Here is a 57487-nt window from a genome sequence, read left to right on the forward strand (position 1 = left end):
TTGGACGGCAGGTCCCCCAGGATCGGGAAGTCCTCCTTGCCGTCGCCGGCACCGCGCTCGTACTGCATGAAGACCAGGTTCCAGATCTCCACGTAGCGCTCGTCGTTGACGGCCGGGCCGCCCTCGGCACCGAACTCGGGGCCGCGGTCGTAGTTGATCTCGGAACAGGGGCCGCAGGGGCCGGGGACGCCCATGGACCAGAAGTTGTCCTTCTTGCCGAGGCGCTGGATGCGCTCGGAGGGCACACCGATCACGTCCCGCCAGATCGTCTCGGCCTCGTCGTCGTCGAGGTAGACGGTGATCCAGAGCTTCTCCGCCTCCAGGCCGTAGCCGCCGTCCGCCACGGAACTGGTCAGCAGCTCCCAGGCGTGCTTGATGGCGCCTTCCTTGAAGTAGTCGCCGAAGGAGAAGTTGCCGCACATCTGGAAGAACGTGCCGTGGCGGGTGGTCTTGCCGACCTCTTCGATGTCCGGGGTACGGACGCACTTCTGCACGCTGGTGGCACGGGGAGCCGGGGGCTTGGCCTCACCGAGGAAGTACGGCTTGAAGGGCACCATGCCCGCGTTGACCAGCAGCAGAGTCGGGTCGTCCGCGATGAGCGACGCCGAAGGGACGACGGTGTGGCCGCGCTCCTCGAAGTAGCTCAGCCAGCGACGGCGAATTTCGGCCGACTCCATCAGTGGTCCCCATTCCGGTTGTTGGCAAGGGTGTTCGTGGACATGGTCGCGTCGGTCCGCTGGGCACGGAGGGCCCGGAGCAGGTCCGAACGCCCCTCCGCCAGCACCCGGCGGAGGGCCGCCGGCGTGCCGGGCCGGTCGATCCGGGCCTGTGCGGCGGCCACCGTGGCCTCGCCGATCGAAGCCGCCGGAAACGCCTCGCGGGCGAAGCGCAGCGCCCGGCCGCCCGCCAACTCCTCCCACACGCGGCCGACGACCTCGAAGTAGGCCGTGTCGTAGCCGTCGGGCAAGGAGTGGTGACCCGGTTCGCAGAAGCCTTCGAGAGTGCCCCAGAAGGTGCCCCCCGCCAGTTCTCCGCTCAGTATTCGTCGCCATGCTTCCGCCTTCGCACGAACGGTGGGGATCGCCGCCCGGCACGCCGCGGCGTGCCGTTCCCCGGCGGCCGAGGGATCGCGCAGGCATTCCGCGTCGACGGCCGGCCCGTCCCGCTCCCCTAGGGCCACGAGCCGTCGCAGTACCGTCCACCGCAGCTCGGCGTCGTCCAGACGGTCCCCGTCGAGCAACCGGGAGAGCTCCGCCATGTGTTCGGACGAGCGGGCGGCGTGCACGAAGGCGCGGAGGTGGACGAGGCACAGCTCGGATCCCGGTTCCGACCGGCGCACCAGCGCGAGCGACACACCGGCGAGTTCCGCGAGGCCCCTTGCCCGCCAGGAGGGTGCCACGTACTCCCGTACGGCCTTCAGGGCCCGGTCGTGGAGCGCCTGTGCCAGCGTCGGGTCCGTCACGTGGGGGAGTCCGTCGGCCACCAGGGACACGTACTTCCGGGCGGGCAACTCCCCGTCCCTCGTCATGTCCCAGAGGATCGACCACACCAGCGCCGCCGCCAGGGGGTCGCGGACGGCGGCCACCGGCGGACCACCGTCCTGTCCCGAGCCCCCTTCCAGCACGCCGCGGAGCGAATGGGCGTCGAGGCGCACCTTGGCGTACGTCAGGTCGTCGTCGTTGAGCAGCAGGAGCGCCGGGCGTTCCAGGCCCACCAGAGCGGCCACCTCGGTCCGCTCGCCCCTGACGTCCAGTTCCACCCGGTGGTGGCGCACCAGCCCCTCCGGAGAGTGCCCGTACAGACCGACCGCCACCCGGTGCGAGCGCGTCACCGGGTGCGCCGCGGGGGCTTCCTGCAGGACGGCGCAGGAGGTCAGCACCCCCTGGTCGTCGCAGGTGTACTCCAGACGCAAGGTGTTGACGCCCGCGGTCTCCAGCCACTCCTCCGACCAGGCCCCGAGGTCACGGCCGGAGGTCTCCTCCAGAGCCGAGAGGAGGTCCACGAGGCGGGTGTTCCGCCAGGCGTGCCGTCGTACGTAGCGGCGGACCCCCTCGACGAAATTCGCCCGGCCGACATGGGACACCAGCTGTTTGATCGCGGAAGCGCCCTTCAGGTAGGTGATCCCGTCGAAGTTGACCTCGGTGGCCGCCACGTCGGGGATGTCGGCGGCGATGGGGTGCGTGGAAGGGAGCTGGTCCTGCCGGTACGCCTCCGTCTTGCGCAGAGTCGCGAACGTCGTCCACGCACCGGTCCACTCGGTGGTCTCGCTCTGGGCCAGCACCCCTGCCCAGGTCGCGAACGACTCGTTGAGCCACAGATCGTCCCACCAGGCCATGGTGACGAGGTCGCCGAACCACATGTGGGCCATCTCGTGCAGCAGCGTTTCCGCGCGGCGCTCCCTGAGCGGACCGGCCGGGGCCGGCCCGAAGACGTACTTCTCGTTCACGGTGACACACGCGGCGTTCTCCATGGCGCCCAGGTTGAACTCGGGCGCGAAGACCTGGTCGTACTTCTCGAAGGGGTAGGCCGTCGCGAACAGGTCCTGGAAGAAGCGGAAGCCGTTCCGGGTGATACCGAAGAGCGCGTCGTGGTCGAGGTCGCCGGCGAGCGACGCCCGGCACAGAATCCGGAGGGGAATCTCCACACCGTCCGGTCCCCGGTACCGGTCCGTCACGACGTGGTACGGGCCCGCCACGACGGCGAACGCGTACGTCGGCAGCGGCAAGGAGGCGGGAAAGTTCCACGCCGTGGTCCCGGGCACCGCCACCGGGCCGCTCCGTTCAGGGACCGTGGCGGACGCCACCTCCCACTCCTCCGGAACCACGACGGACAGTTCGAAGACGGCCTTCAGATCGGGCTGGTCGAAGCAGGCGAAGACCCGGTGGGCGTCGGCCGTCGCGAACTGGCTGTAGAGGTAGGTCCGCCCGTCCACCGGATCGACGAACCGGTGGAGTCCCTCGCCGCTGCGGGAGTAACGGCAGTCCGCGACCACCCGCACCTCGTTCTCCTCGCGCAGGACCGGCAGCGCGATCCGGCCCCCGTCGGCCCGGGCGTCGAGCGGCTCACCGTTGAGAACGATGTCCAGCACCTCGGCGTCGGCCAGTTCCAGGAACGTGCCGGCGCCCGGGGACCGGCAGCCGAACCGCACGGTCGTGACGGAACGGAAGGTCTCGGCGCCGCCGGTCAGGTCGAGTTCGACCCGGTAGGAGTCCACCCGCAACAGCCCGGCACGGTGCCGTGCTTCCTCCAGGGTCAGGTTGCCCGCCACGGGACGATCAGTCCTCTCCGTAGTGGAAGACGCCGGCCGTCCGGGTGTTCTTGTAGGCCGTCACGCCGATCACCGGGCTTTCGAAGGCCGGAACGGCCCGTGCGTAGGCGCCCGCGTAACCGCGCGGCGTGTAGAACAGCCCCCAGGCCGCCTGCCAGGGCTCCTCGGCCCCGGTCGCCGGGTCGACGACCCGCTCGGAGCGCGGGACGACGCGCCGCTGGACGACACACCCGTCCGCCACGCCGTCCTTCAGGGCCTTCCACCAGGTGTCGTCGTCGACGGACCAGCCGGCGACGACACCGATCCCGCCGTAGTAGCCGTTGGGCTTGAGGATCAGTTCGCTCCGATGGTCCCGCGCGTAGCCGACGAGTTCGTCGTCCAGGTCGGCGGCGCTCCTGAGCGTGCGCGTCCAGGGCAGGACCCGGTCCATCACCTCCAGTTCGTCGGTGGAGAACTTCGAGCGGTGGCGGGAGTCGGACAGCAGGCCGAGCGCTCCCTTGTTCGCGAACAGATTGCTCTCCAGGGGAGTGAAGAGCACCGTGCCGCCTTCGCGGTGGGCCCGGAGCACGGGCTCGACGAGGGCGAAGCCCTGTTCGTCGGCGATGATCTCCTCGACGGTGAAGCAGCGCAGTACGACGTCGATCGCCGTATCGCCCAGGTGCAGTTTGCCGCCGCGCTCCACGACGTCGCCGATCTCCGCCACGTGGAAGTCGAGGCCGAAGCCGCGCATCACGTCCCGGAACGTGTTCCAGTGGCTCGCGTAGTTCGCCAGCCCGCCCGGTCCCTCCAGCAGCGCCACGACCGGTTCCGTCGAAATGGCGGCGCCCGCTTCCCGCAGCGTCTCCGCGACCTCGCGCCCGGTGTGCGTGTAGCCGAGGCCGTGCTCCTGCGCGAAGCCGGCGAAGCCGGCGTGCTCCAGCAGCGCGCGGGGTATCTCGCCGGCGCGGTCCGCTCCGCCGACCTCGCTCGCGATTCCCATTTCCAGGAGCTTGAACGAGGTCCCGTCGTGGTACATGTCGGCCCGCCCGTAGCACGGCGGCTTGACGCCGCCGAGGGACCGGATCAGTCGCGAGCGGCCGGGGTCGATTCCGAGCGCGTCGACGTACGCGTCCAGATCACCGTCGAAGAGCCGCTTCGGAAGTGACGTGATGACCTCGAAGAGGCACTGCACGTCGTCGCTGAAGCGCAGGATCTCCCGGTGGCCGACGAACAGGGGGCGGGCGAGGTAGGAGCCGGTCCAGTTGCGCAGCGACGGGTGCCGGTCGATTTTCCCGGTGAGGTCGCGCAGATCCTCCCGCTGGTTGAACGCGATGGACGGGTCGGGGGTGGACGTGGTGTTCACGCTGTCTCCAGGGTCTTGGTCTCGGCGGGGGTGGCTTGGGCGCGACGCGCGACCGGCCCGGTGAGGCGCAGGGTCGCGAAGGCGGTGAGGATTCCGATCACGGCACAGGCGGTCCACAGCGTCGAGGGACCGACGGTGCTGAAGAGCCAGGTCGCCGTGGCGGGGGCGATGAGCCGTGCGAGCTGCCAGACCCAGGCGAGGGCTCCCTGGTAGCGGCCGCGGGCTTCCTCGGGGGCGAGGTCGGTCACGATCGCACCGGCCACCACGCCGTTGACCACCTCGCCGACCGACCAGACGACGACGGTGAGCATGTACTGCCACGGCCGGTGGGCGAGGCCCGTCATGGCGACGCCCACCCCGATGAGCGCCCAGGACGCGGCCAGCACCTTCATACGGGGCAGATGGGCGAGCCGGCCGTAGATCAGCGGCTGGCACGCGATGACGATCACCGCGTTGGCGACGCCGACGAGGCCGTACACGGCGGGGGAGAGGCCGTCGTCGCGGATCGACATGGGGATGGCGAACTCGGTCATCGTGTAGATCGTGATCCCGAGAGCGCTCAGACCCATGTGGGTGAGCATGAGGCGGTCGCGCAGGACGACGCCGTAACCGGCTCCGCCCTTCTCCTTGACGACCGCCGGGCGGGGCAGGTCCTTCGGGATGCCGCGCACCACGATGACCGCGTAGGCCAGGCAGGTCAGGCCGTCCAGCAGGAACAGGAGCCAGAAGCCCCGGCCCGCCAGGTAGCCGGCGGCGGCGCTCGCCACCGCGGTGCCGATGTTGAAGCCCCAGTGCAGCAGACTGAACGCCTTGCCCCGCTGCTCGGTGTGGACGACATCTCCGACCAACGCCGAGGCGGCGGGCCGGTAGATGCTCGACATCAGTCCCAGCAGTGCCGCCGCGACCGCCAGCGTGGCCGGCCCGGGGGCCGCGTACAGGCAGCCCAGTCCGGCCGGAGTGGCGACCAGACCGATGAGGACGGCCTGACGGCGGCCGATACGGTCCGCCAGCAGCCCGCCGAGTACCGGGCCGAACATGCCCCCGGCGCCGAGGGCCACCACGATGGTGCCGGTCTGCTCCGTGGAGATACCGCGTGAGCCGAGGAAGAACACCAGGAACGGAACGACCATCGTGCCGATCCTGTTGGCGATCATGCCGACGAAGAGGATCCAGAAGGGGCGCGGCAGCCCGCCGAAGTTCTTCTCCATGGCGGTGCGCAGGGAAGCAGAAGTGGACATCGGGAATCCGCCTCCTCTCCGGTCAGGCCGCGACATGGGCGCGGGTCAGGTTGGGCACGAAGTACTGCGCGCTGAGGAACAGGCCCTGTGCTGCGGGTCCGTACAGGGTGAACTGCCGCTTGTAGTAGACCGGGACGACGGGGGCGTGCTCCGTCATGAGCCGCTCGTCGAGGGCGGCATAGCCCTCGGCGGCGGCCTCCCGGTCGGGCATTCTGCTGAGCCTCTCGATCTCCCGGGTCACCTCGGGGTCGTCGAAGTAGGAGAGGTTCATGTTGCCGTTGGGCGTGAGCCGGTCGCCGCGGAAGAGCACGTCGAAGACACCGGAGGCGTCCGGGAAGTCGGGGCCCCACACGCCGTAGATGAGATCGCAGTCGTTGTCCCGGTCGCCCATCAGGCTGTAGAAGGACGCCTTGTCGACGGGTCGCAGCTCGATCGTGAAGCCCGCGCTCTCCAGAGCCCGCCGCACGGCCGGCGCCACCGGAGCGTTCGGTGCCGTGTCAGGGTAGGCGAACACCAGGGGACGCAGTTTCTTGCCGGCCAGCAGTTCCCTGGCCTTGCGCGGATCACCGTGCGCTCCCGCCGGGTGGGCGTCGAAGATCCGGTGGCCGGGTGTCATCGGAGCGAGGATGGTGGTGGCCGCTTCGGCCCCCGCCGCACCGCCCGCCAGTTCGACGCACGTCGCGCGGTCGAAGGCGTGGTTGAGAGCCCGGCGCACCTCGACGTCGGTCACCCGGCGGGTGTTGATGTAGACGTACTGGAGGTAGGCGGAGGGGCCGGCGACGACCCGACCGAGGAGTTCCGGGTCCTCCCGGACCGCCGCGACCCGGTCCTCCGAGACGTCGAAGGTCGCCACCGCGCTGCGGTCGCCGCCGGAGGGCTTCAGCAGCCGCTCGGTCTGCCGGTCGCGGTCCACCCCGAATTCCCAGTAGATCTCGTCCGGGTACTGGTGCCGGATCGGGTCGGTCGCGGCGTCCCAGTGAGGGTTGCGCTCCAGCAGGACGTGGTCCCCGGGGACGCGCTCCCGCACCCGGTACGGACCGGTGGACAGCCAGGTCGTCTCGTAGTCGGCTCCGTCGTCCAGATCCCGCGGCACCGGGGTGGTGGTGGTCGTCGTCACGAGGAAGGGGAAGCGCGGGTCGGGCTCCGGCAGGGTGAAGACCAGCGTGCGGGCGTCCGGCGTGGCCAGACCGGGCGGCGGTTCACCGTGCCCCGGCCCCCGGTAGTGGCGGTCGGGATCGAGCGCCTGTTGGACGAACTGCGGTCCGTACACGCCGTCCGGGCCGAAGGCGCGCGCGATCGCGTGGGCGACGTCGTAGGAGTCGATGGGCGTTCCGTCCTCGAACCTCAGCCCGTCCCGCAGGGTGTACGTCCAGGTCGTGCCGCCGTCGGTCGTGCGACCGGTGTCGGTCGCCAGATCTCCGACGAGCATGCGCGGACTGCCGTCGTGGCTCTCCAGATAGCCGGTCAGCGTGCGGTGGAAGAGCCCGGTGGCCACGCCGAGTGTCGTGCCGATGTACATCTGGGCCGGGTCGGTGTGCTCCGGCGGCGCGTCCGCGAGCAGGGTGAGGCGTCCGCCCCGCCTGGCTCCGGGCACGTGCGGGGCGGGGGCCGGCGCGCGGCCCTCGTGGTCGATGACGAGTTGCTGGGACATGGTTCTCCTGTGGATCGGGGGCGGTGCGCCCGCGGGGGCGCACCGCGTGAAAACGGTCAGAGGGCGGCCGGGGCGACGCGTTCCACCGCGGCTCGCACGTCCGACGGGGCGAGGCCGATACGGGCGAGCACCTCGTGGTGGTCGCCGCCCTCGGCGGGCCAGTGCGCGCCGGCGTTGACTCCGTAGACCTCGTGCCGGGGCAGCAGCAGAGCCAGAGCCTCGGCGACGCCGCCTTCCTGGCGGTGCTCCTCGATGACGAGGAACCTGCGGTACCGGGACCCCAACTCCGCCGCGGATACGGTCAGATGCTCGCGGTCCACATAGGTGAGGTGCCCGTGTGCCAGGTCGGCCCGCGACTCGGCCGCGGCGAGCGCCAGACGCGTTCCCTCCTCGCCCACGGATACGAGGCAGAGGTCGTCGGGCCCGCCGTGTCCGACCCAGTTGACCGGTTCGAGAGCGCCGGCGGGCCCCGGCAGGCTCCGGTACGCGGCGTTCCTGCCCGTCCGGATGTAGTGCGGGCGGCCGGACTCGGCGGCAGCCCGCACCACGGTCCGCATGTCCGCCTCCCCGTGGGGCGCCGCGACAGCCACCCCGGGGATGCTCCGCAGCACGGCCAGGTCCTCCAGGCAATGGTGCGTGGTGCCGAACCAGGCACCGGAGACTCCCGCGTACGGAGCCACCACGGTGACACCGGCCCCCAGATATCCGAGGGCCAGCTTCAGGCTCTCCGCGGCGCGCAGAGCGGCGAACGGGGCGAAGGTGGAGACGAACGGACGCAGACCGGCCGACGCCAGACCCGCGGCCATGTCGATCATCGCGCCTTCGGCGATACCGAGGTTGAAGAAGCGGTCGGGGTGGGCTTCCTTGAAGGGGTGCCCCTTGCCCCCGAGGTCGGCCTCCAGACAGACGATGCGGGGGTCCTCCGCGGCGAGCGCGGTCAACTCCGCCCGGTAGGCGTCACGGCCGGACAGGGTCATCGGATCATTCGCTTCCAGTTGGCGGCGCGCGCGGCGTCGATGGTGACGTAGTGCGAGGCGGCCCGGCCTTCGACGGGGGGCAGACCCTTGCCCTTGACGGTGTTCGCGATCACCGCGAGCGGACGGACCAGACGGGCACGGTCCGCGGCGAAGAGGGCCGCGAGGCCGTCCACGTCGTGGCCGTCCGTCTCGACGACCTCGAAGCCGAAACCGGAAAACCGCTCGGCCAGCCGGTCCATCGGCGAGATGTCGGCGACCATGCCGTCGTTCTGACCGCCGTTGCGGTCCACGACCAGCACGAAGTTGCCGAGGCGCTGGGCCGCGGCGACCTGGCACGTCTCCCAGACCAGCCCTTCCTGGAGTTCGCCGTCACCGGCCACGGCGATTCCCAGCCCGCTCCGCCCGGCCAGCCGCGCCGCCAGCGCCCAGCCCGCCGCGTACGGCACACCGTGGCCGAGACTGCCCGTCGGGAAACGGACGCCGGTCACCTTGGGGCCGGGGTGACCGGTGTACGGTTCGCCGGCGAGGCCGTACAACGGCGCGGGATTCTCCGTCAGCACGCCGCTGACGTGCAGGGCCGCGTAGAGCCCGGCGGCCGCGTGCCCCTTGCTGAGCACGACCTCCGTGCCGTCCCCGCGCGCCGCCCGGTCGAGCGCGGCGACGAGGATGTCGAGGACGGAGAGACTGCCACCGAGGTGACAGCCCCGCGGGCCGGCCGCCATGTCGACCACCAGGCGCCGGGCTTCGAGAGCCCGCCCGGTCAGCTCGGACGGCGGTGCCGCGGCCTCCATGAGGACCGTCATCGCCGACCCCTCTCCACCGGGGCGAACCATCGTCCGACCGCGTCGGCCAGCACGATCCGCGCCGTCCGGTACTCCTGCGCCGTGATGTGCTCCACGTCCGTGTGGTCCAGGGACGCGTCACCTGGGCCGTACGCCACCATGGGGACGTCCTTCCAGGTCGTGGCGAGCGTGTTCATGTCGGACGTGCCCTTCTTGACGACGTGCCGGGGGCGGATGCCCGCCGCGCCGAACGCCCGGGCGAAGACCTTCGCCAGGGCACCGGTGCGCCCGTAGGCCACTCCGGGCGTGGCCCGCAGCACCTCGACCACGACCTCCGGCTCCGAGGAGCGGTCGAGCGCCAGCTTGCGCAGGTGATCAATCTCCACACCGGGCGGTACACGGAAGTTGAGGACTCCGACGGCCTCGTGCCGGTCCCGCGCGGTACGGCACTCGACATCGATGACGGCGCTGAGCGTCTCCGGAGCGGCGCCGAGGACCGCGCCGCGGATCTCCTCCAGCACGCGCCACAGGGCGTCCGGAGCGGAGACCGCGTCCATGCCCGCGGAGTGACCGCTCGGCACGCCGACGGTGACCCGCAGCTTGAACAGGCCGTGGTAGCCGAGGGTCAGGGTGTCCGATCCGCTGGGTTCCCCGATGACCACGGCGTCGGCGGGGTAGTGGTCGCGGACGTGGAAGGCCCCCTTGGAGGAGGAGACCTCCTCCTCGACAGCGCCCACCACGCGCATCTGCCCGTCCTCGGGGACGTCGGCCTCCGCCAGCACTTCGAGGAAGTTCGCGAGGCTGCCCTTGGCGTCCACGCTGCCGCGGCCCCACAGTTCGTCCCCGCGCCATTCGACGGGCCACCCGTGCGGCACCGTGTCCAGATGTCCGAGGAGCATCAGCCGCCGGTGCCCGGTGCCGCGCGTGGCCACCAGGTTGCCGGCCTCGTCGACCGTCGCCTCGATGCCGCGCTCCGCACACCACTGGCGCAGATACTCCGCCAGTTCGTGTTCGTCGCCGGAGACCGACGGGACGCCGACGGCGCGGCCGAGCAACCGCAGGTCGGGCGCGGGCTCCCGGGTTCGCCAGAAGCGTGTCCAGCCGGACGGGTCGGCCATCGTGTGCGGGCCGGTGATGGCGACGTCGCCGACGCCGTCCAGGGCGAGTTCTGCCGCCCTGACCTTCTGCCGCATCCTGCCGCCCGCGTACCGTCCCGCCTCGCCCGGATGGGCGTGCCGGAGGGTCGATGCGGGATCCGCCGGATCGGTGAGCAGGCCGGCCGTACCGGTGACGAGCCGAAGGTGGTCGGCGCCCAGCGCGTTGGCGAGCGCCGCGGCCAGGACGTCGGCGTCGACGTTGAGCGGCGAACCACCCTCCCGGTCGCTCACCGGCGGAGAGAGGCAGACCACGTCGTAGGCGTCGAGCAGGGCGTTGAGCCGTTCCGTGTCGACCGCGTCGGGAACACCGGCACGGTGGTCGCGGACCACGACGGCGCGGCCGAGATCGGTCACCGTCTTCAGCGGCCGGTTGACCCGCCCGGTCACCAGAGCCCCACGGGCGGCGACGGACGTGAAGACACTGATGCCCAGGGCTTCCAGCTTCTCGGCCACCGCCGGAAGCGTCACACGCTCGTAGGCGTCGACCAGGTGGGCCATCTCCGCGGGCGGACAGTAGCGCACCGCGTCGCCGTTCGGCAGACGCAGTTGAGGCACGGGCCGGCCGAGCGAGCGGTAGTACCGTTCGATGCCCACGGCACCACCGGCGACCAGCAGCACCCGGGCGCCCCGTGCCACGAGGGCCGCGAGCTCCTCGTGGATGGCGCCGCGGTCCAGCGTGGCGCTGCCCACCTTGACCACGTAGAGAGGCTTCACGGCGACACCGCCGTTCGCGGCAGGCCCAGGGCCTCGTCGAATCCGCTGAGCAGGTTCATCGCCTGGATGGCCTGACCCGCCGCCCCCTTGATGAGGTTGTCCAGGGCCGCCACGGTGACGCACTCGCCGTCCTTGACCGAGACCGCCACCTCGGCGACGTTCGATCCCACGACGGCCTTGAGCATGGGGAAGTCCTGCGGGGCCTTGGGGGCCGGACGCACGCGCACGAACGGCTTGCCCACGTACGCCTTGGCGTACGCGCGCTTGACGTCCAGCGACTCCACACCCTCGCGGAGCCGGGAGTAGGCCGTCACCAGGATGCCGCGCGGTACGTCGAGGCTGTGGGTGGAGAACTGCAGATCCATCGACGCCCCGGTGAACTCCCCGAGCGCCTGGTGGATCTCCGGGGTGTGCCGGTGTCCGTGCAGCTTGTGGACCCGGAAGTTCCCCGCCCGCTCGGCCGGCGGCTCGCTGCCTCCGCGGCCACCTCCCGTCGAACCCGTCTTGGCGTCCACGATGACCCGGTCGCTCGCCAGATTCCCGGCGAACAGCGGGTACAGCCCGTAGAGCGTGGCGACAGCCATGCACCCGGGCAGGCTGACGAATCTGCCCTCGGGCAGACTGCCGGACAGCTCCGGAACGAAGTAGCTGAACTCCTCGGACGGCGGATGCTGAGCGGTCTTCGGATAGTGGCGCTCCACCTCCTTCGGGTCCCGCAGCCGGAAGTCGCCCGCCAGGTTCAGTACGCGCCCGGCGCGGTCGGCGACGAGCGGGAGCCGCTGCGGCAGTGCGCCCGTCGGCAGGCAACTGAACGCGACGTCCACGTCACGCAGCTCTGCCAGCGGCCGGAACTTCAGCTTCGCGACGGCGGGATGATTGCGCAGCCACGGGTGGACGACTCCCACCGGTACACCGGCGCTGCGTTCGGCGGAGAGGAAGGCCAGTTCGACGCCGGGGTGTTCCAGCAACAGCCGGATCACCTCGCCCCCGGTGTAACCGCTCGCGCCGATCACCGCGACCCTGAGCGTGTGATCAGCCAAGGCGGGCCGCCTTCTCCTGCGGACGGCGGTAGTCGCCCTCCGAGACGAGCTTGCGGATGGCGTCGGGGCGCCGGGCGACCTTGTGGAACGCGTCGGCGTAGCGCAGCGCCCGCTCGTACTCCACCGGCGAGCGCAGCTCGCGGCAGAGCACCAAGGTGCTCTCCAGCATGCCCAGGGTCACCGGGAAGTCCTCGGGACGGTGGTCGCGCACGGCTTCCGGATTGAGCGTGAAGGGGTATCCGTTGCCGAAGCCGGCCCGGTGCCGGAAAGGCAGGTGGCACGGGATCGGAGTGTTCTGCCACTCGCGTGCGGGGACCCCTTCGGCGACGAGCAGTTCGTGCACCGCTTCCTTGACCGCCCAGACGGGGAGATCCTCCAGACCGATCTCCTGCGGACGCAGCGAGACGCGGTACATGTTGTACGCGTGCACGTGCCCGTCGGGGACGTGGGGCGGGGCGAAGAGGCCCGTGCCCTCCAGCGATTCCGCGATGAGCGCCGCGTTGCGGGCGCGCACCTCGTCGTAGTAGGGGAGGCGTTCGAGCTGGCTGCTGCCGAAGGCCGCCGAGACCCAGGACATCCCGTAGTCGATGCCGTGATGCCGCAGGTAGTCGGAGGCGCGTTCGTAGGATTCGGCCTCCTTGAAGAACGCGATGCCCCCTTCGCCGCCGAGTGGGAAGTTCTTGTCGGCCATGAGGCTCTGGCCGGCGGCGTCACCGAACGAGCCGGCGATCCGCCCGTCGACCGAGGCGGAGTGCGCGTGCGAGGCGTCCTCCACGAACGCGATGCCGTGCCTGTCCGCGAGCGCGCGGAGCCGGGGGACGTCGGCCGGCAGTCCGTGGACGTGCACCGGCATGATCGCCCTGGTGCGGGGCGTGATCGCGGCGGCCGCGGCCTGCGGGTCCATGCAGTAGGTGAGGGGGTCGATGTCCACGAACACGGGGATCGCGTGCGCGGCGACGACCGCTTGGGCGGTGGCGATGAAGGTGAAGGCGGGAACGATGACCTCGTCGCCGGGCTCCACCCCGGCGCCGACCAGCGCGAGATGCAGGCTGGAGGTGCCGCTGGCGGTGGGCAGGGCGTACGAGGCTCCGACGTAGCGCCGGTACTCCTCGGCGAAGTCGGCGACCACGCGCCGCGGGTCGGAGCGCTGGGAGAGCATCAGGTTGAAGACGTCCTCCTTGGTGATCACCGGGAAGACGGACCTGCGCAGGTCCTTCGGGATCATCGGCCCGCCGCCGAAGGCGGCGAGTTCGGCGTCGGTCTCCGCGGCATCGGGCAGAGGGAGGGGGCGGGACGGAAAGTCGGTGATCACTGGGCAGCTCCGGTGACGGGGGCGGGCCGGGTCGCCTGGCTGAGGGCCATCCGGACGCATGCGGCGACGAGAGGACTGAGGCGGTAGTTGAACTGGACGCCGGGCACGAGCTCGGTCGCGTCCTCCTGCTGCGTCCACATGGTGCGCAGGTCGTACGCGCCGAAGATCTTCAGCCGTTCGGCACGGGCCCAGATCCGTTCGTCGTCGGTGAGGACGGCCGCGGCGGGGCCGAATCCGAGGCCGGTCAGATCCACGACGAGCGCCGGGGCCGTGGCGGCGCGGGTCAGGTCCCGTATCCGGGAGGCGTTGCCCGGGTCGAGAGCGACGGTCTCATAGGCGGGAGCGCCGCCGGCAGCGGCGTCCGCGACCGTGATGCCCAGATAGCCGAGGAACGACCGGTCCTTGGCGTCGAGGCCGGGCCGGGCGACCTCATCCCCGTGCCCGATTCCCTGCCCCGCCAGGGCGGCGTGCAGGGCGCCACTGCGGCTGTTGACCAGGACCGCATGGGTACGGCCGGACTGCTTGGTCAACAGCCTTTCCAGACCGGGTAGTTCCCGGTCGCTCTTCTCGATGCTCATGACCACGCCGGTGGTCATCACGCGGGCCAGCACGGTGGCCGTGTCGAATGGTTCCATGACTCCTCGTCGGTTGTTGTCCCCGCCGTTCGGGCGGTCAGGAGGTCGGTCGGGCGGCCCGGTGGCGAAGGTCCGCGGCGACGTGTGCGGCGAGCAGTCCGGCGACGTCCACACCGTGCTGCGCGGAGGAGCGGGCGAACTCAGGGTTCGCGTTCACCTCCAGCACGAGCAGCCGGCCGGTCGTCCGGTCCTCCACCAGGTCGATTCCGTAGAAGCCCTCGCCGAGTGCGTCCACCACCTGGGCGCAACGCAGTCGCATCTCGTCGCCGATCTCCACACGCCGAACTGCCGCACCCAGGTGAGTGTTGGTGCGCCAGTCGTCCGAGACGCGCTGGATCGCCACGACCGGAGTGCGGCCGACGACGACGACCCGCAGGTCGTGCCCCGGCTTGTCGATGTACTCCTGGACCAGGACGGGGAAGAGTTTCCCCGCGGCGTCGGCGGACTCGCGTCCGCCGATCCACGCCGCCACCGAACCCTCGTCGCAGAGCCGAGTCACACCGCGCCCCCAGGACCCGCTGACGGGCTTGAGGACGGCGGGGTAACCGAGTTCGGCCACGGCTGCCCGCACCTGCTCGTAGTCGAAGGCGTGCAGCGAGACGGGGTGAGGGACGGAGTGCCTGGCGAAGAGCAGGGCCTGCAGGCCCTTGTCGTTACAGATCTCGATGGTTTCCGCGCTGTTCAGGGTGGGAACGCCCGCGAGCTGGAGCCGTCGGGCCACACCCATGGCCTCCCGGTGGGACAGGTTGCGGATCAGGGCCAGGCCCGGCGGGGCAGTACGCCCCGCCAGCACCTGAGCCATGTCTCCCAGCAAGGCCGTACGCACCGGCACGTCCGCCGCACGCAGCGCCTTCAGCAGCGCCTTCTCGTCGGGCCGCAGCATGGTGACGGACAGCAGGACGCCCGCTTCGGGAGAAGTCACTCGCCCCAGTCCTCCTCGACCTCGGGGGCCAGCTCGACGCGGACCGTGGCGTCCGTCTTCTCGACGAGTTCGTGTTCCTGGCCGCAGGCGCCGCACTCGACGATCTCGCCGCGCTCCCAGTCGGGGTCGATCACGAATTCGGTGTCGCACACCAGGCACTGCGGCGAGGCGATGGCGGTAGTCATGTCTTTTCCTCTCGGTTCCATCGGTTCTTCTTCGTGCCGTCCGGCTTCTGCGGGCGGCTCGTTCGGTGATGCGTACGAGGTCGTCCGGTCAGACCGGGCCGACCTCGAACCCCACCAGCGCGACGGCCCGCTTGGTGACGAGGTCGATGTCCTCGTCCAGGGGCGCGTCGACGATCACGGACGCCGACCGGTGGCCGGAGTCGAGCTGTGGGCCCAGGACGTCGCCGGGGAGCCGGCCGACGAGGACGCCGCGCGCACCCGCCTCGGCATCGGCGGCCACGGGGGAGTGGAAGGGCCAGGCGTCGTCCCTGCTGGGCCAGGAGACGGGAAGGCTCTCGGCGGTCACGTCGTTCAGACGGCCGTGGGGGTGGTCCACGAACTGCTGACGAGCCCTGCGGCGAGGTGCCGGATACGCAGCCGGGAGGCCGAGAGCCAGATCGATCATGACCGTCTCGACGGGTTCCCCGGTGGCCAGTTCCCACAGAAAGGTGATGGCGTCGCCCGGCAGCCGGACGGCGACCTCCATGAGCACGACGTCGCCGTCCGGCGTCAGCCGGTACTCGGCGTGGGTGATCGCGTCCCGCACCCCCACCCTGGCCAGCACATCGACGTTGGCCCCGATCAGAGCCCGCTCCTCGCCCTCGTCGATGACGGCCGGGCTCGTGTGGCCCAACTCGGTGAAATAGGGGCCCTCGTGTTCGTTGGTCTGCTTGCCCGTGACGCCGGACCAGATCACCGTCCCGTGCTGTACCAGGGCCTCGACGGAGAACTCCCGTCCGGTCACACGGCTTTCCACGAGAGAGATCTCGTCCGCTCCGAACTGCGCCAACGCGTCCGTGAGTTGCGCTTGGTCGGAGACCTGGCGCACTCCGGAACTGTAGAAACGCCCGGCGGGCTTGACCACGGAGGGGAAGGCGTCGGCCGGCAGGGTGAAGGAGGCGCGCTCGGCGACCGGTACGACCTGCCAGCGCGGAGCGTGGGCGGGTGCCGCGGTGCGCTGGAGCAGCTTGTTGCGGCAGATCACGGACGCGGCGGAACCGGCGCCCGGCAGACCGAGGCAGTCGGCGAGCACGCCTGCGGGCTCGACGAACACCTCGCCGACGGAGATGATGCCGCGCACCCGGTACCTGCTCAGCAGGGGTTGTACCCCGGGCACCACCGAGACGATGCGCGCGTCGGGCACCTGGACGACCTCGACCAGAGCGCTCAGGGGATGGTCGGCGTCCGCCCGGACCGCGTCCAAGCGGGTCATGTCCGTGTCGTCGGACACGACGGCGATCGGCGCCAGACCTCGCCGGGCGGCCTCCTCGATCAGGCGGCCTTGGCGGGCGAGCACCACGAGGTCCCCCATGAAGAGGAACGCATCGGGCGGAGCCGGTTCCTCGGCGGGTACGTCGGCGGGCGCGAGGGTCATCATGTGCATGGCGGGCAACACCTTTCTCTGGGGGAGGAGCCGCCGTCGGTGGCGGCGGGAGACGGGTCGAGAGCGGCACCGGAGCGCCGGCCACGCGACTTCGCGTGCGCGGATCGGACACAGTCCTCGTCCGGGTGCCGGGGCAGCCGGGCCCGGCCTGATGCAGGACGGCGGGTACGCGCCGTACGCGTCTCAGCGGAACGGCGCGAACAGATCGGTTTCCAGCGCCTTGGCCACGGCGGGCGACAGTGAGGCCAGCTCCGCGGTCCTTCGCGCGTTGTGCGCGCGGATCTCCGCGTCGTGCCCCTCCAGCACGCTGTCCTCGCTCAGGTCGAGGAGCCACAGGGGCCGCAGCCGGGCACCACGCAGCGCCTTGGCGTCGGGAGACTCGATGCCCGGATGGATCCACCGCAGACCGGCGTCGATCGCGATGCGCACCGAGGCGTAGTACACGAGGTTGAAGTACTCGGCCGCGCCGCGCACGAGCCGTTCGTAGTCGAACCCGACGGCCCGCACGACGAGCGTGTCGCCGTGCACGTAGAACAGGGAGAACCCCACCGGTCGCTCACCGGGGCGTCCGGCGAACAGGACCTCCGCCTCGGTGCCCATGGCCGCGCTCTGCAGTCGGAAGGACTCGGTGAGCACCCCCAGGTCGTAGGGGTGTCCGTACCGCTTCTGGGTGTCGGCGAGCAGGCCCGCCGCTTCGGCGTAGCACTCCGACAGAGGGGCCCTGGTGATCGTGTATCCCGCTGCCGCGAACGCCTTCACCTCCTGCTTCACGGAGTCCCTGCGACCCTTCGACGGGAGGGAACGCAGCCAGTCCGCCCAGTCGCCGTCCGGCACGGACACCCACGCGTCGGTGGTGAGCAGGACGGGAGCCGTACGCACGCCGGCCGAGCGGAGGGCGAGCACGTCGCCGGTGGTCAGGAAGGCGCCCACCGCGGGAGCCGGCCCCGCGGGCAGACTGGGCAGGGACAGCTCGCCCAAAGTCGCGGCCGTGGCGCGGATGCCGTCCAGAAGTCCGGGGGCCGCAGCCTCGGGGCGGACGCCTGCACGGAGCAGCAGATGTGTCTGATAACCCCGGCGCTGGCCCACCAGCAGCCCGGCGGAGGCCGGTGCGGGGAGTCCCCGGGCGGTGAGCTGGGTGTGCCACTGGTAGAAGGAATTGGGTTCGTCGGCGATCGCCGTCACCGGCACGGCACCGTCCTCGGTATGCACCGCGCCCGTCAGCGTGCTCCCCCCGATGTCGGTGGCGCAGAACCGCAACCACGCCTTCGAGGAGTACAGACGACCGGCCGCGAGCGCGTCCCACTCCGCCTCCGGGGCCCCGCCGATGATGTCCGCGAACGCGGTGGAGGCGGTCGTGGTCGCGTGACGTCGCTCTCGCGGGAACCTTTCCTCGCGGAGAAGCTCCGGGAACGGAGAATTCGGCGACTGCGCGTCGCGCCACTCGTCTGCGTCGGTGGCGGCGAACAACTTGGGGATCAAAGGGGCACGACCTCACGATCAGGGATCTCTGGGTCGGTACTCCGCTGCGCCCGGCCCTACCGACGTCCCCAAGGTGTCGCAGGCGGCTCCCCACGCCGTACCGATCGGATACCGGTCGTCGGTACCGGCCCGGGCGCCCCCACCCGAGTGACGGGGAGGCTGTCCCGATAGGCTGGCGGTCCATGGCAATGACTGCTTCGCTGTGGACCTTCGCCCTCGTCGTAGGGCTCCTCACTCTCACTCCGGGCCTCGACACCGCCCTGATCCTGCGCACCTCGGCGCTCGGCCGGCGCAGACGGGCCTGGGGCGTCGTGCTCGGCATACAGACCGGCACCCTGCTCTGGGGCGCCCTCACCTCCCTGGGCGTGACCGCGCTCCTCACCGCCTCCCACCTGGCGTACGAGGTGCTCCGCTGGGCGGGAGCCGCCTACCTGGTGTGGATGGGCGTACGGATGCTCCGCGACACCTTCGGGGGCCACTCGCCCCAGGCCTCCGACGCGCCTGGGAGCCCGCTGTCCGCCGGGGCGGACTCGATGGGCGGCGGCTGGCGGCAGGGAGCCCTGACCAATCTCCTCAACCCCAAGATGGGCGCGTTCTACGTCGCCGTCCTGCCCCAGTTCATCCCGCCCGGCGCCGACCACTTCACCGCCGGACTCCTGCTGACGAGCGTGCACCTCCTGCTCGGGCTGGTCTGGTCGGCCGTGCTGATCGGCTGTGCGCGGCTCCTCGACGGCTGGCTCCGCAAGCCCGCCGCCCGCCGGCTGCTCGACCGGATCACCGGCACGGTCGTGGCCGGGTTCGGCCTCCGTCTGGCGTTCGGCGAGTGACCGGGCCCCGGCCTGCTGTTCCCGCCCCCCAGGGGCGCGTACCGGCGGGCCGGGGGAGGGCCGCTACCATCCGGCGTGACCCAAAAGAGCAAACCGGATGTACACCGCACACGCATATTCGCCGACCTGACCCCGCTGCGCACGTCCCCCGACTACCGGCGGCTGTGGTTCGGCAACACCGTGTCCTGGATCGGGCAGGGAATGACCTCGCTCGCGGTGTCGCTCCAGGTGTACGACCTCACCGGGTCCGCCTTCTCCGTGGGGCTCATCGGCTTCTGCTCGCTCGTGCCGCTGGTGGTCTTCGGCCTGTACGGCGGCGCCGTCGCCGACACCATGGACCGGCGCAAGCTCGGGCTCGGCAGCTCCACAGGATCGTTCCTGCTCTCGGTGGCCCTGCTCGTCTCCGCCGTCGCGGGGGTGGAGCAGGTCGGGCTGCTGTACGCGATCGTCGCCCTCCAGGCCGTCTGCTTCGCGCTGAACTCCCCGGCCCGCAGCTCGATGATCCCGCGGCTGCTGCCGCCCGAACAACTGCCCGCGGCCAACGCCCTCTCCTCCCTCACCAGCACGACCGGCACCCTGGTCGGCCCCATGCTGGGCGGCGTGATCGTCGGCTGGTGGGGCTACCGCGCCGCGTACACCGTGGACGCCGTCACCTTCACCGCCTCCCTGTACGCCATGTGGCGCCTGCCCTCGATGCTCCCGGACCGGGGCGCCAAGGTCCTGCCCGACACGACCGCGCCCGACACGACCGCGCCCGGCGAGGCAGCACCCGGCGAGACCGGTGGCGCATCCGTGACCGGGCCCGGCAGGGCGCAGCCGCGCGAGCGGGCCTCCGTGCTGGAGGGACTGCGGTTCCTCGGTACCCGCCCCAACCTGCGGATGACCTTCTTCAGCGACCTCTGCGCGATGGTGCTCGCCAGCCCCAAGGCGCTCTTCCCGGTCGTCGCCATCGTCTGGTACCACGGCGACGCGCGCACCACCGGACTCCTCGTCGCGGCCCCCGCGTTCGGCGCCCTTCTCGGCGGCGTCTGCTCGGGCTGGCTCGGCCGGGTCAGACGGCACGGACTCGCGGTCGTCTGCGCCGTCGCCTGCTGGGGTGCGGCGATCGCCGCCTTCGGCCTCACCCGCCAGCTCTGGCTCGGCATCGTGTTCCTCGCCCTGGCGGGCTGCGCGGACACCTTCTCGATGGTCTTCCGCGGCACCATGCTCCAGGCCGCAGTGCCGGACCGGATGCGCGGGCGCCTCCAGGGCGTCTTCATCGTCGTGGTCGCCGGAGGCCCCCGCCTCGGCGACTTCCTGGCCGGCTCCGTCTCCGACCTGGCCTCCCCGGGCGTCGCCGTCACGGGCGGCGGCCTCGCGTGCGTGGTCGCGGTGCTGCTGCTGGCGCTGAAGTGGCGCGGTTTCCTCCGCTACGACGCCAGGAACCCGCAGCCCTGACGGACCCGCAGCCCTGACGGACCCGCAGCCCTGACGGACCCGCAGCACCCGGCTCCGGCCCGCCCGGGATGCGGGTACGGCCTGTCCGCGATGCGGGACGCGCTTGTCGGACGGACGGCGCGCGGATCACCATGCCTCCATGGCCCCTTGCCCGGTTTCGCGACGCCCCGTGGTTCCGCCGCGCGTCCCGGCCGGGCACTGTCGGGCCGAGCGCCGTTGTCGTACGTGCCGCTGACGCGTCGTACGTACCGGTGAGCGTCACACGCACCACTGACGCGACGTGCGCGGCGCTCGCCGCGCGCCTGCCGGGCAACCGGCCGTCGCTCCCGCTCCCACCGCTGCCGATCGGGGTCCGCCATGTCCGAGAGCTCCCTCCTGCTGCACTGGTTCCTGCCCACCGGCGGTGACGGCCGCGACCCCGGCGGGGTCACCGCCGTGCAGGGCCGGACCGGCTCCGCCACCCGCCGCCGTGCCGACGTCGGCTACCTCGCGCAGGTCGCCCGCGCCGCCGAGACCGCCGGGTTCCACTCGCTGCTGACGCCGGTCGGGCTCGGCTGTGTCGACCCGTGGGTCCTCAGCGCCGCGCTCACCCAGCACACCGAGCGGATCGGCTTCCTCGTCGCCTTCCGCGCGGGGTTCACCAGCCCGACGCTCCTCGCCCAGCAGGCCGACGCCTTCCGCCGGTTCGCCGGGGGACGGCTCTCCCTCAACGTGGTCACCGGCGGTGATCCCGCCGAACAGCTCGCCTACGGCGACGCGTTGCCGCACGACCAGCGGTACGCCAGGACCGACGAGGTGATGTCGGTGCTGCGGGACCTCCTCGACGGGAAGGAGGTCGACCACCACGGCGAACACCTGCGGATCGAGGGCGCCAAGCTCACCGACCCGGCCGTCCAGCACCGGGTTCCCCTGTACTTCGGCGGGGCGTCCCCCGCCGCGGAGGCGGTCGCCGCCCGCCGGGCCGACGTCCAGCTGCTCTGGGGCGAACCGCCCGCGGCCATCGCCGGGCGCATCGCGAGGCTGCGCGCGGTGGCCCCGGCGCTGCGGTACGGGATCCGGCTGCACGTCATCAGCCGCGACACCTCCGCCGAGGCCTGGTCGGAGGCCGACCGGATTCTCGCGGGCATCGACCCGGAGGCGGTCCGGGCGAGCCAGCAGCGGTTCGCCCGCATGGACTCCGTGGGCCAGGCCCGGATGACCGCCCTGCACGGCGGCAGCGCCGACGCCGCGAAGCTGGAGATCTCCCCGAATCTCTGGGCCGGCATCGGCCTGGTGCGCGAGGGGGCCGGTACCGCCCTGGTCGGCTCGCACGACGAGGTGGCGGCCCGGCTGGACGAGTACCGGCGCCTCGGCGTGGACGAGTTCGTGCTCTCCGGCTACCCCCACCTGGAGGAGGCGTTCCGGGTCGGCGAGGAGGTCGCCCCCCGGCTCCGCGCCCTCGCGGCGGCCTCCTGAGCCGGGGCGGCGCCTACCGTGCCTCCGGCTCCTCGCCCACGATGCCCTGGGCGATCCCCAGGGCCACCAGGTCCTGGGGCCGCAGGCCGAGCTGGTCGGCCGTCTCGTCGGCCCGGGACGGCGGGCGCTTGAGGATCGCCGCCGCCGGCTCCGGTGCGATGACGGAGAAGTAGCTGTCGGCCGTGACATGGGTGCGGCCGGGAGCGGCCAGGGCGAGCGCGCCGCCCGAACCGCCCTCGCCGATCACCAGCGTGGTCACCGGTACCCGCGCCTCAGCGATCGCGGCGAAGGCGTCGGCGATCGCCGCGCCCGCCCCGGCCCGTTCGGCCGCCGCGTCGTTGGCGGCGCCCGGGGTGTCGATCAGGGTGAGTACGGGAATGCCGAGCCGGTCCGCCAGCCGCACGGTCCGGGCCGCCGTCCGATACCCGGCCGGCCGGGTGGCGGTGCCGCACTGGGCGACGTACGCCACCGGCCGGTCCCCGTGGAGCCCGAACCCGCAGAGCGTCCCCGGGTCCGTGCCGCCCGCCCGGTCGCCGCGCAGGACGAGCCGGTACGCGAAGTACGCGTCCAAGTACGCCTCGGCGCGCGGCCGTTCAGGCGCACGGGCCCGGGCCACCGCCTCCCGGCCGGTCGCGGGGAGCCGGGTGCGGGAAAGCGCGTGCGGCACCGGAGCGGGCCGGACGCCGGACGCCCGCGCACCCGTCTCCGCGCCGCCCCTCAATACCCCCAGCCACCGCCCCAGCGTCCCCGCCAACTCCGCCTGATCCACCACCGCGTCGGCCTGCCCCGCCGCCAACTGCCCCTCGGCGGTGTACGCGTACGGGTCCGCGTCCGGCGGGCGCACCCGCGAACCGGCGAACCCGACCTGCGCCCCCGGCAGCGCCAGCACCACGTCGGCGCCCGCGCCCACGGTGGCCCAGCCGCCGCCGGTCGTCGGGTCCCGCAGGACCGCGAGCTGCGGCAGCCCGGCCGCCCGCAGCTCCGCCGAGGCACGGGCCACCCGCTGGAGCTGGGTGAGCGCGACCATGCCCTCCTGCATCCGGCTGCCGCCCGTGGCGACCAGGGAGACCAGCGGCAGCCGGAGTTCCCGGGCGAGGGAGTACGCGGCCGTCAGCCGGTCCCCGGTCCGGTGCCCCAACGAGCCTCCCAGGAAGCCGAATTCGAAGGCGAGCAGCACGCAGGGCCGCCCGTCGACCAGGGCTGTGCCGTGCACCACCGACTCCGTCTCGCCGGTCCGCTCCGCGGCCTCGGACCGCGCCGCCCCGTAACCGCTCCAGCCGAGCGGCCCGTCCGGTGCCTGCGCGGCGCCCGGGTGGTGCCCGTCGCCGGGGGCCGGCCGCTCGTCGAAGGTGTCCGCGACGACGGCGATCATCGCGCGTGCGGTCCGGCGCGCCGACCGCTCAGCCACCGTGGCCCGGTCCGCTCGGGGGATCGGTCGTCAACGCCCGCTTCATGATCTTGCCCAGGTCGTTGCGCGGCAGGGCGTCGAGGTGGCGGACGGCGCGGGGGCGCTTGTGCGGGGCGAGGAGTTTCGCCACATGGTCCGCCAACTCGGCCTCGCCGGGCGGTGATCCGGGGTCGGCCGGGACCACCCAGGCGACGATCCGCTCGCCGAGGTCCGGGTCCGGTTCGCCGGTGACCGCGGCCTCCCGCACCCCGGGGTGGTCGAGCAGGGCATTCTCGATCTCGCCCGCCCCGATCTTGTGACCACCGCTCTTGATCAGGTCGGTGGCCTTGCGCCCGACGATGCGGACGTACCCGTCGGGGTCCGCCGTGGCCATGTCGCCGGTACGGAACCAGCCGTCCTCGGTGAACGCCGCAGCCGTGGCGTCCGGCCGGTTCAGGTACCCGCTGAAGAGGTTCGGGCCGCGTACCTGGATCTCGCCGATCGCCTCCGGGCCGTCCGCCGGGGAACCGTCCTCCTCCACCAGGCGGAGCTCCACCCCGGCGAGCGGCGGGCCGACCGTGCCGGGCCGGGGGACGCCGTCCGCGCGGATGCCGGTGTTCATCAGCGTCTCCGTCATGCCGTACCGCTCGATCACCCGCCGCCCGGTCGCCGCGTGGATGCGCTCGTGGTCGTGGACCGGCAGCGCGGCCGACCCCGAGACCAGCAGCCGGGCACCCGCCAGCGCCCCGGCCAGTGCGGCCCCGGCGGTCTCCCCGGCGGTGCTTTTTCCGGTCCCGAGCGCCTCGGCCAGGCGGTGGTACATGGTCGGCACGCCGAACAACATGGTTGCCCCGGAGCCGAGTTCACGGGCCACGCCCTCGGCGGAGAACCTGCCCAGATGGCGTACCGAACCGCCCCGGCGCAGCGGCCCGAGCACCCCGAGCACGAGCCCGTGCACATGGAAGAGCGGCAGCGCGTGGACGAGGACGTCGTCGCCGGTCCAGCCCCAGGCGTCCTCCAGCGCGTCCAGCGAGGCGGCGACCGCCCGGCGGGGCAGCAGCGCCCCCTTGGGCGGCCCGGTGGTGCCGGAGGTATAGACGACCAGCGCGGCTGTCCCGGGACCGGGCCCGACGGGTACGGGCCCCGCGGCGGCGACAGGAGCGGCAGCGGTCGGCACGCCGTCCCCGCGCACGAGGACGTCGATCCGGGGCAGCGCGGCGAGCACCGGCGGCAGTACGTCCTCCGGCCCGGCGAGCACGGCGGCCGGCGCGCTGTCGCCGACGATGTGCGCGAGTTCGCGCTCACCGGTCTTCGGGTTGAGGGGGACGGCGGGCACGCCCGCGAGGAGCGCGGCCACCACGGCGACGACGGTCTCCGCGGACGGCGTCGCCCAGACCGCGACCCGCCCGCCCGCCCCGGTGATCCGGGGCCCGAGCGAGCCCGCGAGCGCGGACAACCGGGCGTACGAGAGGGAGAGCTCGCCGAACCGGACCGCCTCCCGGTCGTCCGTGCCGGCCGTCGGACGCTGGAGCGCGGGAAGAAGGGGCTCGGGCGGAAGGGGCGCGGGGAGAAGTTGCGTCACGCCCGCCAGCGTAAGGGCTCGCGGGGAGACAGCGCCGTGGTTCCCCGCAAGCCCCTCGGCGCCCGGCCGCCGGCTCAGCCCGAGTCCCGCTGGATGTTCCGCATCCGCCCGTACGCGTACACGCAGCCCGCCAGCGCGAGGTCGGAGAGCAGCATGAAGCCGATCGAGTACGAGCCCTTGGCGCTGTAGATTGCCCCCATCACCAGCGGCGGCACGAACCCGCCGAGGCCGCCCATCGCGCCGACGATGCCGGTCACGCTGCCCACCTTCGGCTGCGGGGTCACCTGCGAGACCAGGGCGAAGACGCTGCCGCTCGCGGTGCCGAGCCCGGCGGCCATGGCGAGCAGCGCGATGGTGCCGACCGGGTTCAGCGTCGGATCGAAGGCCTGGACGATCGCCATCAGCGCGGCCAGCAGCAGCGCCGCCGCGGTGACCAGCGCCGGGTGCAGGTGGTCCGACAGGTAGCCGCCGACCGGCCGGAAGACCACGGTCACCAGCGCGAAGCCGGCCGCCTTGGTGCCCGCGTCGGTCGGAGACATCTCGTACCAGGTCTTGAGGTAGGTCGGCAGGTACACCCCGAACGCCACGATGCCGCCGAAGCCGATCGCGTACAGCGCCGACAGCTCCCAGGTCACCCGCAGCTTGCCCGCCCCGGTGAGCCGGTGGACCAGGGTGCCGGCCGGCACGGGCCGGTCGGGGCGGTCGGTGATCAGTACGGCGGCCAGCAGCGCGTACACCACGAGCGCGCCCGCGACCACCAGGAACGGCAGGTCGTCGCCGTGCTTGGCGATGCGCGGGGTGAAGTACCCGGACAGCGCCACCCCGCCCATGCCCATGCCGAAGACGCCGAGCGCGAGCCCCCGGTCGGAGGGCGGGAACCACGAGTTGACCAGGGGGATGCCGATGGCGAACGTGGTGCCGCCCAGCCCCAGCAGGAAGCCCACCGCGAGCATCGCCCCGTACGAGTCCCTCGCGGGGATCAGGAGCAGTACGGGCACGACGGTCAGCGCCGACACCGCGGGGAACATCAGCTTCGCGCCGTACTTGTCGGTCAGCGCGCCCACCGGGATGCGGCCGAGCGAGCCGACGATGACCGGCACGGCGACCAGGAAGGACTGCTGGAACGAGCTGAGCCCGAGCCGGTCCTTGAACTCGCCCGAGAGCGGCGAGACCAGGTTCCACGCCCAGAAGGTCAGCGCGAAGCCGATCGTCGCCACGACGAGGTTGCGGTACGCGGCGGCGGAAGGCCTGGCCGCCGCCGGTGCGGCGGGCTGTTCGGGGGCTGCTGTCTCCACGGGCCCAGTCAAGTCCTGCCGCGCCCAGGGAGCCCGTCGGAATGCTCCGGCCGGGGGATACGGGCGGCGTGTCGCCGCTCACCCCCGGGGTGCGCCCGTGCTCCCGCAGTCGCCTCCGCAGTCGGTTTTGTCCGAATGCTGCGACAATCGTGGTATGGACCGGCTGGACAGAGAAATACTCGCCATCCTCCAGGAGGACGCCCGGATCTCCTACCGGGACCTGGGCGTGCGCGTCGGGCTCAGCGCCAACGCGGCGGGCGACCGGGTACGCCGGATGCGCCGCGACGGCGTCATCCGCGGCTTCACGGTGATCGTGGACCCCGCCGCCGACACCCGCTCCGGACTCGTCGTCTTCATCGACGTCTCGCTGCGCCTGGACACCACCAACGAGGAGTTCGAACGCTCCGTGCTGATGCTGCCGGGCATCACCGAGGTGGTGCACCTCACCGGCGGCCACGACTACCTCGTACGCGCCACCGCCGCCGACCCCGGCGCCCTCGACAGCCTGCTGCGACGCCTCAAGCGGGAAGCGGGCGTCGCCCACTCCGTCACCCGGATCGCGCTGCGGGCTGCCCCCACCCACGGTCCCGGCCACTGACCGGGCCCGCACGGGCGGACTTCAGATCGGCGTCTGCCAGGTGACCGGCGACCGCCGCTCACCCGAGTCGTCCTGCCCGTCGTCCGCGACCAGCAGCCGCACCGCCCGCCGCCCGTCCGGCAGCCGTGCCGTCGCGTCCACCTCGACCTCGATCGCCGAGACGCCCGCCCGGCGGTGGGCGGCGGCCAGCGCGCCCCGCAGGGCCGCCAGCAGCCTTCCGGCCGCCGACTCGCCCACCAGCGCGTCCACCGGCCCCGCGAAGTGCACCGACGGCTGGAAGCCGAGCAGGGCCGACGCGCCCGCCGTCTCCCGCAGCACCCGGCCCCGGAACGTCGTCGGGGCGTCGGCCGGCGGCTGCTGGAGGGCGAAGATCGTGGTCCGCACCTCCTGGATCGTGGAGTCGAGCTCGTCCACCGCCCGTACCAGCAGGCCGTCCGCCTCCTCCGCGTCGTCCGGGTCCCCGGACCACTCCGGGGCCTTCGTCGCCGCGGCGGCCCGGCGGCGGGCCGACTCCAGCGTCATCTCCGTCGCGAAGAGCCGCTGGACCACGAGATCGTGCAGGTCACGGGCGATCCGGTCGCGGTCCTCGTAGACCGCCAGCTGCTCCCGGTCGTGCTGGGCGTCCGCCAGCACCAGCGCCACCGCCGCCTGCGAGGCGAACTGGGTCGCCAGCTGCCGGTCCGCCGAGGTGTACGGCCGGCCGCCCCGCAGCCGGGGCAGCGCGAGGGTCCCGATCAGCCGGCCGCCGCTCTCCAGCGGCAGCATCATGCTGGGCCCGAACCGGTGGCGCACCGAGGTCGTCATCAGCGGGTCGGTCGCCGCGTCCTCCATGAACACCGGCTCTCCGCCCAGCAGATGGACGAGTACGGGGGAACCGGGCGCGATCGAGGCGCCCAGGATGCCCGTCGGGTCCTCCAGGGTCGACACGGTGACGATCTCCATGCCGCCGTCCTCGCGGGACTGGAGGATCACCCCCGCCGCCGCCTCCGCGAGCACCCGGGCCCCCTCGGCGACGGTCTGGAGCGCCTCGGCCCGGCTCGTCCCGGTGAGCAGCGCGGTGGTGACGGCCGCGGCCCCCTGGAGCCAGCGCTCCCGCTGGAGGGCCGACTCGTAGAGCCGCGCGTTGCTGATCGCGATGCCCGCCTGGGCACCGAGGATCCGCAGCAGGGCGTCGTCGGCGTCGGTGAACGGCCGCCCGCCGCTCTTCTCGGTGAGGTAGAGGTTGCCGAACACCTCGGTGTCCACCCGGACGGGCGTGCCGAGAAAGGTGTGCATGACCGGGTGCCCCGGCGGTACGCCCACCGAGCGCGGGTCGCGGGTCACGTCGTCGGAGCGCAGCGGCCGGTGTTCGTGGACCAGCGCGCCCAGTACGCCCCTGCGGCCGTCCGGGAGCGCCCCGATGCGCCGGCGCTCCTCGTCGCCGAGGCCCGCCGTGTACAGCTCGGTGATCCGGCCGGACTCGGGGTCCAGCACCCCGAGGGCGCCGTAGCGGGCGTCGGTCAGCAGTGAGGCGGTGTCCACGATCTGCTGGAGCGTGGTGCCGAGCCCCAGATCGGTGCCGACGCTGAACACCGCCTCCAGCAGCTCCGGCAGCCGGGGGGCGTAGGCGTGCCCGCCGTCCTCCGAGGCGGCGGGGCCGTCCGCCGCGCCGTCGGTGTCCTCGGGCCCGTCCGGTCCGCCGCCGTGCTCCCGCGCCATCCGCCTCGCTCCCGGCCGCGCGGGGCGGTCAGCCGGCGAGCGGGTTGAGGACCATCGGCGCGACCGTGCCGTCCAGCATCGCGCCGAGGCCGAGGATCGAGCAGACGTCGGGCCGCTCGGCGATGGTCACCGGCATTCCGGTGGCGGTGCGCAGCAACTGGTCGAAGCCCGGCAGCAGCGCGCTGCCGCCGACCATCATGATGCCCCGGTCGGCGAGGTCGGCCACCAGATCGGGCGGGCAGTCCCGCAGGACCCTGCCGAGACCGTCCAGCACCGCGGTGAGCGGGGTGTGGATCGCCTGCCGCACGGCCGCCGTGTCGACCTGTACCGAACGGGCCAGCCCGGTCGCCACGTCGCGGCCGTGGATCTCGGTCACGTCGGGCCCCTGCGAGGTCAGCCCGTTGCCGCTGAGGGCCAGCTGGAGGGGGCGCACCGACTGGCTCGGCAGCATCAGCTCGTGGTGCTGGCGCAGGTGCTGGATCACCGCGTTGTCGATGGTGTTGCCGCCGATGGGGATGCGTACGGCGGTGACGATCGAGCCCAGCGAGAGCACCGCGATCTGGGTGGTGGCCGCTCCGCACACCATGATCATGGTCGCGGTCGGCTGCTCGACCGGGAGCCCGCAGCCGACGGCCGCCGCGATCAGGGTGTCCACGAGCTCCACCCGGCGGGCGCCGAGCCCGACCAGGGTCTCCACGGTGGCCCGCTGGGCCAGCGGGTCGCTGTCGTGCGGGGTGCAGGCGGCGGCGCGCAGCCGGGGCTTGCGGCGCAGCTGGCGGCGGAGCTTCTCGCCGATCAGGTGGCGGAGCATGCGCTGGGCCATCTCGATGTCCACCACGGTGCCGCCGGACACGGGCCGTGCCACGCGGATGTAGCCGGGGGTGCGGCCGGTCATCTGCTCGGCGAGCGCACCCACCGCGATGAGCGATCCGGTGCGGGTGTTGACGGCGGCGACGCTCGGTTCGTCGACGACCAGCCCGAGCCCCTTCACGTACACGCGGGTGCTCGCGGCCCCCAGGTCGACGGCGATGTGGCAACGGCGCAACTGCTCAAGGCTGACGGTCACGGCAGGTTCTCCCGAGAGCTGGTGGGGTCCCGGCGGCAGCCGGCTCTCCTTCGCATCGTGGGCGGAGCGGTGACCGGGCGCGCGCTGAGGTACGCCGGACGGGCCTGCGGGAACGGCCGGATCGGGACGTCGGCCGACCGGTGGACCAGAAGGGCTCAGGCTGTTCGCGGGCCCGGCAGCAGCCGCTGGAACAGGCCCCAGGTGAACTCGGCGACGTGAGGGGCACCGGTCGCCGGGTCCGTGAAGGCAAGCGCCCAGCGGGTCGGCGCGCTGCCCTCCATCGGGCGGACCGGCGCGAAGGCCCGCGCCACCTCGTCCACCGTGCAGGACCACGGGGCGAGGTCGGCCGCGCTGTTCAGCACGGGGCCCGGGGCGCCGGGCGCCCGGACCAGCCAGGCGTTCCAGACCGCTCCGCCGGGTGCGGCCATCACTTCGAACCGCAGGTCGGGCCAGAGCGGCAGCGCCCACGTCAGCGCGTCGCACTCCAGGTCGCCGACGGTCCGCCGGACGGATTGTTCGGGTTCGCCGAGGACGGAGCGGTACCGCCGCAGCACGCCGCGCCCGCCCGGCCCGCGCACCATGGCCTGCCAGCGCCGGTTCGCCTCGCGCGCCTCGGCGAGGGTCGCGCTCAGCTCGTGCCGGGCCTCCTCGGCCAGGTCCGGCTGGTGGTCGGCCATCCGGCGGAGCAGGACGAGCTGGAACTGGAGCGGGCCGAAGGGGGCGGCGGCGGTCATGGGCCCATCCTGCCCGCCCGCCGTTCCCGGTGCTCAGCCGTTCCCGGTGCTCAGCCCCCGAGGCCCCCGCCATCGCCGGGATCGCCGAGATCCCCGTCCGGCCCGGCCCCGAGCATCCGGCGCAGCAGGTCCCGCAGCATCGTGCGCTCCGCGTCCGAGAGGCCGGCCAGCGGCTCGCGGGCGAAGTCGAGCGCCTCGCGGAGCCGGAGCGTCACCAGGCGCCCCTGCTCGGTCGGGGCGGCGAGCTTCACCCGGCGGTCGTGCGGGTCCGGGCGGCGCTCGACCAGGTCACGGGCCTCCAGCCGGTCCACGATGCCGGTCACGTTCGAGGGCTCGCACTTCAGCTTCTGCGCGATCCGGCGCATGGGCATCGGCTCTATGGACAGCAGACGCAGGACCCGGGCCTGTGCACCGGTGAGCGAGAAGGAGGCGGCGGCCCGGTCGTACTCCTCGTAGTAGCGCGCCACGACAGTGCCGATCAGCTCGACGACTTCGAGGGTCAGAGGATCTGTGCGCGGGGTGGTCATGACACACAGGATACGCAGATGCTTGACAAGGTGAAATATCCAGGAGCATGGTTGTTTCATGTGGTGAAGCTTTTCCACGCCGTACGCCCCACCGGGTACGACCCCCACATCCGACACCGAGGAGAACCCGAGCCCATGTCTGCAGCACTTCCCGCCTCCAGCCGCGAATGGCACCTCGTCGCCCGCCCGCACGGCTGGCCGAAGCCCGACGACTTCGCGCTGCGTGAGGCGCCGGTGGCCGCTCCGGCCGAGGGCCATGTTCTCGTCCGCAACCTCTACTTCTCGGTCGACCCGTACATGCGCGGCCGGATGAACGACGTCAAGTCGTACACCCCGCCCTTCGAGCTCGACCGGCCGATGGACGGCGGCGCGGTGGGCGAGGTCGTCGCCTCGAACGCCGAGGGCGTCGCTGTCGGCGACCACGTCCTGCACGGCCTCGGCTGGCGCGAGTACGCCGAGGTCCCCGCGAAGCGCGTGGCGAAGGTCGACCCCGACCTCGCACCGCTCTCCGCCTACCTCGGCGTACTCGGCATGACCGGCCTCACCGCCTACGCCGGACTCTTCGAGGTCGCCTCCTTCAAGGAGGGCGACGCCGTCTTCGTCTCCGGCGCCGCCGGAGCCGTAGGCAGCCAGGTCGGCCAGATGGCCCGCCTCAAGGGCGCCTCCCGGGTGATCGGTTCGGCCGGTTCCGACGAGAAGGTCAAGCTCCTCGTCGAGGAGTACGGCTTCGACGCGGCGTTCAACTACAAGAACGGCCCGGTCCGCGACCAGCTCCGCGAGGCCGCCCCGGACGGCATCGACGTCTACTTCGACAACGTCGGCGGCGAGCACCTGGAAGCCGCGATCTCGTCGTTCAACGTGCACGGCCGCGCCGCCATCTGCGGCATGATCGCCCAGTACAACAGCACCGAGCCGACCCCGGCCCCGCGCAACCTCGCGCTCGTCATCGGCAAGCGGCTGCGTCTGGAGGGCCTGCTCGTCGGCGACCACACCGCGCTCCGCCCGAAGTTCGTCGAAGAGGCCGCCGACTGGCTGGCCTCGGGCGAGCTGAAGTACCGCGAGACCACCGTCGAGGGCATCGAGAACGGCTTCAACGCCTTCGACGGCCTGATGCGCGGCGAGAACACCGGGAAGATGATCGTCTCCCTCGTCTGACCGTCCGACCGTCTCCCCGTCGGACCGCCACCCGGGTCCGACCGCGCTTCTTGTCCGACCGCACGGCATTCGGCCACCAGCAGGAGGAAATCCGCATGAGCATCCCGAACATAAGCGTCGCCTACACCGCCGTCGCCACCGCCGAGAACGGCCGTGACGGCCGGGTGTACTCCGACGACGGCAACCTCGACGTCGTCGTCAACCCGCCGAAGGCGATGGGCGGCAGCGGCAACGGCACCAACCCCGAGCAGCTCTTCGCGGCCGGTTACAGCGCCTGCTTCCAGAGCGCCCTCGGCGTCGTCGCCCGGCAGAAGAAGATCAGCATCGCCGGATCGACCGTCACCGCGTCGGTCGGCATCGGCCAGGCGGACACCGGTGGCTTCGGCCTGGAGGTCGCGCTCACCGTCTCCGTCCCGGACGTCGACCCGGAGACCGCGCGCGAGCTCGTCGAGCAGGCCCACCAGGTCTGCCCGTACTCCAACGCCACCCGCGGCAACATCAAGGTCGACCTGATCGTCGCCTGATCCCGCCCGCCCACCACGGCGAGGACGCACCCCCCGGACACCCCATGGCGTCGTCCGGGGGGTGCGCACGTACCCTGGCGCCATGAGCGATCTCGCGGCCGGATTCGGCTACTTGCTGAAGGGTCAGCGCTGGGTCGGCCGGCACGGCCGCTGGTTCGGCTTCGGGCTGCTGCCGGGGCTGATCACCCTCGTCCTGTACGCGGGCGCGCTCGTCGGACTCGCCTACGGCGCCGACGACTTCGTGGGCTGGTCCACCCCGTTCGCCGACGACTGGTCCTCGCCCTGGCTCGGACTGCTGCGCAACACGCTGACCGTCCTGGTCTTCGCCTTCGGCCTGTTCCTGGCGGTCATCACCTTCACCGCCGTCACCCTCCTGGTCGGCCAGCCGTTCTACGAGTCGCTCTCCGAGGAGGTCGACCGCAGCGAAGGCGGCGAGGTCCCCGAGTCCGGGCTCCCGCTCTGGCGCGAACTCTGGATCTCCGCCCGCGACTCCGTCCGCATCCTGGTGCGGGTCTCTCTCTACGGCATCGTCCTCTTCGCCCTCGGATTCATCCCGGTGGCCGGGCAGACCGTCGTCCCCGCCCTCGGGTTCTGCGTCTCCGGCTACTTCCTCGCCGAGGAACTCACCTCCGTGGCCCTCCAGCGCCGGGGCCGCGACCTGCGCTCCCGCCTCGCACTGCTGCGCGGCCGGCGGATGCTGGTCCTCGGCTTCGGCGTCCCGCTGACCCTCGCCTTCCTCGTCCCGGTCGTCGCCATATTCCTGATGCCGGGCGCGGTGGCCGGCGCGACCCTGCTGGTCCGCGACCTCGTCGACGCCGAAGACGCCCCCGCCGCCCCGCCCGCGCCGGTCACCTCGCTGGTGAAGGCCGAAGAGGACTGACTGCTCCAACTCCCGGGCCACCTGGAGGGAAACGCGAACCGCCCGACCACAGGCCGTGAATTGTCCGGTCGTTGGCGCGCGCGTCATTCCCACTCCTTCTTGCGGATGGACAGTACGACCCTGTCCCGTCCGCACACAGGTGCCCCGGGGGGCCGGCGCGCGGGATCAGCCGGACACCCCGGCCCCCGCGAGGAGCCGCCCCCATGCCGAGCAGATCCCCCGCAGCAGTCCGGCCCCGCACGGTGGGCGGCACGGCGGGGCCCGGCCCGGTCCCCGCCCGCCGGCCGGACATCCAGGGGCTCCGGGCGGTCGCCGTCGGGCTGGTCGTGCTGTCGCACGCCGGGGTGGCGGCGGTCGCGGGCGGCTATGTGGGCGTCGACGTCTTCTTCGTGATCTCCGGCTTCCTGATCACCTCCCTGATGCTGCGTGAACGCGCCGCCACCGGCCGGGTGTCGGTCCGCGCGTTCTACGCCCGCCGCGTCCTGCGGCTGCTGCCCGCCGCCTCCGTGGTGACCGCGGCCACCCTCGCCGGCGCGTGGCTCTTCCTGTCGAAGGCGCGGCTCGCCGAATACGCCGGCGACGCACTCGCCAGTGCGCTGTACGCGGTCAACTTCCGCCTGGCGCTGGCCGGTACGGACTACTTGGCGCAGGACAGTCCGCCGTCGCCCTTCCAGCACTTCTGGTCGCTGGCCGTGGAGGAGCAGTTCTACCTGGTGTGGCCGCTGCTCCTGCTGCCGGCCCTGCGGCTCGCCCGGGGCCGGTACGGGCGGGCCGCGCTGCCGCTCGGCGCGGTATGCCTGGGTTCGTTCGCGCTCGGCGTCCTGCTCACCCGGTCCTCACCGCCCTGGGCGTACTTCGGCTCACCGCCCAGGGCCTGGGAACTCGGCGCGGGCGCCCTGACCGCCCTCGCGGCCGACCGGCTCCGCCGACTGCCCGCGCCCCTCGCCGCCGCGCTGACCTGGCTCGGCCTGGCCTGCGTACTGGCCGCGGCCCTCCGCTTCGACGACGCCACCCCGTTCCCCGGCCACCGCGCCGCCCTGCCGGTCCTCGGCGCCGCCCTCGTCCTCGGCGCGGGCTGCGCGCCCACTCGGTACGGCGCCGGGCGCCTGCTGGGCCTGCGGCCCCTCGTGTGGACCGGCGGCCTCAGTTACGGCTGGTACCTCTGGCACTGGCCGCTCCTGGTGATCGCCCCGGCGGCGCTCGGCACCGACGACGGAGTCCCGGCCGCGCTGGGGCTGTGCGCCGCGGGCCTGGGTCTGGCCTGGCTGACGCTGCGCCTGGTGGAGAACCCGGTCCGCTTCCACCGGGCGCTCAAGGGGCGCCCCCGCCGCGCGCTGCTGCTGGGCGCCGGGCTCTCGGCCGGGATCACCGTACTCGCGCTGACCGCCGCCGCCGTCCCGCCGACGATCGGGACGGGACCGCCCGCACCGGCCCTCGCCGCCGAGCTGACCGCCGCCGCGGACCCCGGGGCCCGGCTGACCGGCCTCCTCGCCACCGCGCCGGCCGAACTCCCGTCCAACCTCGCCCCCACCCTGACCGGGGTGCGGTCCGCACGCTCCGCCGTCTACCGGGACGGCTGCCAAGCGGGCTACGCGGGAACGGACGTACCGCCCTGCGCGTACGGGGACGCGACCGCCTCCCGCACCGTGGTGCTGTTCGGCGACTCGCACGCCGCCCAGTGGTTCCCGGCCCTGGAACGGGTGGCCACCGAGCACCACTGGAGACTCGTCTCCCTGACCAAGGCCTCCTGCAAGACCGCCGAGGTCACCATCATGACCGGCGGCGAGCCGTACACCGCCTGCGACACCTGGCGGGACAAGGCCGTCGCGCGGATCAACGCCCTCCACCCCGACCTGGTCGTCGTCTCCTCCTCGGAGGCGGGCGATCCCGTCCACCCCGCCGCCGACGGCCTCCGCCAGTGGACGGACGGCTTCGAGGCCGTCTACCGGCGCCTCGCCACCCCCGGCACCCGCGTCGCGGCTCTCCTCGACACCCCCTGGCCGCTCGGCGACCCGGTCGACTGCGCCGCGGACAACTCCACCCGGCTGCACGCCTGCGCCGCCACCCTCGGCGCCGCGACCCACGACCCGGCCCGCCGGGCCGCCGTACGCGCCGCCGCCACCGCGACCGGAGCCGCCCTCGTCGACCCCCGCCCCTGGATCTGCGACACCCGTGCCCACCGCTGCCCCGTGGTCGTCGGCAACGTCTCCGTCTACCGCGACGACAGCCACCTCGCCGACAGCTTCGCGGTGGCCCTGGCCCCGGTGCTGGGGCCGGTGGTGGAGCGGCTGATCGAGGCCGACCGCTGGGAGGACCCGCACTGGCCCCACCGAGCCTCCACGGAGCCCGCTCCGCCCGCCGGTACGGGCGGGGTGGGGCGAGGGGCCGGGCCCGGCCTCCTGGCGGGGCCGGCCTCCCGGCGGGCCGCTCCGGTGGGGCCCGGCGCCCCGCTCAGCCGCCCACGTACGCCGCGAGGTGCTCGCCCGTGAGGGTGGAGCGGGCGGCCACCAGATCGGCCGGGGTGCCCTCGAAGACCACCTGCCCGCCGTCGTGGCCCGCCCCGGGCCCGAGGTCGACGATCCAGTCGGCGTGCGCCATCACCGCCTGGTGGTGCTCGACCACGATCACCGACTTGCCCGAGTCCACCAACCGGTCGAGCAGGCCGAGCAACTGCTCGACGTCGGCGAGGTGCAGACCGGTGGTCGGCTCGTCGAGCAGATAGATCCCGCCCTTCTCGCCCATGTGCGTGGCCAGCTTGAGGCGTTGGCGCTCACCGCCGGAGAGCGTGGTCAACGGCTGCCCCAGCGTGAGGTATCCGAGACCGACGTCCACCAGACGGCCGAGAATCCGCTCCGCCGCCGGGGCGGCCGCCTCACCCTCGGCGAAGAACTCCCGCGCCTCGGCGGCCGGCATGGCCAACACCTCACTGATGTCCCGCCCGCCGAGCCGGTATTCGAGCACCGACGCCTGGTAGCGGCGGCCCTCGCACTCCTCGCAGACCGAGGCCACCCCCGCCATCATCGCCAGATCCGTGTAGACGACCCCGATGCCGTTGCAACCGGGGCACGCACCCTCGGAGTTGGCGCTGAAGAGAGCCGGCTTCACCCCGTTGGCCTTCGCGAACGCCTTGCGGACCGGGTCGAGCAGCCCGGTGTACGTCGCGGGGTTGCTCCGCCGCGAACCCCGGATCGGACTCTGATCCACCGAGATCACCTTCTCGGCCCCCGCCTGCCGGGGCAGCTCACCGTGGACCAGCGAGCTCTTGCCGGAACCGGCGACCCCGGTCACGACCGTGAGCACCCCGAGGGGGAGGTCCACGTCCACGTCCCGCAGGTTGTGCGTCGACGCGCCCCGGATCTCCAGGGCCCCGGTGGACTCCCGCACCTCGTCCTTCAACTTCGCCCGGTCGTCGAAGTGGCGACCGGTGACCGTGTCGCTCTTCCGCAGGCCCTCCACGGTCCCCTCGAAGCAGACCGTGCCGCCCGCCGTACCGGCCCCCGGACCCAGGTCCACCACATGGTCGGCGATGGAGATCGTCTCCGGCTTGTGCTCCACCACCAGCACCGTGTTGCCCTTGTCCCGCAGCCGCAGCAGCAGACCGTTCATCCGCTCGATGTCGTGCGGATGGAGCCCGATGGTCGGCTCGTCGAAGACGTACGTGACGTCCGTCAGCGAGGAGCCGAGGTGGCGGATCATCTTCACCCGCTGCGCCTCACCGCCGGAGAGCGTGCCGGCCGGGCGGTCGAGCGAGAGGTAGCCGAGGCCGATCTCCACGAACGAGTCGAGGGTCCGCCCCAGGGCGGTGAGCAGTGGCGCCACCGACGGCTCGTCCAGAGTGCCCACCCACGCGGCGAGGTCGCTGATCTGCATCGTGCAGGCGTCGGCGATGGAGACCGCCGCGATCTTCGAGGCCCGCGCACCCTCGCTGAGCCGGGTGCCCTCGCACTCGGGGCAGGTGGCGAAGGTGACCGCGCGCTCCACGAACGCCCGGACGTGCGGCTGGAGCGCCTCCTTGTCCTTGGAGAGGAAGGACTTCTGGATCTTGGGGATCAGCCCCTCGTAGGTGAGGTTGACGCCCTCGACCTTCACCTTGGTGGGCTCCCGGTGCAGGAAGTCCTGCATCTCCTTCCCGGTGAAGTCGCGGATCGGCTTGTCCGGGTCGAGGAAACCCGACTCGGCGTAGACCCGCACGGTCCAGAAGCTGTCGGACTTCCAGCCGGGGATGGTGAACGCGCCCTCGGACAGCGACTTGGAGTCGTCGTAGAGCTGGGTGAGGTCGATGTCGGAGACGGTGCCCCGGCCCTCGCAGCGCGGGCACATCCCGCCGGTGCGGTTGAAGGTGGCCTTCACGGCCTTCTTGTTGCCGCGTTCGACGGTGATCGCCCCGCTCGCCCGGACCGAGGGGACGTTGAACGCGTACGCGCTGGGCGGCCCGATGTGCGGCTCGCCGAGGCGGCTGAAGAGGATGCGCAGCATCGCGTTGGCGTCGGTGGCCGTGCCCACCGTGGAGCGGGGGTCACCGCCGAGCCGCTGCTGGTCGACGAGGATCGCGGTGGTCAGGCCGTCGAGCACGTCCACCTCGGGCCGTGCCTGCGTGGGCATGAAGCCCTGCACGAAGGCGCTGTACGTCTCGTTGATCAGCCGCTGCGACTCGGCGGCGACGGTGCCGAACACCAGGGAGCTCTTGCCCGAGCCGGAGACGCCGGTGAACACGGTCAGCCGGCGCTTGGGCAGCTCGACGCTGACGTCCTTGAGGTTGTTCACCCGCGCGCCGTGCACCCGGATCAGATCGTGGCTGTCCGCGCCGCGCTCCTCGGCAGTCCGGCGATCCGTCCTCTGGGCCCTGCTCATGCGTGTCTCCTCCTGCGGTACGGCTGACTGCGGTGTCGCGGTGCTGCGCTGCTGCGGCCCACCGCGCGGCGGTCCGCCGCGGGATGGGCCGGTGCGTCACTTCTTGCTCTGGGTGAAACGCAGCATGTTGCCGGACGGGTCGCGGAAGGCGCAGTCGCGGACGCCGTACGGCTGGTCGAGCGGCTCCTGGAGCACCTCGCCGCCCGCCGCGCGGATGCGCTCGAACGTGGCGTCGACGTCGTCGGTGGCGAAGATGACCCCGCGCAGCAGGCCCTTGGCGAGCAGTTCCGCCACGGCCTGCCGGTCGGCGGCCGAGGCGCCCGGGTCCGCCAGCGGCGGCTCCAGCACGATGTTCACGTCGGGCTGTGCGGGGGAGCCGACGGTCACCCAGCGCATCCCCTCGAACCCGACGTCGTTGCGGACTTCGAGCCCGAGCACGTCGCGGTAGAAGGGGAGCGCCTTGTCGTGGTCGTCGACGGCGATGAAGCACTGGGAAAGGTTGATGTCCATGCGTTTCACGCTACGGGCGGCGTCATCGATCCGCTTCTCCATTCCTGACCGGTCTGGTCCGGATCTTCGCGACGCAGGCGGGGACGGCCGCGCCCGCCTCGTGGGGGCGGGCCCGGTAGACGCTCGGGCTCTCGCCGACCAGCTCGGTGAAGCGCGAGCTGAACGACCCGAGCGAGGTACAGCCGACCTCGAAGCAGACCTCCGTGACCGACAGGTCGCCCCGCCTCAGCAGCGCCTTCGCCCGCTCGATCCGGCGGGTCATGAGGTAGTTGTACGGGGTCTCCCCGTAGGCCGCCTTGAAGCTGCGCGAGAAGTGGCCCGCCGACATCAGGGCGGTACGGGCCAGCGCCGGGACGTCGAGTGGCTCGGCGTACTCGCGGTCCATCCGGTCGCGGGCCCGGCGCAGTCTGCGGAGGTCTTCCAACGACGTCATCCGGCCACCTTCGCACAGCGCCCACCGGCCGCGCCCGGACCTTCGCGAGATCCGGCCGGCCGGAAAGCGGTCCCGGGGGATGATCGCGGAGATCCGGGGTATGAACCGGGCTCGGGACGGTCCACGCACGGAGGAGCCCCCCGGCGGACCTGACACCGCCGGGGGGCTCCTCCCTCGTCTCGGGCCCCCGGGATCGGGTCCGCCCGAGGTCCGGCCCGCCCGGGGTCCGGCCCGCCCGGAATCTCGTCCGGATCAGCGCACGGAGAAGTCGTACTCCGTCGTCGAGACGTACTCCTCGCCCGGCCGCAGCACCGTGCTCGGGAAGTCCGGCCGGTTCGGCGAGTCCGGGAAGTGCTGGGTCTCCAGCGCGATCCCCGCGGACGGCACGAACGGGCCGTCGCCGAGGTGGTCGGCGGTGTACAGCTGGATGCCCGGCTCGGTCGTACGTACCGTCAGCGCCCGCCCGGACCCGGCGTCGTACAGCTCGGCGGCGGCCTCGGCGAGTTCGCCCGGGTTGTCCAGCACGTAGTTGTGGTCGTACGCCGGGCCCACCGGCTTCGCCCGGCGGAAGTCGAACCGGGTGCCGTCCACGGACGCGAGCTCGCCGGTCGGCAGCGAGGCGGCGTCCACCGGGGTGATCCGGCCGGCCGCGATCCGCAGCTCGTGCCCGAGCGCGCTGCCTGTGCCCGCGCCCGCCAGGTTCCAGTAGGTGTGGTTGGTGAGGTTCACGACGGTCGGCGCGTCGGTGGTCGCCCGGTAGCCGATCCGCAGCGTCCCGCCCGGCTCCAGCGTGTACGTCACCGAGACCGCGAGCCGTCCGGGGAAGCCCTCCTCGCCGTCCTCGGCGACGAGGCCGAGCACCACGCCGCCGTCCGCCTCGCGGGCGTCCCAGACCCGCTTGTCGAAGCCGCGCGCTCCGCCGTGCAGCTGGTTGGGGCCCTCGTTGGCGGTCAGCCGGTGGGTGCGGCCGTCGAGCGCGAAGGAGGCACCGCCGATGCGGTTCGCGTACCGCCCGCAGACCGCGCCGAAGAACGGCGAGGCGTACGTCGTGTACCCGGCGAGGTCCGGCAGCCCGAGGACGACCTCCCCGGCGACCCCGTCCCGGTCCGGCACCTCGACGGACTGCACGATCGCGCCGTACGTCAGCAGACGCACCCGGGTCCCGTCGCGTTCCAGGGTCCAGCGCTCCACGGACGTACCGTCCGGGAGGGTGCCGAAGGGGTCGCTGCTGATCGTCGTCACCGTACTCATGATCGGACTTTACGCTGGTGGGGCGGGTGCCGTGACATTGCGGTAGGCGATCTCCGCCAGCCGGGCCTGACCGTCGCGGCCCGGGTGGAACCAGTCCCACGGGCTGAGTTGGGCGCCGGTGAACGGATAGTCGTAGACAGCGTCGCCGTCGTACCGGCAGAGGTCGTCCTCGGCGCACACCTCGCGCAGCACCTTGTTGTACTCCACCACCCGCGCGCGCACGGCGGCCCGCCGGGCGGTGGCGGCCCTGCCCATGTCGTCGGCGTCGGCCAGCATCGACTTGCAGATCCCGAGCTTCCACACCTGCTTGCCCAGCGGGCTGCGGCGCCCGGTCGACCAGAGCCGCCACAGGTCCGGCACGCTCGCCACGTACACCTGTGCCTTCGGGACGGCCGCCCGCAACTGCCGCAGCGACAGGTCGAAGGAGAACCGGAAGTCCTCGACCGGCGTCATGGTCGCCACCGAGCCCCGGCAGGCGTCGTTGGCGCCGATCATCACCGTCACCAGCTCCGGCCGCTCCCGCGCCGCCTCGGCCATCTGCTCCGGCAACTGGGCGATCCGGGCCCCCGACACGGCGTGGTTCCAGCTGTGCGCCGCCACCTCGGAGGGGCCGAGGAGCCGGGCGGCGAGACTGCGCACCGCGCCGTCCGTCCCGGTGGCCCAGGAGACCTCGGGGCAGTCGGCCAGCACCGAACAGGCGTCGAACCCCCGGGTCATCGAATCGCCGACCGCCGCGACCGAGCCCGGGTGACGGTTCCACACCGGACCGGCGGGCGCGGCGGCGGAGGCGTGACCCGCGCCCTTCGGCGCGCTCTTCGCGCCCCCGTCCGCTCCGCCGGAACAGCCGACCAGCGCGAGTGCGCCGGCGCACGCCCATGCCGCCAAACCGGTGACGGTGGTACGTGAACGTCGATCCGACCGCGTGCGCTCCGGCATCCTCAACCCTCCGTCTTCCTTGGCCTATGCCCCTGGTCATGGCCTCCGGCACACCTGGTGCGTGCAGGCGTGCGCCGGGCGCGCTCCGCCGGGTGAAAGCAGGCGGACGAGGGGCTCGGGACCGACCGTACGTCACACGTCCGGCCCCGGCGCACGGTAGCTTTTTCCCGGAGAACAGTGACGCCCGCCCACCCGCGCTCCCGCACGGGGGTCCGGTAAGTTACCTCACGTCACATACTGTCCGTTTTCTGGAGATTATCTCCCGATGCTGTTTACTGATGACAACCTCGGGAGCCGGCCGGGAACAGGCGGTACGGGCGCGAGGCCGCTGGGGAAGGCGTACCTCGTCCCACACGGGAGGTTCCGGTGACGACACGTGGAGTCCTTTACGTACACTCCGCACCGCGCGCGCTCTGTCCGCACATCGAGTGGGCGGTCGCGGGCGTGCTGGGGTTGCGGGTCCAGTTGGACTGGACCAGACAGCCGGCCGCGCCCGGCACCTGGCGGTCCGAGTTCTCCTGGCGGGGCCGCGCCGGCACCGCCTCGGAGCTCGCCTCCGCCCTGCGCGGCTGGGACCTGCTCCGCTTCGAGGTGACCGCCGAGCCGTGCGCCACGGCCGAGGGGGAGCGCTACAGCTCCACCCCCACGCTCGGCATCTTCCACGCCGTCACCGGGATGAACGGCGACATCCTCGTCCCCGAGGACCGGCTGCGGGCCGCCCTGACGCGCTCCCTGCGCGGGGAGTCGGACCTGGAGGCGGAGGTCGCGGGGCTCATCGGCAAACCCTGGGACGACGAGCTGGAGTCCTTCCGGCACGCGGGCGAGGGCGCCCCGGTCCGCTGGCTGCACCAGGTGGTCTGAGCCCCGAGCGCGCCCAGGAGCTCACGGGCCGTCAGGAGCGGTGTCCCGGATGGTGAATGGCCGGCGACCGAGGAGCACGGCTTCACTACGCTGCGCACGCATGACCTTCCACGAGGTGCGCGGCACCACCCTCCACCACGACGACACCGGCCCCCGCGACGGAATACCCGTCGTCCTGGTCCACGGCCACCCCTTCGACCGCTCGCTCTGGGGCGCGCAGGCCCGGGCGCTGGTGGCGGGCGGACACCGGGTGGTCACCCCGGACCTGCGCGGCTACGGCGCGAGCGGGGTGACCGAGGGGACGGTGCGCCTCTCCGACTTCGCCGACGACCTCGCCGCCCTCCTCGACCACCTGGGCCTCGCGGACGCGGTCGTCGGCGGTGTCTCGATGGGCGGTCAGATCGCCCTGGAGTTCCGTCGGCTCCACCCGGAGCGGGTCCGCGCCCTGGTCCTCTCCGACACCTCGGCGTCGCCGGAGACCGAGGACGGCAAGGCGTACCGCAACGAGCTCGCCGACCGACTGCTCGCCGAGGGCATGGACGGGTACGCCGCCGAGGTCATCGACAAGATGCTCGCGGAGTACAACGTCACCGCCCTGCCCGAGGTCGCCGACCGGGTGCTGACGATGATGCGGACCACCGACCCGCGCGGCGCCGCCGCCGCGCTCCGGGGCCGCGCCGAACGCCCCGACCTCCGGCCCGTGCTGGCCGCCGCCGACGTCCCCGTACTCGTCGTGGTCGGCGCCGACGACGTGTACACCCCGCTCGCCGACGCCGAGGAGCTCTGCCGCCACGCCCCGCACGCGCGGCTCGAAGTGATCGAGGGTGCCGGCCACCTGCCGGGTGCCGAGCAGCCCGAGCGGTTCAACGCCGTCCTGCTCGACTTCCTCGCCACCCAGGTGGCGGGGGCCCGATGACCGGCCCCGCGTCCTCCACGCCCGCCGCCTCCGCCGGAACGTGACGGTGTACGGGGACGAGCGCGGCCTGATCACCCTCGCCGAGGGGCTCGCGGGCCGCGTGGAGCTCAGCATCGAGCTGCACGCACCGGACGCCCCCGGTCCGGAGTCCCCCCGGGGGCGTGGCCGGAGCCTGCTGGCCGACGCCCTCACCCTCGTACCGGCCGGCAGCCCCGTCTTCGCGGCCGTCGCCCCCGGCAACGCCCGCTCCCTGCGCGGCTTCCTCGCCGCCGGGTTCGTGCCGATCGGCAGCGAGGCGATCGTCGAACCCGGTCGGATGTGAGTTCGACCACCCGGACACGGTGATGCCCGCCTCCCCGGACAACCGGGGGGCGGGCATCACCGTACGGACCGAGCCGTACGGACCGAGCGGAAACGATCAGACGCTGCGGAACGCCAGGACCACGTTGTGGCCCCCGAAGCCGAAGGAGTTGTTGATCGCGGCGATCGAACCCTCCGGCAGCGGCTGCGGCTTGTCGCGGACGATGTTCGCCGTCACGTCGTCGTCGAGGTTCTCGATGTTGATGGTCGGCGGGGCCATCCGGTGGTGCAGCGCGAGGACCGTGGCGACGGTCTCGATACCGCCCGCGCCACCGAGCAGGTGACCCGTCATCGACTTGGTCGCGGAGATCGCGACGTGGTCGAGGTCGTCGCCGAGGACCGCGCTCAGCGCCTTCAGCTCGGCCACGTCGCCCTGCGGCGTGGACGTGGCGTGCGCGTTGAGGTGGACGACCTCGGACGGCTTGAGGTCCGTGTTCTCCAGCAGGTTGCGCATCGCCGCGGCGATGCCCCGGCCGGTCGGCTCGGGCTGCGCGATGTGGTGGGCGTCGGCCGACAGGCCCTGGCCCAGCACCTCGCAGTAGACCTTGGCGCCGCGCGCGGCGGCGTGCTCGGCCGACTCCAGGATCACGACGCCCGCGCCCTCGCCGAGGACGAAGCCGTCACGGCCCGTGTCGTACGGACGCGAGGCCTTTTGGGGCTCGTCGTTGTTCTTGGACATCGCCATCATGTTGGCGAAGGCCGCGATCGGCAGCGGGTGGATGGCCGCCTCGGTACCGCCGGCGACCACCACATCGGCACGGCCGGTACGGATCATCTCGACGGCGTACCCGATGGCCTCGGCACCCGAAGCACACGCGGAGACCGGCGTGTGGACACCGGCCTGGGCGTTGACCTCGAGGCCGACGTTGGCCGACGGGCCGTTCGGCATGAGCATGGGAACGGTGTGCGGGGAGACGCGGCGTACGCCCTTCTCCTTCAGCACGTCGTACTGGTCGAGCAGCGTGATCACACCACCGATGCCGGAGGCGATGACCGTGCCCAGCCGCTCGGGCCGGATCTTGTCGTCCTCACCGGCCTTGCCGGTGAAGCCGGCGTCCGCCCATGCCTCGCGGGCCGCGATCAGCGCGAACTGCGCCGAGCGGTCCAGCTTGCGGGCGAGTGGGCGGGGCAGTACCTCGCCCGGGTCCACCGCGGCCAGCGCGGCGATCCGGACGGGCAGTTCGGCGAAGCGCTCGCCCTCGAGAGGCTTGACGCCGGAGCGGCCGGCCATCAACCCTTCCCAGGTCGATGCGGAGTCGCCACCCAGCGGAGTGGTTGCGCCGATACCGGTGACGACCACGGTGCGATTGGTCGAGTTCACTGGAAAATCTTCTCCACGTGTAGAGGGTCGTGAATCAGCGGCGCCACCGCCGGGTGGCGACACACGAACCGGCCTGGGATCAGGCCTGGTTCTTCAGGATGTAGTCGGCAGCGTCGCCGACCGTCTTGAGGTTCTTGACGTCCTCGTCGGGGATCTTGACGTCGAAGCGCTCTTCGGCGGCGACGACGACCTCGACCATGGACAGCGAGTCGACGTCCAGGTCGTCGGTGAAGGACTTGTCCAGCTGGACGTCCTCGACCGGGATACCGGCGATCTCGTTGACGATCTCGGCGAGACCGGTGACGATCTCTTCCTGGGTGGCGGCCATGTCGGCGCTCCTTCAGTGGTTGTCTACGGGGGTTCTTAACTCCGGACCGAGAAATCCGATGGAGCTGGATGTTCTCGTTCGGACCGGGCGAAAAGCCTTAGGGGAGAGTAACGACCGTCGCGGCGAAGACGAGACCCGCCCCGAAGCCGATGACGAGCGCGATGTCGCCGCTCTTCGCCTGCCCGGTCGCCAGGAGCCGCTCCATCGCGAGCGGAATCGAGGCGGCGGAGGTGTTGCCGGTGGTCTCCACGTCGCGGGCGACGACGACGTTCTCCGGCAGTTTGAGGGTCTTCACCATCGAGTCGATGATCCGCATGTTGGCCTGGTGCGGAATGAAGACGTCCAGGTCCTCCGGAGCGACCCCGGCGGCGTCCAGCGCCTGCTGGGCCACCTTCGCCATCTCGAAGACGGCCCAGCGGAAGACCGCCTGACCCTCCTGCGTGATGGCCGGGAACTTCTCCGGGCGCTCGGCGTGGAACTGGTCCCACGACACGGTCTGCTTGATGGTGTCCGACTTGTCGCCCTCGGAGCCCCAGATGGTCGGGCCCATGGCCGGTACCTTCGACGGGCCGACGACCACCGCGCCCGCACCGTCGCCGAAGAGGAAGGCCGTGGCCCGGTCCGACAGGTCGGTGAGGTCGCTGAGCCGCTCCACGCCGATGACGAGGACGTACTCCGCGGAACCGTCGACGATCATGCCCTTGGCGAGCGTCAGGCCGTAACCGAAGCCCGCGCAGCCGGCCGAGATGTCGAAGGCGGCGGGCTTGCCCGCGCCGATCCTGTGGGCGATCTCGGTGGCGACGGCCGGCGTCTGCTTGAAGTGCGAGACGGTGGAGACGATCACACCGCCGATCTGCTCCGGGGTGATCCCCGCGTCGGCGATGGCCTTGCCGGCGGCCTCCACGGACATCGCGGACACGGTCTCCTCGTCGGAGGCCCAGTGCCGGGTGGCGATGCCGGAGCGGGAGCGGATCCACTCGTCGGACGAGTCGATCGTTTCGAGGATCACCTCGTTCGGCACCACACGGGTGGGGCGGTAGCCACCGACCCCCATGATGCGTGCGTACGGGGCGCCCTGGCTGGGCCTGATCTTCGACATGCTCGTGCTCCTTAGGCGGACGCGTGCTCGGAGATGAGCGCGCGGGCCGCGTCGAGGTCGTCGGGGGTCTTGAGCGCGAGGGTCTTGACGCCGGGCAGCGCGCGCTTGGCGAGCCCGGTGAGGGTGCCCCCCGGGCACACCTCGATGAGCGCGGTCACACCGAGCTGCTGGAAGGTCTCCATGCACAGGTCCCAGCGGACCGGGTTCGCGACCTGCCCGACCAGGCGCTCGACGACCTCGGCACCGGTCGCGACCGCCTTGCCGTCCTTGTTCGACACGTACGTCACGGAGGGGTCCGCGATCTCCAGGCCCCGGGCCGCTTCGCGCAGCCGCTCCACGGCCGGAGCCATGTGGTGCGTGTGGAACGCCCCGGCGACCTTGAGCGGCACCACGCGGCGCACGCCCTCCGGCTTGTTCTCGGTGAGCTCGGCGATCTGCGCGGCCGTACCGGCGGCGACGATCTGGCCGCCGCCGTTCATGTTGGCCGGGGTCAGCCCGAGGCTCTCCAGGTGCGGGACCGTGACCTCCGGGTCGCCGCCGAGCAGCGCGGCCATGCCGGTCTCGGTGACCGCGGCGGCCTCGGCCATCGCGAGACCACGGGTACGGACCAGACGCAGCGCGGCGTCGTCGCCGAGCACACCGGAGAAGGCGGCGGCGGTGATCTCACCGACGCTGTGCCCGGCCACGACGGCGGGCGAGGCGTTCAGCGCGGACGCGGAGAGGAGACCCGCGGCCACCAGCAGGGGCTGGGCCACCGCCGTGTCACGGATGTCGTCGGCGTCGGCCTTCGTGCCGTAGTGGGCAAGGTCGAGCCCGATGGCGTCGGACCAGGCCGCGATGCGGTCGGTGGCACCGGGCAGGTCGAGCCAGGGAGTCAGGAAGCCGGGCGTCTGAGCGCCTTGGCCGGGAGCGACGAGTACGAGCACCCTCACACTCTCTCTTGCGGACGGTCCCGTACGCCCGTGGGGACAGGGACGAAGAACCGTCAGGGGAATTGTTGAAGTCCGACAAAAGTCTAGGACTGGCCATCTCTGGCGGCCAAGCGCCCCAGGATCAGCGCGATCCGGAGCGTGAAGGCGGAGCGCACATCGGACGGCGACCAGCCGGTGACGTCCGTCACACGTCGTAGCCGGTAGCGCACGGTGTTGGGGTGCACGAACAGCATCCGTGCGGCGCCCTCCAGGCTGCTCGCCTGCTCCAGGTAGACGCTCAGCGTCTCCAGCAGCGCGGACCCGGCCTCCTCCAGAGGGCTGTAGATCTCCTCCACCAGCTGGTCCCGCGCGGCGGGGTCTCCGGCCATCGCGCGCTCCGGCAGGAGATCGTCGGCCAGCACCGGGCGGGGCGCGTCCTGCCATGCGATGCACGCCTTGAGCCCGGCCGCCGCCGCCTGCGCGGACCGGGTCGCCGCCAGCAGGTCCGGGACCACCGGCCCCGCGACGACCGGCCCGGCCGCGTACGGGCCGATCAGACCCCGTGCGACCTGCAGCGGGTTGTCACTGCCGCCCGCGATGACCACCAGGCGGTTGCCCAGCACGCCCGTCAGTACCTGCACCTTGGAGCCGCGCGCGGCCCGCCGGATGGCCTCGACCGTCAGTTCGCTGTCCCCGTCGGGGGCGGTGCCGAGGATCACGCAGACGTGCTCGGGGGAGTTCCAGCCGAGCGCTGCGGCCCGGGAGACCGCCCCCTCGTCCGCCTCACCGGACAGCACCGCGTTGACCACGAGCGATTCCAGCCGGGCGTCCCACGCGCCCCGCGCCTCGGCGGCCTGCGCGTAGACCTGGGCGGTCGCGAAGGCGATCTCCCGGGCGTAGACGAGCAGGGCCTCCCGCAGTACCGACTCGTCGCCCGGAGCGGCGACCTCCTCGATCGCCGCCTCCATGACCTCGATCGTCGTACGGACCATCTCGACGGTCTGCCGCAGCGTGATCGCCCGGGTCAGCTCCCGCGGGGCGGTGCCGAACACGTCGGTGGAGATCGCCTGCGGGGTCTCCGGATGCCGGAACCACTCGGTGAACGCGGCGATGCCCGCCTGCGCGACCAGGCCGATCCACGACCGGTTCTCCGGGGGCATGGCCCGGTACCAGGGCAGCGTCTCGTCCATGCGGGCGATGGCGTTCGCCGACAGCCGGCCGGAGGACTGCTCCAGCCGTTTCAGGGTCGCGGCATGGAGATGGGCGTCTTGGGCGGCGCGCTGCGCGGGATCGGGTCGGGGCACAGAGACAAGACTGCCTTATCCGGGCAGAGGGGCGGAGGGGCGGGGCGGCCGGCCGGAGTCGCGGGGGCGGGTTCCGGCCGTTCCGTGGCGGAGCGCGCGTCCGGTGCGGGTCTACGGTGGGGGCGTGATGTCCGTACACCGCGCGCAGAGCCGGTACGAGGGCGGGGACCCGGCGGCGGGGATCGAGTCCCGGCACGCCTTCTCCTTCGGTTCCTTCTACGACCCCGACAACCTCCGCTTCGGCGCGGTCCTCGCCTGCAACGAGGAGCGCCTCGCCCCCGGGGCGGGCTTCGACGAACATCCGCACAGCCACACCGAGATCGTCACGTGGGTGGTGGAGGGCGAGCTCACCCACCGCGATTCGGCCGGTCACACCCGGGTGGTGCGCGCCGGTGACGTACAGCACCTCAGCGCGGCGGCCGGGGTCCGGCACGTCGAACGCAACGACGGCGACGCGCCCCTGACCTTCCTCCAGATGTGGCTGGCCCCGCTGGAGGCCGGTGGTGAGCCCGCGTACACCGTGGTCCCCGGCATCGCCGACTCCACCCCGTACGCCCTGCCCGCCGCCGGTGCGATGCTGCACGTCCGCCGGCTCACGGCGGGCGAGCGGGCGGCGGTCCCGGACGCGGTGCGCGCGTACGTCCACGTGGTGGCCGGCGAGGTGGCCCTCGGCGGCGAAGACCTCGGGCCGGGGGACTCGGCCCGGATCACCGGGGCGGAGGGGCTGGAGCTGCGGGCGGCGGAGGCGGGGGCGCAGGTGCTGGTGTGGGAGCTGGCGGGCTGAGCGGCTGAGGACCGGTCGGCCCGGCTTCCGGCCGGGCGGTGGTCCGCCGGTCCGGTGGTCCGCCGGTCCGGTGGTCCGCCGGTCCGCCGGTCCGCCGGTCCGGCGGTCCGGTGGTCCGCCGGTCCGGCGAGCGGGAGACCGACGGGCCGGGGCGTCGGCCACCGCGGACGCAGGACGCCGGGAGCGCGCGGCTCTCGAAGATACCGACCAGTTGACCGAAGAGAGGCTCCCACCGGACCCCTGGCGTCCGGGGCCGTCGAAGGCGTCCATGAGGACACGTCCGGGCGGGCGGGCCCGGAGCCGCCGGTCGACGGATCGGGCCCGCCCGGAGCGGTCGGACGGTGTGGGCTGTGCGGACGGTGTGGACGGTGTGGGCTGCCGGGCCGTGTGTGCCGTGCGGGCGGTACGGGTCGGGCGGTGCGATTCGGACGGGTTCCGCTCAGGCAGTCGGGTTCTTGAAGTAGTGCCCCTCGGCGAGGTCGTCGAGGAGGCCCGGCCCGGCCGGCCGCCAACCCAGCAGGGAGCGGGTGCGGTCGGCGGAGGCGGGGCTGTCGAGGGCGAGGATGTCGGCGAGCCAGGTGAAGTGTCCGGCCGCGTCGGCCGGATCCACGGAGGCCACCGGCACTCCGAGACGCTCCCCGATCACCTCGGCGACCACCCGGATCGGCACACCCTGGTCGCCGACGGCGTGCAGGGTCGAGCCGGCCGGGGCGCTCTCCAGCGCGAGGCGGAAGAGGCGCGCGGCGTCGTCCCGGTGCACGGCGGGCCAGCGGTTGGCGCCGTCACCGATGTAGCCGGAGACGCCCTTGGCGCGGGCGGTGGCGACCACTGTGGCGAGGAAGCCGTGGTCCCCGTCCCCGTGCACGGTCGGGGGCAGCCGTACGACCGAGGCCCGGACGTCACGGTCCGCGAAGGCGAGGGTCGCGTGGGAGTTGGCCAGACGGCCGGCCGGACCGCTTGCCGGGGCGTTCGCACCCGTCCCGCCCACCCGGCCGGAGGGCTGCCCGTCCTCGGGCTGCCCGTCCTCCTCGGTGGCGACCTGTCCCGGAGCGAGGCCGAGAATCCCGGCGGCGATCACCAGCGGGCGGCCGGAACCGGCAAGGGCCTCACCGAGGATGTCGATGGCGCGGCGGTCGGCCTCGGTGGCGGCGTCGAAGTCGCCGCTGAAAGCGAGGTCGTGCTTGAAGGCGAGGTGGATCACGCCGTCCGACTCGGCCGCCGCCTCGCGCAGCGTCTCCAGGTCGTCGAGCGAGCCGTGCCGCACCTCGGCGCCCGCCTCGGTGAGCGCGGCGGCGGAGGCGTCCGAGCGGGCGAGCCCGACCACCCGGTGGCCTGCGGCGATGAGCTCCGGGACGACCGCCGAGCCGATCCAGCCGGACGCGCCGGTGACGAATACACGCATGGGAGAACCTCCAGAGGGCCGGCCGCCCTGGTCGCGGACACCGTCGTGGACCCCGGTGGTGGGGGGACCTGGACACGGAACGCGACGGCCGACCCATTGATGTCAGTGACTGTCGTAACGCTCTCCAACGTACACCTGATGTCAGCAACTGTCATCACGTAGGATCGCGTCATGGGTCGATGGCAACCGAACGCACGTGAACGTCTGGGACAGGCGGCGCTGGAGCTGTACGGCGAGCACGGCTTCGAACAGACCACCGCCGCGCAGATCGCCGCCCGCGCCGGGCTCACCGAGCGGACCTTCTTCCGCCACTACGCGGACAAGCGCGAGGTGCTCTTCGGCGGCGCGCACCTGCTGGAGCAGGCCTTCGTGGACGCGCTCGCCGCCGCCCCGGAGACGGCCGCACCGATCGACGCGATGGCCTCGGCGCTGGAGGGCGTGGCCGCGTACTTCGCGGACCGCCGGGCGTTCGCCCGGCAGCGTCAGGCCGTCATCACGGCCAGCGCCGATCTCCACGAGCGCGAGCTCATCAAGCTCGCCACACTGGCCGCCGCGCTGACGGGGACGCTGCGCGAACGCGGCGTCCCGGAACCCGCCGCGAGCCTCACCGCGGAGGCGGGCATCGCCGTCTTCAAGGTCGGCTTCGAACGCTGGGTGGGCGGCTCCGACGACGAGGAGCGCCCCCTGCTGCACTTCCTGCGGGAGGCGCTCGGCGAGCTCAAGGCGGTGGCGGCGGGGGAGTAGCGGCCCGCGAACGGTGGGGTCGCGTGCCTCTCGGACGATCCCGAGTGCTCATCGTCCGGTCGGCCCGGGGCGGGAGTCCGCGGGCGAGCGCGGAAGCCGGTTCACCTACCGGGGCGGTGGCGGACTTCGTGCGAGGAAGCGGCGATCCCCCGAGCCGCTGACGGTCTACTCACCGACGACAGCTGCCGGTGAGCTGTTCGTCGACGACAGCGGCTGACGGTCTGCTCAGCGACCGCTCTTCCTGCTCCACCTTCACCGACTTCTACTCCAGGCTCCTCGTCGTCGAGAAGCTGATGTACTGGGACGAGACCCTGCGACCGGCATTCAGCATGCGCGAGCACATGAGGGCACGCGGGGTCGAGGACCTCGACGCCCACGTCGAGGAGAACGGTCGGGCGTACACCGTCCTCGCCGCCGTGGGGGAGCTGACTCCGGACGGCGGCCACCAGATCTCCATGGAGTGCGCCCCGGTCTGGGACGGCGAGGACGACCTCCTCGACGTGCACTTCCCCGAAGACCTGGACCTGTTGTCCAACCTCGAACTCGTCACCGGGAGCGATGCGCTGGAGCCCATGCTCCCGGGGGCGCTGGAGATCCTTGCGGCGCGGGGATCGCGACGCGCTTCTGAGGCGGGGTGCTCCCCGGTGCGACCACGCCCCCGACCACCGGGCGTCCGCTCTCGGGCCTCAGCCGTAGTGCCGCAGCTCCGGCCACAGCTCGCCCCAGGGACGGCGCGGGCCCGTGCAGACGTAGACGTGACCGCCCCACTCGACGTTGTGCACGCCGTTGGGATTGGAGAGGGTGGCCGCCGCGCGGACGTCACGGAAGTACCGGCGCAGATACGCGGTGTACCCGGGGGCGTGGTCCGGGCCCGGAGCGACGGCGACCACGGTCGTGGCGTGCGGGTTGCCCGGGCCCCACCACCAGTCGGTGTTGTGGGCGCTCACGGCGGTGGGCAGTCCGGTGCCGCGTCCGAGCTCGTTGATTGCGCCGGCCTCGCCGTAGTCCGCCGTGAAGATCACTGCGTCCGCGCGCTGTCCGGGCGGCAGCCCGTTCCACACCTGCCTCACAGTGCCGACCAGTTGGGTCCATCCCACCGATTCCCCCGAGTTGGTGTTGACGCCGTACGTCCAGCCCACCTGCGAGGGCGGCAGCACCGGCAGCACGAGCACGGCGATGAACGCGGCGGAGACGGCCATGCCCATCCGCAGGCCGCGCAGCCGGTCCGGGCGCTCGTACAGCCACCCGTCGCGCGCGACAGCCCCCGCCGCCAGCAGACACACGTACAGCCCGCCCAGATAGTAGATCTGCGCCCCGGTCGTCACGGCGAACACCACGAACAGCACGGCGTAAGAGATCACCAGGCACCGCCACAGCGGCCGGCCGGAGCGCCACAGGAACCGCAGGCCCGCCACCCACACCGTCAGCACCACCGGGCCGGCGATGGCGGCCTGGCCCACGATCCAGGTGAGGATGTTGCCCGGGCCGCCGTTCTTCGCGTTCAGTGCCCGCGTCATCGTGAACATGGCCCAGTCGTGGTGGGCCTGCCACCAGAGGTCCGGCAGCACGAGCAGCACGGCCACCGCCGCGCCCGCGAGCAGCCGGCGGTCGGCCACGGTCCGGCGGGCCGGGCCAAGCAGCACGGCGGCCAGCAGGACGATCCCGAAGATGGCCGCGAGGTGGTTGAACTCCGCGCCGACGCCCACCAGCACCCCTACGGCGAGCCACCACCGGGTATCGCCGGTGCGGTCGATCCGTACGACCACGAACGCGATCGCCGCCCACGCCAGCACCTCGTACGCAGTGGTGTTGGCCAGGTGAGCCCCACCGAGGAGCACGGGCATGATGCCGGTCGCGACCGCCGCCAGCACTTGGGTCCGCCGCGCCCCGCCGAACTCCCGCGCGGTCAGCCCGCCCACGACCACCGTGCCCGCCGCGGCCAGCGCGGGCCACAGGCGCAGGCCGGCCTCCGAGACACCGAACAGCGACAGCGAGACGCGGGCCAGCAACGGCGCCAGCACTGGCTGGTCCACATAGCTCGCCCGGAGGTGCCTCGCGCTGTCGAGGAAGTACAACTCGTCGGCGTGGAGGCCGTAGCGCGTGGAGAACGCCATCAGCACGGCGAACACCACGCCCGCTGCGACGAACACCCTTCGGTCCAGCAGGCCGACGGGCGGGCCGGGCCGCGCGTTCGTCTTCGCCGCCCGTCCCGTCCGTCCCGTCTGCTGCTCCGAGTCCGCCTCGTCCGTCATACCCGCCCCCGGTTTCCCGCCCCACCCGGTCCCGGTTTTGAACCCGGGGCTCGGCCTGCGGCCCCACTCTCCGTACCGCCCCTACGGATCCCCGGCGGCGCTTGCACTCTACGTACCGCACCATGGGCCGTGAAGCGCCTTATGCCGTAAAGAAGTTGCCCACTGATGCCAATGCCGACCGGCTGCAGGGCTACGCTCCGCACCCATGAACCGAAGACGGTCCAAGAAGCTGTCGACGAAGCTGGTCGGCGCGGCCCTGACCGGTGACACCGCGCGCATCCACACGCTCCTGCGCGCCGGAGCCGATCCGGAGGTGCCCGACCAGGACGGCACCACCCCGCTGTACTCGGCCTCGGTCCAGGGCGACGCGGGTGCCGTCGAAACCCTCCTGCGGGCCGGTGCCGCCCCGGACGCCGAGAGCGGCCACGGCAGCGAGGGAACGCCCCTGTGCGCGGCCGCCTGTTGGGGCCACGCGGACGTCGTACGCGTACTCCTCGCAGCCGGCGCGGACCCGCACCTCCGCGAGGACCACGGGACGGGCCTGACGCCACTCGAATGGGCGAGGAGGGGGCCCTGGCCGGAGACGGTCGTGCTGCTGGAGGCTGCGGAAGCCGACTGTTGACCGAGCGCCGTGCTCGGCGGCGAACAGGGGCGACGCGGCGCACTCCACGCGTGGCTCATGTGTCGCCCCGCCGTTCGGCGGAGTGCCCCGGCACGGCCTTCCGGAGGAGTTCGGGTCCGAGTCTGTCGGTACGGTCCGACCGGCCGGTGAGGCGGTGGACCAGAGCCCATCTGCCGTCCTGTGTGGCGCCGGTGAAGACGGAGGCGTCGCCGGTCGCGCCGTTGTGCCAGAGCACGGTGCCGGCCCGCCGCCAGGACAGAGCGGGCTCCCCGAGTCTCCGCTCGACGAGGAGCGCGGTCACCAGGCAGGCGGCTGCCCTCGGGGTGGCCCAGAGCCCGCCGGCGGGGAGGATGGCACCGGTCATGGTCCAGGGTCGACGGGGGCGGCCGAACAGCCCGCTACTGTGCAGGCGCCTGTCCGGAGGTGGAGCGACGGCCATCTCGGTGATGCCCAGCGGGCCGAGCACGTAGTGGTGCAGGAGCTCTTCGTAGGGCAGGCCCGCAGCGGACGTCAACGCGGCCCCGAGAACGGCGTATCCGAGATTGGAGTACTCCTCGGTGTCGCCGGGAGCAGTGGTGGTAAGGGCGTCGAGCCTCTGGAGCGTGGCGTGCAGGGCGGCAGCGTCGAAATCTGCATACGGGTCACGCCGCTTGATTCCCGGAGGGAGCCGGGGAAGACCTGAGGTGTGCTGGGCGAGATGCCTCAGGGTGATGCCGGTGCCCGCTGGGACGGGAAGTAACCGCTCGAGCGGCGTGTCCAGTTGGAGCACGTCCTCCGACACCATCCGGGCCAGTGCCGTGCCGGTGAGCACCTTGCTCAGCGACCCGATCTGTACGTATGCGTCCAGGGCGTGCCCGTGGAGTGTCCGAGGCGCTTCGCCGCTGCTGAGGATGCAGGCGGGGGTGGGGCGCACGAGAGGCCTTTCGGGGGAGGGATGCGAGAGGGCGGGGCGCCGTCGGTGACGGATGAGCTCCGGAACTCGTTGGCTCGACCGGATGCTTGCGACGTACGCGGTGGCGGATGAGCGAGGTCGGGTTTCCCTCTGCCCGGAGCGCCCGACAGGTCGGCCCGGACTATGCTCGCAGGTCGCAACACTCAGGACTCCGGGAAGGACACCGTTCATGCCCAAGAGCACGCAACTTCGCACCTACATCGTGCGCGACGGTCTGCTTGACGAGTGGGTGCGGCGCTGGGAGTCGGACATCGTGCCGCTGCGGCTGGAGTTGGGGTTCGAGATCGGCGGGGCCTGGGTCGACCGGGAGCGCAACCACTTTGTGTGGCTGATCTCCTACGACGGACCGGAGACCTTCGCGGAACGCAATGCCCTGTACTGGTCGTCGCCCGCCCGCAAGGCCATGGGCCTCAACCCTGACGACTATCTGGTGAGCACCGACGACCGGACGGTGGAGCAGCGCTACTGAGCGGCTGCCGTCATGCCGTCGTTCAGCGGCAGCAGGTGACGACGGCGTTCGTCCTGGGTCAGCGTTCGGAACACCCGGCCCCGGGCGTGGGCCTCAAGGCGGTCGTAGTCGGGGAATGCCGGCCAGATGCGCGCCGTCCCGTCGAACGAAGCAGTCAGCAGGCGTGCGCTGTGCCGGGACCAGGCGACAGAGGCCACCTTGTCCTGGTGGACGCCGACGACCGCGATCTCCTCGAAGGTGGAGGCCGACCAGACACGAACCGTGCGGTCGTCCGAGCCCGTGGCGACGTACTGGCCGTCGGGGGACCAGGCCACCGCTCGGACCCGGCCCTCGTGCCCCCTCAGCACCTCGACGCGCCGGCCGGTGGCCACATCCCACACCGCAGCGGTCCAGTCCCCGGACGCGGTGACGACCTGTTGCTCGCTCGGTGCCCAAGAGACGTCGTCCACGTAGTTCTCATGACCGCGCAGAACGGTGAGTTCCCGGCTCTCCGCGACATCCCACAAGCGGCACGTGCGGTCGTCGGACGCGCTCGCCAGGTACCGGCCCCCCGCGGACCAGGCGATACGCCCCACCCAGTCCTGGTGGCCTGTCAGTACGGTCAGTTCTTCCCCGGTGTCCGCCCGCACCCGTACGGTGCCGTCGTGCCCGCCCGTCGCGATGCGGTCCCCCTGCGGAGACCAGGCGCACGCTTCGACGACCTCGCCCCGCGACTCGGCCAGCGTGGCGCCCGTCCCGTCCGCGATCCGGAAGAGACCGTCGTTGGTGGTGAAGGCGAGTCGGTTGTGCAGCGATGACCACGCGACGCTCCACACCCGGTCTCCGAGCACAGTCGGCGTGCCCGCCGGAGCACCGTCGGCGGCATTCCAGACCCTGACGGTGCCGTCGTCGGACGCGGTCGCGAAGCGGCGCTCGTCGGCGGACCAGACCGCCTGGTTCACCGGGCCCCCATGACCGTGGGCAGCGACCGTCTCGGCACCTCGTGGGTAGAGATCCCACACGCTCGCGGTCCCGTCGGTCGAGCTCGTGGCGAGCTGAGCTCCCGTCGGCGACCAGGCCACGCCCCACACCGTGTCGGAGTGTCCGCGGAGCACGGCGAGTGTCTTGGCGTCGTCGGCACGGACGAGGCGCACCGTGTGGTCGGAGGATGCGGAAGCGAGTATCCGGCTGTCCTGCGACCAGGCGAGATTCCATACGTAGTCCGAGTGCCCACGCACCAGCAGCTTCAGCGCCCCGGTCCGGGCGTCCCAGATACGGGCGGTGTGATCGCCGGAGCCCGTGGCAATGGACTCCCCGTCCGGCGACCAGGCGATGCCTTCGACGAAGTCCGAGTGGCCGGTCAACGTGAGGACGGAGGCTCCGGAAACCACGTCCCACAAGATCGCCGTCTGGTCGTGGGACGCGGAGGCGACGCGCGTGCTGTCCGGTGACCAGGTGATGCCCCACGTGTCGTCCCGGTGGCCACGCAACTCCTTCACGAGAGAGCCGGTTGCGGCGCTCCATACCCGTACGACGTGGTCCTTCGAGGTGGCCGCGACAGAGCCGCCGTCGGGCGACCACGCCACCTGCCGGACGATGTCCGTCGCCCCGGTCAGGAGTCGGACGGGTTCCCCGGAGAGCGCGTCCCAGACGCGCACGACTCTCTCCCGGCCCGCTGTCGCGATCTGTTCGGAGTCCGGGGACCAGGCGACCGACTCGACCATCGCGCCACCGGAGGACAGGACGAGCAGCGGACGGCCCGTACCCGCGTCGAAGATACGGGCGGTGCCGTCCCGGGACGCGGTGGCCAGCCGCCGGCCGTCGGGGGACCAGGCGATGTGGCGGACCGTGTCGGTGTGCTCGTTCAGACGGATGCGGTGGTGGCTCGAGGCCAGCGCCGCCATGAGACCCC

51 protein-coding genes and 1 pseudogene (1 of these 52 cut by a window edge) are annotated in these 57487 nt (G+C 72.4%); 16 read left to right on the plus strand and 36 right to left on the minus strand.

Going from position 1 to position 57487, the window contains the following annotated elements; genetic code table 11:
- The 15 genes from ACFZAX_RS28275 to ACFZAX_RS28345 all read right to left on the minus strand — a co-directional run.
- A partial coding sequence (locus tag ACFZAX_RS28275; RefSeq protein WP_390965111.1) for an alanine--tRNA ligase-related protein occupies positions 1–677 on the minus strand: 677 nt, incomplete at its 3' end.
- On the minus strand, positions 677–3268 hold the full coding sequence (pepN, locus tag ACFZAX_RS28280) for an aminopeptidase N (protein WP_390965112.1): 2592 nt from the start codon (positions 3266–3268) through the stop codon (positions 677–679). The genes pepN and ACFZAX_RS28275, both read right to left, overlap by 1 nt.
- Positions 3269–3275: 7 nt before the next feature.
- Positions 3276–4610 carry a hypothetical protein gene (locus ACFZAX_RS28285; RefSeq protein ID WP_390965113.1) on the minus strand — a complete coding sequence of 445 codons (1335 nt, stop codon included), beginning with the start codon at positions 4608–4610 and terminating at the stop codon, positions 3276–3278.
- Complete coding sequence (locus ACFZAX_RS28290) at positions 4607–5848, minus strand: MFS transporter (RefSeq protein WP_390965114.1); 1242 nt, start codon at positions 5846–5848, stop codon at positions 4607–4609. Before ACFZAX_RS28290 ends, ACFZAX_RS28285 begins: the two co-directional genes overlap by 4 nt.
- 22 nt (positions 5849–5870) lie before the next feature.
- Positions 5871–7499, minus strand: a complete 1629-nt coding sequence (locus ACFZAX_RS28295) for an ABC transporter substrate-binding protein (RefSeq protein ID WP_390965115.1) — start codon at positions 7497–7499, stop codon at positions 5871–5873.
- A 56-nt stretch (positions 7500–7555) separates the two neighbouring features.
- Positions 7556–8476, minus strand: coding sequence for a transketolase family protein (locus ACFZAX_RS28300; RefSeq protein WP_390965116.1), 921 nt, complete (start codon positions 8474–8476; stop codon positions 7556–7558).
- Complete coding sequence (locus ACFZAX_RS28305; protein WP_390965117.1) at positions 8473–9279, minus strand: thiamine pyrophosphate-dependent enzyme; 807 nt, start codon at positions 9277–9279, stop codon at positions 8473–8475. The genes ACFZAX_RS28300 and ACFZAX_RS28305 overlap by 4 nt, the downstream gene beginning before the upstream one ends.
- The gene (locus ACFZAX_RS28310) at positions 9276–11129 is read right to left on the minus strand and encodes a M20/M25/M40 family metallo-hydrolase (protein ID WP_390965118.1); all 1854 of its coding nucleotides are present in this window, start codon (positions 11127–11129) and stop codon (positions 9276–9278) included. The genes ACFZAX_RS28305 and ACFZAX_RS28310 overlap by 4 nt, the downstream gene beginning before the upstream one ends.
- The gene (gene argC / locus ACFZAX_RS28315) at positions 11126–12169 is read right to left on the minus strand and encodes an N-acetyl-gamma-glutamyl-phosphate reductase (RefSeq protein WP_390965119.1); all 1044 of its coding nucleotides are present in this window, start codon (positions 12167–12169) and stop codon (positions 11126–11128) included. The genes ACFZAX_RS28310 and argC overlap by 4 nt, the downstream gene beginning before the upstream one ends.
- On the minus strand, positions 12162–13481 hold the full coding sequence (locus tag ACFZAX_RS28320) for a DegT/DnrJ/EryC1/StrS family aminotransferase (protein ID WP_390965120.1): 1320 nt from the start codon (positions 13479–13481) through the stop codon (positions 12162–12164). The genes argC and ACFZAX_RS28320 overlap by 8 nt, the downstream gene beginning before the upstream one ends.
- On the minus strand, positions 13478–14116 hold the full coding sequence (locus tag ACFZAX_RS28325) for a DegT/DnrJ/EryC1/StrS family aminotransferase (RefSeq protein WP_390965121.1): 639 nt from the start codon (positions 14114–14116) through the stop codon (positions 13478–13480). The genes ACFZAX_RS28320 and ACFZAX_RS28325 overlap by 4 nt, the downstream gene beginning before the upstream one ends.
- Positions 14117–14153: 37 nt before the next feature.
- Positions 14154–15038: a RimK family alpha-L-glutamate ligase gene (locus tag ACFZAX_RS28330; protein WP_390965122.1), complete on the minus strand. Its 885-nt coding sequence runs from the start codon at positions 15036–15038 to the stop codon at positions 14154–14156.
- Positions 15035–15223: a lysine biosynthesis protein LysW gene (locus tag ACFZAX_RS28335; protein ID WP_390965123.1), complete on the minus strand. Its 189-nt coding sequence runs from the start codon at positions 15221–15223 to the stop codon at positions 15035–15037. The genes ACFZAX_RS28330 and ACFZAX_RS28335 overlap by 4 nt, the downstream gene beginning before the upstream one ends.
- 88 nt (positions 15224–15311) lie before the next feature.
- Entirely contained in the window at positions 15312–16646 is a 1335-nt protein-coding gene (locus tag ACFZAX_RS28340) for an ATP-grasp domain-containing protein (protein ID WP_390965125.1), read from the minus strand.
- A 183-nt stretch (positions 16647–16829) separates the two neighbouring features.
- Positions 16830–18125, minus strand: coding sequence for a peptidogalycan biosysnthesis protein (locus ACFZAX_RS28345; RefSeq protein ID WP_390965126.1), 1296 nt, complete (start codon positions 18123–18125; stop codon positions 16830–16832).
- Positions 18126–18307: 182 nt separating this feature from the next.
- On the opposite strand from ACFZAX_RS28345, the gene ACFZAX_RS28350 reads away from it, so the two are divergent.
- The 3 genes from ACFZAX_RS28350 to ACFZAX_RS28360 all read left to right on the plus strand — a co-directional run bounded on the left by ACFZAX_RS28350 (position 18308) and on the right by ACFZAX_RS28360 (position 21844).
- Complete coding sequence (locus tag ACFZAX_RS28350) at positions 18308–18952, plus strand: LysE family transporter (protein WP_390965127.1); 645 nt, start codon at positions 18308–18310, stop codon at positions 18950–18952.
- A 75-nt stretch (positions 18953–19027) separates the two neighbouring features.
- Positions 19028–20389 carry an MFS transporter gene (locus tag ACFZAX_RS28355; protein WP_390965128.1) on the plus strand — a complete coding sequence of 454 codons (1362 nt, stop codon included), beginning with the start codon at positions 19028–19030 and terminating at the stop codon, positions 20387–20389.
- A 357-nt stretch (positions 20390–20746) separates the two neighbouring features.
- Positions 20747–21844, plus strand: coding sequence for an LLM class flavin-dependent oxidoreductase (locus ACFZAX_RS28360; protein ID WP_390965129.1), 1098 nt, complete (start codon positions 20747–20749; stop codon positions 21842–21844).
- 13 nt (positions 21845–21857) lie between these two features.
- Here ACFZAX_RS28360 and ACFZAX_RS28365 read toward each other — a convergent pair whose 3' ends face one another.
- The 3 genes from ACFZAX_RS28365 to ACFZAX_RS28375 all read right to left on the minus strand — a co-directional run bounded on the left by ACFZAX_RS28365 (position 21858) and on the right by ACFZAX_RS28375 (position 26108).
- A complete protein-coding gene (locus ACFZAX_RS28365; RefSeq protein WP_390965247.1) occupies positions 21858–23216 on the minus strand; it encodes a carboxyl transferase domain-containing protein in 1359 nt (452 codons plus the stop codon).
- A gap of 28 nt (positions 23217–23244) precedes the next feature.
- Complete coding sequence (locus tag ACFZAX_RS28370) at positions 23245–24813, minus strand: AMP-binding protein (RefSeq protein WP_390965130.1); 1569 nt, start codon at positions 24811–24813, stop codon at positions 23245–23247.
- A gap of 74 nt (positions 24814–24887) precedes the next feature.
- Positions 24888–26108, minus strand: a complete 1221-nt coding sequence (locus ACFZAX_RS28375; RefSeq protein WP_390965131.1) for an MFS transporter — start codon at positions 26106–26108, stop codon at positions 24888–24890.
- 154 nt (positions 26109–26262) lie between these two features.
- Here ACFZAX_RS28375 and ACFZAX_RS28380 point away from each other — a divergent pair, with 154 nt between their 5' ends.
- Positions 26263–26706, plus strand: coding sequence for an AsnC family transcriptional regulator (locus ACFZAX_RS28380; protein ID WP_390965132.1), 444 nt, complete (start codon positions 26263–26265; stop codon positions 26704–26706).
- Between the two features lie 21 nt (positions 26707–26727).
- On the opposite strand, the gene ACFZAX_RS28385 is transcribed toward ACFZAX_RS28380, so the two are convergent.
- The 4 genes from ACFZAX_RS28385 to ACFZAX_RS28400 all read right to left on the minus strand — a co-directional run bounded on the left by ACFZAX_RS28385 (position 26728) and on the right by ACFZAX_RS28400 (position 30731).
- Entirely contained in the window at positions 26728–28404 is a 1677-nt protein-coding gene (locus ACFZAX_RS28385; RefSeq protein WP_390965133.1) for a GAF domain-containing protein, read from the minus strand.
- 28 nt (positions 28405–28432) lie between these two features.
- Complete coding sequence (locus ACFZAX_RS28390) at positions 28433–29470, minus strand: rod shape-determining protein (protein ID WP_390965134.1); 1038 nt, start codon at positions 29468–29470, stop codon at positions 28433–28435.
- Positions 29471–29625: 155 nt separating this feature from the next.
- Entirely contained in the window at positions 29626–30204 is a 579-nt protein-coding gene (locus tag ACFZAX_RS28395) for a hypothetical protein (RefSeq protein WP_390965135.1), read from the minus strand.
- A gap of 50 nt (positions 30205–30254) precedes the next feature.
- A complete protein-coding gene (locus ACFZAX_RS28400) occupies positions 30255–30731 on the minus strand; it encodes a MarR family transcriptional regulator (protein WP_390965136.1) in 477 nt (158 codons plus the stop codon).
- A 135-nt stretch (positions 30732–30866) separates the two neighbouring features.
- On the opposite strand from ACFZAX_RS28400, the gene ACFZAX_RS28405 reads away from it, so the two are divergent.
- The 4 genes from ACFZAX_RS28405 to ACFZAX_RS28420 all read left to right on the plus strand — a co-directional run bounded on the left by ACFZAX_RS28405 (position 30867) and on the right by ACFZAX_RS28420 (position 35779).
- A complete protein-coding gene (locus ACFZAX_RS28405; RefSeq protein WP_390965137.1) occupies positions 30867–31886 on the plus strand; it encodes a zinc-binding dehydrogenase in 1020 nt (339 codons plus the stop codon).
- 95 nt (positions 31887–31981) lie between these two features.
- Positions 31982–32410, plus strand: a complete 429-nt coding sequence (locus tag ACFZAX_RS28410) for an Ohr family peroxiredoxin (RefSeq protein WP_390965138.1) — start codon at positions 31982–31984, stop codon at positions 32408–32410.
- Positions 32411–32492: 82 nt separating this feature from the next.
- A complete protein-coding gene (locus ACFZAX_RS28415) occupies positions 32493–33290 on the plus strand; it encodes an EI24 domain-containing protein (RefSeq protein ID WP_390965139.1) in 798 nt (265 codons plus the stop codon).
- A 203-nt stretch (positions 33291–33493) separates the two neighbouring features.
- Positions 33494–35779, plus strand: a complete 2286-nt coding sequence (locus tag ACFZAX_RS28420) for an acyltransferase family protein (protein ID WP_390965140.1) — start codon at positions 33494–33496, stop codon at positions 35777–35779.
- Here ACFZAX_RS28420 and ACFZAX_RS28425 read toward each other — a convergent pair.
- The 5 genes from ACFZAX_RS28425 to ACFZAX_RS28445 form a co-directional block, all read right to left on the minus strand.
- Positions 35742–38141: an ATP-binding cassette domain-containing protein gene (locus ACFZAX_RS28425; RefSeq protein WP_390965141.1), complete on the minus strand. Its 2400-nt coding sequence runs from the start codon at positions 38139–38141 to the stop codon at positions 35742–35744. The two genes, ACFZAX_RS28420 and ACFZAX_RS28425, sit on opposite strands and share 38 nt — an antisense overlap.
- Before the next feature lie 96 nt (positions 38142–38237).
- A complete protein-coding gene (locus ACFZAX_RS28430; RefSeq protein ID WP_390965142.1) occupies positions 38238–38651 on the minus strand; it encodes a VOC family protein in 414 nt (137 codons plus the stop codon).
- A gap of 22 nt (positions 38652–38673) precedes the next feature.
- Positions 38674–39084, minus strand: a complete 411-nt coding sequence (locus ACFZAX_RS28435; RefSeq protein ID WP_390965143.1) for a helix-turn-helix domain-containing protein — start codon at positions 39082–39084, stop codon at positions 38674–38676.
- Positions 39085–39336: 252 nt separating this feature from the next.
- Positions 39337–40335: a galactose-1-epimerase gene (locus ACFZAX_RS28440; protein WP_390965144.1), complete on the minus strand. Its 999-nt coding sequence runs from the start codon at positions 40333–40335 to the stop codon at positions 39337–39339.
- 9 nt (positions 40336–40344) lie between these two features.
- The gene (locus tag ACFZAX_RS28445) at positions 40345–41271 is read right to left on the minus strand and encodes a GDSL-type esterase/lipase family protein (RefSeq protein WP_390965145.1); all 927 of its coding nucleotides are present in this window, start codon (positions 41269–41271) and stop codon (positions 40345–40347) included.
- A gap of 366 nt (positions 41272–41637) precedes the next feature.
- Here ACFZAX_RS28445 and ACFZAX_RS28450 point away from each other — a divergent pair, with 366 nt between their 5' ends.
- From ACFZAX_RS28450 to ACFZAX_RS28460, 3 genes are all read left to right on the plus strand, one after another.
- Positions 41638–42132 carry a DUF3145 family protein gene (locus ACFZAX_RS28450; RefSeq protein WP_390965146.1) on the plus strand — a complete coding sequence of 165 codons (495 nt, stop codon included), beginning with the start codon at positions 41638–41640 and terminating at the stop codon, positions 42130–42132.
- 100 nt (positions 42133–42232) lie between these two features.
- A complete protein-coding gene (locus tag ACFZAX_RS28455) occupies positions 42233–43048 on the plus strand; it encodes an alpha/beta fold hydrolase (RefSeq protein WP_390965147.1) in 816 nt (271 codons plus the stop codon).
- 40 nt (positions 43049–43088) lie between these two features.
- Positions 43089–43370: a hypothetical protein gene (locus ACFZAX_RS28460; protein ID WP_390965148.1), complete on the plus strand. Its 282-nt coding sequence runs from the start codon at positions 43089–43091 to the stop codon at positions 43368–43370.
- A gap of 96 nt (positions 43371–43466) precedes the next feature.
- Here the strand turns inward: ACFZAX_RS28460 and fabF are convergent, their stop codons facing one another.
- From fabF to ACFZAX_RS28485, 5 genes are all read right to left on the minus strand, one after another.
- Positions 43467–44729 (minus strand): beta-ketoacyl-ACP synthase II, encoded by a 1263-nt coding sequence (gene fabF, locus ACFZAX_RS28465; RefSeq protein ID WP_390965149.1) that lies wholly within the window; start codon positions 44727–44729, stop codon positions 43467–43469.
- 79 nt (positions 44730–44808) lie between these two features.
- The gene (locus ACFZAX_RS28470; RefSeq protein WP_266703904.1) at positions 44809–45057 is read right to left on the minus strand and encodes an acyl carrier protein; all 249 of its coding nucleotides are present in this window, start codon (positions 45055–45057) and stop codon (positions 44809–44811) included.
- Between the two features lie 97 nt (positions 45058–45154).
- The gene (locus tag ACFZAX_RS28475; protein WP_390965150.1) at positions 45155–46156 is read right to left on the minus strand and encodes a beta-ketoacyl-ACP synthase 3; all 1002 of its coding nucleotides are present in this window, start codon (positions 46154–46156) and stop codon (positions 45155–45157) included.
- An 11-nt stretch (positions 46157–46167) separates the two neighbouring features.
- Entirely contained in the window at positions 46168–47082 is a 915-nt protein-coding gene (locus tag ACFZAX_RS28480; RefSeq protein ID WP_390965152.1) for an acyltransferase domain-containing protein, read from the minus strand.
- A gap of 89 nt (positions 47083–47171) precedes the next feature.
- Positions 47172–48371 carry a helix-turn-helix domain-containing protein gene (locus ACFZAX_RS28485; RefSeq protein ID WP_390965153.1) on the minus strand — a complete coding sequence of 400 codons (1200 nt, stop codon included), beginning with the start codon at positions 48369–48371 and terminating at the stop codon, positions 47172–47174.
- 124 nt (positions 48372–48495) lie between these two features.
- Here ACFZAX_RS28485 and ACFZAX_RS28490 point away from each other — a divergent pair, with 124 nt between their 5' ends.
- Entirely contained in the window at positions 48496–49155 is a 660-nt protein-coding gene (locus tag ACFZAX_RS28490) for a pirin family protein (RefSeq protein WP_390965154.1), read from the plus strand.
- Between the two features lie 439 nt (positions 49156–49594).
- On the opposite strand, the gene ACFZAX_RS28495 is transcribed toward ACFZAX_RS28490, so the two are convergent.
- Positions 49595–50557 carry an NAD-dependent epimerase/dehydratase family protein gene (locus ACFZAX_RS28495; RefSeq protein WP_390965155.1) on the minus strand — a complete coding sequence of 321 codons (963 nt, stop codon included), beginning with the start codon at positions 50555–50557 and terminating at the stop codon, positions 49595–49597.
- Between the two features lie 171 nt (positions 50558–50728).
- Between ACFZAX_RS28495 and ACFZAX_RS28500 the strand changes: the two genes are divergently transcribed.
- Both ACFZAX_RS28500 and ACFZAX_RS28505 read left to right on the plus strand, forming a co-directional pair.
- Positions 50729–51301, plus strand: coding sequence for a TetR family transcriptional regulator (locus ACFZAX_RS28500; RefSeq protein ID WP_390965156.1), 573 nt, complete (start codon positions 50729–50731; stop codon positions 51299–51301).
- Positions 51302–51489: 188 nt separating this feature from the next.
- A pseudogene (locus ACFZAX_RS28505) lies at positions 51490–51900 on the plus strand (DUF6892 domain-containing protein); the annotation flags it as partial.
- A gap of 87 nt (positions 51901–51987) precedes the next feature.
- Here ACFZAX_RS28505 and ACFZAX_RS28510 read toward each other — a convergent pair.
- Positions 51988–53553: a glycosyltransferase family 39 protein gene (locus ACFZAX_RS28510; protein ID WP_390965157.1), complete on the minus strand. Its 1566-nt coding sequence runs from the start codon at positions 53551–53553 to the stop codon at positions 51988–51990.
- Positions 53554–53758: 205 nt separating this feature from the next.
- Here ACFZAX_RS28510 and ACFZAX_RS28515 point away from each other — a divergent pair, with 205 nt between their 5' ends.
- A complete protein-coding gene (locus tag ACFZAX_RS28515; protein WP_390965158.1) occupies positions 53759–54175 on the plus strand; it encodes an ankyrin repeat domain-containing protein in 417 nt (138 codons plus the stop codon).
- A gap of 55 nt (positions 54176–54230) precedes the next feature.
- Here ACFZAX_RS28515 and ACFZAX_RS28520 read toward each other — a convergent pair whose 3' ends face one another.
- On the minus strand, positions 54231–55088 hold the full coding sequence (locus tag ACFZAX_RS28520; RefSeq protein WP_390965159.1) for a serine hydrolase: 858 nt from the start codon (positions 55086–55088) through the stop codon (positions 54231–54233).
- Between the two features lie 208 nt (positions 55089–55296).
- Here ACFZAX_RS28520 and ACFZAX_RS28525 point away from each other — a divergent pair, with 208 nt between their 5' ends.
- A complete protein-coding gene (locus tag ACFZAX_RS28525) occupies positions 55297–55596 on the plus strand; it encodes an NIPSNAP family containing protein (protein WP_390965160.1) in 300 nt (99 codons plus the stop codon).
- Here the strand turns inward: ACFZAX_RS28525 and ACFZAX_RS28530 are convergent.
- Positions 55590–57487 carry the 3' portion of a WD40 repeat domain-containing protein gene (locus tag ACFZAX_RS28530; RefSeq protein WP_390965161.1) on the minus strand. Its footprint extends 1669 nt past the window's final position, so 1898 of the gene's 3567 nt are visible here — the last part of the coding sequence; its start codon lies off the right edge, out of view; its stop codon occupies positions 55590–55592. The genes ACFZAX_RS28525 and ACFZAX_RS28530 overlap by 7 nt on opposite strands.

Origin of the sequence: Streptomyces sp. NPDC008125, from assembly GCF_042957125.1 — a bacterium.
GTDB lineage: Bacteria > Actinomycetota > Actinomycetes > Streptomycetales > Streptomycetaceae > Streptomyces.

Coding starts and splice junctions, on each gene's coding strand:
- ACFZAX_RS28290 (WP_390965114.1), bottom strand. CDS start 5,848: ATGTCCACTTCTGCTTCCCTGCGCACCGCCATGGAGAAGAACTTCGGC.
- ACFZAX_RS28295 (WP_390965115.1), bottom strand. CDS start 7,499: ATGTCCCAGCAACTCGTCATCGACCACGAGGGCCGCGCGCCGGCCCCC.
- ACFZAX_RS28300 (WP_390965116.1), bottom strand. CDS start 8,476: ATGACCCTGTCCGGCCGTGACGCCTACCGGGCGGAGTTGACCGCGCTC.
- ACFZAX_RS28305 (WP_390965117.1), bottom strand. CDS start 9,279: ATGACGGTCCTCATGGAGGCCGCGGCACCGCCGTCCGAGCTGACCGGG.
- ACFZAX_RS28325 (WP_390965121.1), bottom strand. CDS start 14,116: ATGGAACCATTCGACACGGCCACCGTGCTGGCCCGCGTGATGACCACC.
- ACFZAX_RS28335 (WP_390965123.1), bottom strand. CDS start 15,223: ATGACTACCGCCATCGCCTCGCCGCAGTGCCTGGTGTGCGACACCGAA.
- ACFZAX_RS28340 (WP_390965125.1), bottom strand. CDS start 16,646: ATGCACATGATGACCCTCGCGCCCGCCGACGTACCCGCCGAGGAACCG.
- ACFZAX_RS28350 (WP_390965127.1), top strand. CDS start 18,308: ATGGCAATGACTGCTTCGCTGTGGACCTTCGCCCTCGTCGTAGGGCTC.
- ACFZAX_RS28360 (WP_390965129.1), top strand. CDS start 20,747: ATGTCCGAGAGCTCCCTCCTGCTGCACTGGTTCCTGCCCACCGGCGGT.
- ACFZAX_RS28365 (WP_390965247.1), bottom strand. CDS start 23,216: ATGATCGCCGTCGTCGCGGACACCTTCGACGAGCGGCCGGCCCCCGGC.
- ACFZAX_RS28380 (WP_390965132.1), top strand. CDS start 26,263: ATGGACCGGCTGGACAGAGAAATACTCGCCATCCTCCAGGAGGACGCC.
- ACFZAX_RS28385 (WP_390965133.1), bottom strand. CDS start 28,404: ATGGCGCGGGAGCACGGCGGCGGACCGGACGGGCCCGAGGACACCGAC.
- ACFZAX_RS28395 (WP_390965135.1), bottom strand. CDS start 30,204: ATGACCGCCGCCGCCCCCTTCGGCCCGCTCCAGTTCCAGCTCGTCCTG.
- ACFZAX_RS28400 (WP_390965136.1), bottom strand. CDS start 30,731: ATGACCACCCCGCGCACAGATCCTCTGACCCTCGAAGTCGTCGAGCTG.
- ACFZAX_RS28405 (WP_390965137.1), top strand. CDS start 30,867: ATGTCTGCAGCACTTCCCGCCTCCAGCCGCGAATGGCACCTCGTCGCC.
- ACFZAX_RS28410 (WP_390965138.1), top strand. CDS start 31,982: ATGAGCATCCCGAACATAAGCGTCGCCTACACCGCCGTCGCCACCGCC.
- ACFZAX_RS28415 (WP_390965139.1), top strand. CDS start 32,493: ATGAGCGATCTCGCGGCCGGATTCGGCTACTTGCTGAAGGGTCAGCGC.
- ACFZAX_RS28420 (WP_390965140.1), top strand. CDS start 33,494: ATGCCGAGCAGATCCCCCGCAGCAGTCCGGCCCCGCACGGTGGGCGGC.
- ACFZAX_RS28425 (WP_390965141.1), bottom strand. CDS start 38,141: ATGAGCAGGGCCCAGAGGACGGATCGCCGGACTGCCGAGGAGCGCGGC.
- ACFZAX_RS28430 (WP_390965142.1), bottom strand. CDS start 38,651: ATGGACATCAACCTTTCCCAGTGCTTCATCGCCGTCGACGACCACGAC.
- ACFZAX_RS28435 (WP_390965143.1), bottom strand. CDS start 39,084: ATGACGTCGTTGGAAGACCTCCGCAGACTGCGCCGGGCCCGCGACCGG.
- ACFZAX_RS28440 (WP_390965144.1), bottom strand. CDS start 40,335: ATGAGTACGGTGACGACGATCAGCAGCGACCCCTTCGGCACCCTCCCG.
- ACFZAX_RS28445 (WP_390965145.1), bottom strand. CDS start 41,271: ATGCCGGAGCGCACGCGGTCGGATCGACGTTCACGTACCACCGTCACC.
- ACFZAX_RS28455 (WP_390965147.1), top strand. CDS start 42,233: ATGACCTTCCACGAGGTGCGCGGCACCACCCTCCACCACGACGACACC.
- ACFZAX_RS28470 (WP_266703904.1), bottom strand. CDS start 45,057: ATGGCCGCCACCCAGGAAGAGATCGTCACCGGTCTCGCCGAGATCGTC.
- ACFZAX_RS28475 (WP_390965150.1), bottom strand. CDS start 46,156: ATGTCGAAGATCAGGCCCAGCCAGGGCGCCCCGTACGCACGCATCATG.
- ACFZAX_RS28495 (WP_390965155.1), bottom strand. CDS start 50,557: ATGCGTGTATTCGTCACCGGCGCGTCCGGCTGGATCGGCTCGGCGGTC.
- ACFZAX_RS28500 (WP_390965156.1), top strand. CDS start 50,729: ATGGGTCGATGGCAACCGAACGCACGTGAACGTCTGGGACAGGCGGCG.
- ACFZAX_RS28510 (WP_390965157.1), bottom strand. CDS start 53,553: ATGACGGACGAGGCGGACTCGGAGCAGCAGACGGGACGGACGGGACGG.
- ACFZAX_RS28515 (WP_390965158.1), top strand. CDS start 53,759: ATGAACCGAAGACGGTCCAAGAAGCTGTCGACGAAGCTGGTCGGCGCG.
- ACFZAX_RS28525 (WP_390965160.1), top strand. CDS start 55,297: ATGCCCAAGAGCACGCAACTTCGCACCTACATCGTGCGCGACGGTCTG.